The organism is Shinella sp. GW835-FHT14H05 (assembly GCF_058793575.1).
Genome location: NZ_JBXAFY010000004.1, coordinates 166268 through 221033, shown reverse-complemented (window position 1 = coordinate 221033; position 54766 = coordinate 166268). Strand labels below are relative to the sequence as shown.

Genomic DNA, 54766 nt, shown 5'->3' with positions numbered 1-54766 from the left:
CGGCGGGTTCCACAACGGTTTCCCGATGCTGCCGGCCGCCTATACGCGCATCGGCATGAGCACATAGAGCGCGTCGTCGCCGGCGAGATCGCGCACCAGCGTCGGCGAGCCCGGATCGGCCAGCATGAACACGGCTTCCGTGCCGGAAAGCTGCGAGGTGATGTCGAGCAGGTATTTGGCGTTGAAGCCGATTTCTAGCGGATCGTTGTCGTAGCCGACCGCCAGTTCTTCCGTCGCACTGCCCGAATCCGGGTTGTTGACGGTGAGCGTCAGCTGGCCTTCGCCGAGCGCCAGTTTCACGGCGCGGCCGCGCTCGGAAGAGATGGTGGACACGCGGTCGACGGCCTGCGCGAAGGACTGGCAGTCGATCTTCAGTTCCTTGTCGTTGTTGGTCGGGATCACGCGCTGGTAATCCGGGAAGGTGCCGTCGATGAGCTTCGAGGTCAGCACGATCGAGCCGATGGTGAAGCGGATCTTCGCATCGGACACTTCCACGGTGACGACGAGTTCCGGATTGTCGACCAGCTTCTGCAATTCACCGACCGTCTTGCGCGGGATGATGATGCCCGGCATGCCTTCCGAGCCCGACGGGGCTTCGACGTCGGCACGGGCGAGGCGGTGGCCGTCGGTGGCGACGGCCCGCAGCTTCAGCGCGCCGTTGCTCTCGATCGTGTGGATGAAGATGCCGTTCAGGTAATAGCGGGTCTCTTCCGTCGAGATCGCGAACTGCGTGCGATCGATCAACATTTTCAGGTCCGTCGCCTTCAGGCGGAACGTGTGGGAGAAGCTGCCGGCGGTGAGGTCCGGGAAGTCGGACTGCGGCAGGCATTGCAGCGAGAATTTCGAGCGGCCGGAGGTGACCGTCATCGAGGAGCCGTCGGCATTGGTGGCGAGCGCCACTTCCGAACCGTCGGAGAGTTTGCGCACGATGTCATAGAGCAGGTGTGCCGGAACGGTCGTGGCACCAGCCTGCTCGACCTGCGCCGGCGTTGCTTCGGTGATTTCCAGGTCGAGGTCGGTCGCCTTCATGTCGAGGCTGGCGCCGTCCGAGCGCAGGAGCACGTTCGAGAGGATCGGGATCGTGTTGCGGCGCTCGACCACGCGGTGAACGTGGTTCAGCGACTTCAGGAGATTGGACCGCTCGAGAGTAATGCGCATGGATGTATCGCTTTCGACCGCTTGCACGCCGGAGACCGGCGCGGCATTGCCTTGGAATTCCGGCAGGCGCCGGATGGATGTGGACGGGCAAAATGGCAGAAACAGGCGGACGATTGCAAGTGCTAACGGCGCCGGACACAGGATAGTCAACTGCCGGACCTTGCGAGGGCATCGGCGCTCGCCCATAAGGAGGGGAAATGCGGCCGTCCAGCGGCTGGAAAGGTGACGGACGATGCGGGATGAAGGTGCGGCAAGCGGGACAGGTGCGGGTGCGAAAACCTTTCGCCTGCACAATGCCGTGATCCCGGCCCGGCCGCAGGAACCGGCGCTCTATCTGGTCGCCACCCCCATCGGCAATCTCTCCGACATCACGCTGCGCGCGCTGGAAACGCTCGCCGGTGCGGATGTGCTCGCCTGCGAGGACACCCGCGTCACCCGCGTGCTGCTCGATCGCTACGGCATCGTCAACCGGCCCTATGCCTATCACGAGCACAATGCGGACGAGGCCGGCCCGCGCCTCATCGCGGCGCTCGAAGCCGGCAAATCCGTGGCGCTGGTCTCCGACGCCGGCACGCCGCTCGTCTCCGATCCCGGTTATCGCCTGGCGCTGATGGCCATCGAAGCCGGCCACCGTGTGGTGCCGATCCCCGGCGCCTCCGCGCCGCTCGCCGCCCTCGTCGGCTCCGGCCTGCCGAACGATGCCTTTTTCTTCGCCGGATTCCTGCCCTCCAAGGATAAGGCGCGGCGCGATCGTCTTGCCGAGCTGGCAAGCGTCCCCGCAACGCTTCTTTTCTTTGAATCGCCGCATCGTATTGCGGTGACCGTCGCGGCCGCGGCCGACGTGCTGGGCGAGGGACGGGTGGCCTGCGTCTGCCGCGAACTCACCAAGACCTTCGAGGAATTCCGCCGCGGCCCGCTCGGCGATCTCGCCGCCTTCTATGGCGACGGCCACACCGTCAAGGGCGAGATCGTCTTCGTCATTGCGCCACCGGGCGAGGCGGCCGCCCCCGAGGCTGCCGATGTCGACCGGCTGCTTACGGCGCTCGTGAAGGACATGTCGGCTGGCAAGGCGGCGACCGAGGCGGCGCGCCAGACCGGCCTGCCGCGCCGCGATCTCTACCAGCGCCTCATCGACCTGAAGGGTGGCGATGCGGGATAAGGCGGCGGATCCGAGCCGGCTCAAAGCCTTCCGCCGCGGACATGTCTCCGAATATATCGCCGCGCTCTACCTGATGGCCAAGGGCTATCGCATCCGCGCCATCCGCTACCGTACCAAGCTCGGCGAGATCGACATCATCGCGCGGCGCGGCGATCTCGTGGTCTGCGTCGAAGTGAAAGCCCGGCGCGATGTCGACAGCGCCGTCTTCGCCGTTACAGCAACCACCCAGAACCGCATCCGTGTGGCGAGCGAAGTCTGGCTTTCCCGCCAGCCGGACGGCCATCGCCTCTCCTTGCGCTATGACATCGTCGCCGTGCGGCCCTGGCGTTTTCCCAAACACCTTGTGGATGCGTTCTGAGCAAAAGGAAAATGTAACGAAACTGACACGAAACCGTAACGCGCCCGTCACGGTCGCTCATTAGTGCACCCCTCACACCAAATCCGGTGAAGAGGAGCAACCCATGTTCAAGCCGCTTTCCCTCGCAGGTTTCGCACTCGCCGTTTCCGCCTCGGCCTCGATGGCCGCCACCAACATCACCTGGTGGCACGGCATGGCCGGCCGCAATGGCGAAGTCATCAACGAAGTCGCCCAGAAGTTCAACGCTGCGCAGTCGGCCTGCGCGCTGACGCCGGTTTCCAAGGGCACTTACGAAGAAGCGCTGGCTTCCGGCATCGCCGCCTTCCGTTCGGGCGAGCAGCCGAACATCCTCCAGGTCTTCGACGCCGGTGCGGCGACGATCATCAACGCGCCTGGCGCCGTCATCCCGGCTGAAGACCTGATCAACGGTGCCGGCTACAAGTTCGACCGCGAAGCCTTCATCGAGGGCGTGCGCTACTTCTACGCCGCCCCGGACGGCAAGTTCGTCGGCATGCCGTTCAACTCCTCGGCACCGATCATGTATGTCAACACCGAAGCTCTTGAGAAGGTCGGTGTCGAAGCCCCGAAGACCTGGGAAGAGTTCGAGGCGATCGCGCCGAAGCTCAAAGAAGCCGGCTACCTGCCGCTCGTCCAGTCGCAGCTGACCTGGCAGTTCACGGAAAACTTCTTCTCGCGCCACAACATCCAGTTCGCGACGAACAACAACGGTTACGACACGGTCGTCGACACCAAGATCAACATGACGGACCCCAACCTCGTCATGATGTTCACCAAGCTCAAGGCCTGGGCTGACGAAGGCTACTTCGGCTATTACGGCGCCGGCTGGAACGACAACCAGAAGCTCTTCGAAGAAGGCAAGGCCGCCTTCTGGATCGGCTCCTCGGGCTCGTTCGGCGGCCTCCAGAAGACCGCGCAGAAGCCGTTCTCGGCAACCTTCCTGCCCTATTGGAACAGCATCCAGGGTGCTGGCACCAACACCTTCATCGGCGGCGCTGCCCTCTTCGCGATGTCCGGCAAGCCGGAAGCCGAAAACAAGTGCACGGCCGACTTCTTCCAGTTCCTGACCTCGCCGGAAATCCAGAAGTTCTACCACGAGGCAACCGGCTACGTCGCCATCACCACGGCTGCCTACGAACTCACCAAGTCCGAAGGCTACTACAAGGAGAAGCCGGCGGCCGAAGTCGGTATCCAGCAGCTCATGCTGCCGTCGGGTGAATGGTCGAAGGGTTACCGCCTCGGCTTCTACCCGCAGATCCGCGAGATCATGGAGCGTGAATACGGCCGCATCTTCGCCGGTGAAACCACGGTCGAGGAAGCCCTGAAGACGATCGAGACCGAAGCGAACGAACTGCTCGCCCGCTTCGCCAAGACCGCCGGCTGATACTGCCATCCGCTGAAATTCGTGCCGGGGGCGTCCTGCTCCCGGCACGCCGCTATGAAGGTGGCTCCATGAAGCGCGTGCAATTCTCGTCGCCCACTCTGCCCTATCTCTTTATCGCGCCGCAGATGGCGATCATCTTCGTGTTCTTCTACTGGCCGTCCGTGCAGGCGATCCAGTCGTCCTTCTACCTCGAAGACCCGTTCGGCTTCGGCTCCACCTTCGTGGGCCTCTCCAACTATTCCGATGCGCTGGGCTCCGTGCAGTACCAGTCGATCGCCCGCTTCACGGTGCTCTTCACGGTGCTCGTCACCTTCCTGTCGCTGGGCATCGGCATGCTGCTTGCGGTGAAGGCGGATGCGGTGCTGAAGGGCAGCTCGACCTACAAGACGCTGCTGATCTGGGTCTATGCCATCGCCCCGCCGGTTGCAGGCCTCATGGGCATGATGTTCTTCGACCAGCATATCGGCCCGCTGGTGAAGCTCGCGGCCTTCTTCGGCTGGGACATGAAGGTCGGCCTCAACTACAACGACACGGCAATCGCCATGATCATCGTGTCGGTGTGGAAGCAGATCCCCTACAATTTCATCTTTATCCTGTCCGGCCTGCAGGGCATTCCGGTCTCGATCCGCGAGGCTGCCGCCATCGATTGCCGCTCCGGCATGCGCCGTTTCTGGACGATGACGCTGCCGCTGCTCGCGCCGACGGCCTTCTTCCTGCTCATCATCAACATGACCTATTCGCTGTTCGACACCTTCGGCGTCATCGACGTGATGGTGAAGGACAAGGCGGCCAACAACCCGATCACGCTGGTCTACAAGGTCTACATGGATGGCTTCCGCGGCAACGACCTCGGTGGTTCCTCGGCGCAATCCGTCATCCTGATGATCGTCGTCTTCGTGCTCACCATCTTCCAGTTCCGCTTCATCGAGCGGCGCGTCCATTACAATTGAGAGGGCGCCCGCCATGTACCGCACCCGTTTGTTCGACCACGTCATTCTCCTGATCGGCGTCTTCATCATGGTGGCCCCCGTGGTGGTCGCCTTCATGACCTCCACCCACGAGGCGGCCGACATTCATCGCAACGGCCTGTCTCTCACCTGGGGCGGCTATTTCACCGAGACCTACAACACCGTGCTGACGCGCAAGGGCGGCTTTACCGGCGAAATCACCGGCGCGCGCATGATCTGGAACTCGCTTATCCTCGGCATCGGCTTTGCCGCCGGCAAGATCATCCTGTCGATGCTGGCGGCCTACGCCATCGTCTATTTCCGCTTCAAGCTCGGCACGCTGTTCTTCTGGATGATCTTCACGACGCTGCTGCTGCCGCTCGAAGTGCGCATCCTTCCCTCCTACGAGGTGATGAACAAGCTTTCGCTCACCAACACCTATACCGGCCTCATCGTGCCGCTGCTCGCGTCCGCCACCGGCACCTTCTACTTCCGCCAGTTCTTCAAGTCCGTGCCGGAGGAATTGCTGGAGGCCGCGCGCATCGACGGCGCCGGGCCGTTCAAGTTCTTCATCGACATTCTCGTGCCGCTGTCGCGCACCATGATCGCGGCGATCTTCATCATCATGTTCGTCTATGGCTGGAACCAGTATCTCTGGCCGACGCTGATGACCACGGACGAGCGCTTCTTCACGCTGGTGCGCGGCATCAAGCAGATCCTGCTCGTCTGGGTCGGCTCCAACATTCCCGACTATAACGAGGCCTTTGCGCTGGCGATCCTCGCCATGCTGCCGCCGGTGATGATCGTGATGATCTTCCAGCGGTGGTTCATCAAGGGCCTCACCGAAAGCGACAAATAAGGAGCCTGTCCCATGGCATCGATCGGTATCAAGGACGTATCCAAGATCTACAATGGCGGCGTCACCGCGGTCAGCTCCGTCTCGATCGACATCGCCGACGGCGAGTTCATCGTGCTGGTCGGCCCGTCCGGCTGCGGAAAGTCGACTCTGCTGCGCATGGTCGCCGGGCTGGAGGCGATCAGCGAGGGCAGCGTGACGATCGGCGACCGCGTCGTCAACGAGATCGATCCGGCAGACCGCGACATCGCCATGGTCTTCCAGAACTACGCGCTCTACCCGCATATGTCCGTCTACGAAAACCTCGCCTACGGCCTGAAAAACCGCCGCACGCCGAAGGCCGAGATCGACGCCCGCGTGGCGGAAGCCGCCCGCATGCTCGAACTCCAGCCCTATCTGGAGCGCAAGCCGCGCGCGCTTTCCGGCGGCCAGCGCCAGCGCGTCGCCATGGGCCGCGCCATCGTGCGCAAGCCCTCGGCCTTCCTCTTCGACGAGCCGCTCTCCAACCTCGACGCCAAGCTGCGTGTCTCCATGCGCGGCGAGATCAAGCGCCTGCAACGCCGCGTCGGCACGACCTCGATCTACGTCACACACGACCAGCTCGAAGCCATGACGCTTGCCGACCGGCTCGTCGTGCTTTCCGGCGGAAAAATCGAGCAGATCGGCCGCCCGCTCGACGTCTACCACCGCCCCGCCACCACCTTTGTCGCGAGCTTCATCGGCTCGCCTGCCATGAACCTCGTCACCGGCGAGCTGCACGGTAGCAAGCTCGCGCTCGGCCCCGCCCTCATCGATCTCGGCGCGACGGTGCCGACGCAGGGTGCGGTGACCGTCGGCCTGCGCGCCGAAGACCTGCATATCCACGACGGCGCAAAGGGCGACCTGCCGTTCCGCATCGACTATGTCGAGGAACTGGGCTCGCAGCGCCTCGTGCACGGCGTCGTCGGCGACCAGCCGCTCGTCGCGGCCATCCCCTCCGAAATCCCGCTGCCGGAAACCGCCTCGCTCTCCATCGCCACGGCCAAGCTGCACTTCTTCGACAGCAAGAGCGGCCAGCGCATCGACTGGGTGGGCGAGGGCGCCGTCGCAGCCAGCATTCCCGCCATGGAGGTCGCCGCATCATGATCCGCGAAACCGTCGGCCGGCTGGCTGCTCCCACCAGCGTAGAACGCGCCGCCATTGCCGGCCTCGAAAAATCCATCGCCGCGCACGACGCCCATATGGCCGATCTCGCCTGCATGAATGCGGTGGAGGCCGGCGGCAGCGCCGAACGCGCCGAGCCGCTGCCCTTCCCCTTCACGGTCGCCGCCTGGAACCTGGAGCGTTGTCTGTTTCCAATGGAAAGCGCCGAACATCTGGGTGCCACCGGTGCCGAGATCGTGCTGCTCTCCGAGATGGACGACGGCATGGCCCGCACCCGCCAGCGCCACACCACGGCGGAAGTCGCCGAAGAGCTCGGCATGGCCTATCTCTACGGCGTCGAATTCGTCGAACTCGGCCTCGGCTCCGATACTGAACTGGAATTCTGCAAGGACCAGTTCAACCGTCGCGGCCTGCATGGCAACAGTCTGCTTTCCACCGTGCCGCTGCACGAAGCCTTCCTGCTGCGCCTTCCCGGCGAGCGCCTGTGGTTCACGGGCGAGGTCGACCAGCCGCGGCTCGGCGAGCGCATGGCGATCGGCGCGGTGATCAACACCGAATCCGGCCCGCTCGTGCTGGCCTCCACCCATTTCGAAAGCGCCACCACGGCCTCCTATCGCGAGCGCCAGATGGTCGGCCTCATCGATGCGCTGGAGGAGGCCTTCCCCGGCCGCCCCATGCTCATCGGCGGCGATCTCAACACCGGCAACCACGCCGACGGCGATTTCGAAGCGGAAGGCCTGTTCGCCCGCGCCGCCGAGCGCGGCTTTACCCGCCACGGCGGCCCGCTCGACGTCATGACGACGCGCCCCAGCCTCATCACCCGCTGGCCCGAACGCTCGATGAAGCTCGACTGGTTCCTGTCGCGCGGCCTTGCGGTCTCCGATACGCGCATCGTCTCCTCGCTCTCGCCGGCCGGCCGGCCGCTTTCCGACCACGACCTCATCACCTGCCGCATCGACGGTTTCGCCTGAGCGACGCGCGCCCGTTGCGCTCGCCCCTCGGGCACCTTAAATGTGTCGGGCATTCCTGAGGGGACTTTTCATGGCAAAGATCAAGAACGTCGCGGTCCAGATGGACCATGTGTCGACCATCAATATCGCCGGCGATTCCACCTTCGCCATGAGCATCGAGGCGCAAAACCGCGGCTACAAGCTCTTCCACTACACGCCGGATCGTCTCAGCCTGCGCGACGGCACGGTCTACGCCACCGTCGAGCCGATGGAACTGCGCGACGTCAAGGGCGACCACTACACGCTCGGCGCCCCGGAGCGCATCGATCTCTCGACCATGGACGTGGTGCTGCTGCGCCAGGACCCGCCCTTCGACATGTCCTACATCACGTCGACGCACCTGCTGGAGCGCATCCACCCCAAGACGCTCGTCGTCAACGACCCCGCCTGGGTGCGCAACTCGCCGGAAAAGATTTTCGTCACCGAATTCGCCGACCTGATGCCGGCAACGCTGATCACCCGTGATCCGGTCGAAATCCGCCGCTTCCGCGACGAGATGGGCGACATGATCCTGAAGCCGCTCTACGGCAATGGCGGCGCCAGCGTCTTCCATTCGACGAAGGACGACCGCAACCTCTCGTCGCTCCTGGAAATGTTCGGGCAGATGTTCCGCGAACCCTTCATCGCCCAGCAATACCTGCCGGACGTGCGCAAGGGCGACAAGCGCATCATCCTCGTCGATGGCGAGCCCGTCGGCGCCATCAACCGCGTGCCCGCCGAACACGATGCCCGCTCCAACATGCATGCCGGCGGCCGCCCCGAGCCGACGGAGCTGACGGCGCGCGAAAAGGAAATCTGCGCCCGCATCGGCCCCGCGCTGCGCGAGCGCGGCTTCCTGCTGGTCGGCATCGACGTCATCGGCGACTACATGACCGAGATCAACGTGACCTCGCCCACCGGCATCCGCGAAGTGAAGAAATTCGGCGGCGCCGACATCGCCGCCCTGCTCTGGGATGCTATCGAAAAGAAGCGCTAATGGTGCGCGCGGGGCGTTCCGTTCGCGAACGTCCCGCCTTCGTTCCGCAAATGCAACCGTGCACAACCAGCACGCGGAAAATCTTTGCGCAAGTTCTATAATTGTTCTTGTTTCATTCCGAATTCCATGCCAGATTTCCAGCTGCAACCCAGGGGCGGTTGCGAGGGTCGTTTTCGGCCAGGGCGAGCGGAGTCCATCATGGTGGCGCGGGTCAGCACGATTGCGTTTCAGGGCATCGAAGGCGTGCCCGTGGATGTCCAGGTCATGGTGGCGCCCGGCAAGGTCGGCATGCAGATCGTCGGCCTGGCGGACAAGGCGGTCGCCGAAAGCCGTGAGCGGGTGCAGGCAGCCCTGCACGCCTCCGGCCTCTCGCTGCCGCCGAAGCGGGTGACGGTCAATCTCGCGCCCGCCGATCTGCCGAAAGAGGGCAGCCATTACGACCTCGCCATCGCGCTCGGCCTCATGGTGGCGCTCGGCGCCCTGCCGGGCGATGCGCTGGACGATTATGTCGTCATCGGCGAACTTAACTTGGACGGCACGATTGCCGCAGTCGCCGGCGCGCTGCCTGCCGCCATGGGCGCCAATGCGCTCGGCAAGGGCGTGATCTGCCCGGCGGAAAACGGCGCGGAAGCCGCCTGGGCCGGCGGCGGGCTTGATATTCTCGCGCCGCGCAGCCTCATCGCGCTGGTCAATCATTTCAAGGGCACGCAGGTCCTCTCGCGCCCCGCCCCGGCGATCCGCGCGCCGGCCGGCGACCTGCCGGATCTCGCCGATATCCGCGGCCAGGAAAGCGCCAAGCGGGCGCTGGAAGTGGCGGCCGCCGGCAACCACAATCTCCTGATGGTCGGCCCGCCCGGTTCGGGAAAGTCCATGCTCGCCGCCCGCCTTGCCGCCATCCTGCCGCCGCTCTCGCCGGCGGAGCTCCTCGAAGTCTCGATGATCCACTCCATCGCCGGCCAGCTCTCCGGCGGACGCCTGTCGGACCGTCGGCCCTTCCGCACGCCGCACCACTCCGCCACCATGGCCGCCCTCGTCGGCGGCGGCGCCCGGGCACGGCCGGGAGAGGCCTCGCTTGCCCATAATGGCGTGCTCTTCCTCGACGAACTGCCGGAATTCTCGCCGCAGGCGCTCGATGCGCTTCGCCAGCCGCTCGAAACCGGCGCATGCATCATCGCGCGCGCCAACCATCGCGTCAGCTACCCCGCCGCCGTCCAGCTCGTCGCCGCCATGAATCCCTGCCGCTGTGGCATGGCGGGAGAACCCGGCCGCCAATGCGCCCGCGGCCCGCGCTGCATGAGCGAGTACCAGGCCCGCGTCTCCGGCCCGCTGATGGACCGCATCGATATCCGCATCGACGTGCCCGCCGTCTCCGCCACGGACCTCATCCGCCCGATGGCGGCCGAGGCGAGTGCAACCGTCGCCCGCCGCGTCGCCCGCGCCCGGGCCTTGCAGATCGACCGTTTCGCCCGTCTCGGCATGGGCGGCGTGACGAGCAATGCGCGCGCCTCGACGGCGCTCGTCGAAAAGGTCGCCGAACCCGATCCCGGCGGCCTCCAGCTCCTGCGCGACGCCGCGGAAAAGATGCGCTTCTCCGCCCGCGGCTACCACCGCATCCTCAAGGTGGCCCGCACGCTGGCCGATCTCGACGAAGCCGCAATCGTCGGCCGCATCCACCTGGCGGAAGCAATTTCTTATCGCATTGTCGGGGATCGAATGGCGGCAACGGCGTGATTGCGCGGCGGGGGCGGAATCAACGCCAGCCGTCCGCTGATACTAGGCCGGACCCTTAAAGACCGCTTCGATCCGGTGCCCGTCTGGATCGATGACGAAGGCAGCATAATAGGTTGATCCATAATCGGGCCGAAGCCCCGGGGCTCCATTGTCGCGCCCGCCGGCGGCGAGGGCTGCCTGATGGAAAGCATCCACGGCCTGCCGGTCCGGCGCGGCAAAGGCGACATGGAAGCCGGTGCCCGGTGCCACGGCGGCATCGCCATGCTCCTTGAGGGCGAGCTTGTCGCCGCCGCCGGGCGGTCCGTAGCCGACGGCCTGGTCCGGTTCGCCGGGCCGGATATCCGACCAGACCCGTCCACAGCCGAGCGGCGCGAGCGCGGCGTCATAGAAGGCGGCTGCGCGCACAATATCCGAAACGCCGAGGGAGAGGTGATGGATCATGCTGTCCCGTATGGGAAAGGCCCGCCGCGCGCTGGCGCAACGGGCCGCCCGATCTCAGCCGCCGAGGCCTTCGAAAAGCGCAGTCGAAAGATAGCGTTCGGCGAAGGAGGGGATGATGACGACGATGGTCTTGCCGGCATTTTCCGGACGGCTGCCCACCTTGACGGCGGCGGCCAGTGCCGCACCGGACGAGATGCCGACCGGCACGCCTTCGAGCCGCGCAACGAGGCGGGCATTTTCGAAGGCCTCGTCATTGGTGACCGGAACGACCTCGTCATAGACCGAGGTATCGAGGATCGCCGGGGCAAAACCGGCACCGATGCCCTGGATCTTGTGCGGGCCGGGATTGCCGCCGGAAAGAACCGGGCTGTCGGCCGGCTCCACTGCGATGACTTTGAATCCGGGTTTCTTCGCCTTCAGCACCTGGCCGGCGCCGGTGATCGTGCCGCCGGTGCCGATGCCGGAAACGAGGATGTCGACCGCGCCCTCCGTGTCGTTCCAGATCTCTTCGGCCGTCGTCTTGCGGTGAATTTCCGGGTTGGCCGGGTTTTCGAACTGCTGGGGAATGATGGCGTCCGGAATGCTGGCGGCCAGTTCCTCGGCTTTCGCGATCGCGCCCTTCATGCCCTTCGGCCCCTCGGTCAGCACCAGTTCGGCGCCGAGCAGCGCCAGCATCTTGCGGCGCTCGACGGACATGGTCTCCGGCATGGTGAGGATGAGGCGATAGCCCTTGGCGGCGGCGGCGAAGGCGAGCGCGATGCCCGTATTGCCCGAGGTCGGCTCGACCAGCGTCGACTTGCCGGGCGTGATCTTGCCCTGCGCTTCCAGCGCCTCGATCATTGCAACGCCGATGCGGTCCTTGACGGAGGCGATCGGGTTAAAGAATTCGAGCTTTGCGAGAAGGTTGGCGACGACGCCCTTCTCCTTGGCGAACTTGTCGAGCCGCACGATCGGCGTGTCGCCGATCGTCTCGGTGATGGAGGCGTAGATTCGGCCGCGGCCGGGCTTGCGGGTGTCGGTCATCGGGGGCTCCCTCGGTTCTCGTTACCGGAGAAGATAGGAGCGAATGCCGCCGGAGACGAGTCCGGATTTCGCGACAAAAGCGTTCGAAGCGGAATATTCGGACACCGATCCGGGAAAAGCCGGATCGATAACCTCAGGCCGCGCGGGTCGCGATATAGGCGGCCGTGCCGGCGAGAATGCCTGCGGCCACGCGGTTCATCCGCTGCAACGCCTTCGGCTGCTTAAGCAGAAGCCGGGCGCGCGAGGCAAGCGCGATATAGGGCACGAGCACGATCAGCAGCACGACGAAGGTCGCGGCGAGCAACACGCCATATTCCTCAAGGCCGATCGCTTCGAGGTCGACCAGCGTCGGCACGAGCGCCACGTAGAACAGCATGGTCTTCGGATTGCCGAGCGTCACGAACAGGCCGGAAAGGAAGGACATGGTCATGCTGGTCGAGCGCCGCGCCTCGATATTCTGCGGCAAGAGGCCGGTCGTCCAGAGCTTCCAGGCGATGTAGCCGAGATATAGGGCGCCGGCGATCTTGATCAGCATGAAGGTCGTGGTGAAGGTCTGCGCGATGAAGGCGAGGCCGAGGATGACCGCGGTGAGATAGATCATGTCGCCGAGGATGAGGCCGAGCCCCATGAAGAAGGTCGGCCGGAAGCCGGAGCCGAGCGCGCGGGCGACGATCGCCGTGATCCCGGGACCGGGAATGATGGCGGCGATGAACAGCGCACCGCAATAGGCGATCAGCACGGCAATGGTCATGGCAGGCTCCTTGGGCTGACGCTCTTTTAGCGCCGCCGATATCCTGCGGCAATGGTTTTGCGGCCGGCGCCTTGCCGCAAGCGCGGCTGCGGGATAGTCCTTCGTCAGATCGTCCAAGGAGAGCATGCCATGCCAGACCTGACCGGCCTTGCCGCCTTCGCCCTCATCGCGCTCGGCATGGTGCTCACCCCGGGGCCAAACATGATCTACCTCGTCTCCCGCTCGATCTGCCAGGGGCCGGCGGCTGGCCTCGTGTCGCTCTGCGGCGTGGCGCTCGGCTTCGTCTTCTATATGCTGTCGGCGGCGCTTGGCATCACCGCACTCGTGATGGCGGTGCCCTATGCCTATGATGCGCTGCGGCTTGCCGGCGTGCTCTACCTTGCCTGGCTCGCCTGGCAGGCGCTGCGCCCCGGCGGCCGCTCCGCCTTCGAGGTCAAGGCCCTGCCGCGCGACGGCAACCGGAAACTCTTCCTGATGGGGTTCCTGACGAGCCTGCTGAACCCGAAGATCGCGGTGCTCTACCTGTCCCTGCTGCCGCAGTTCATCGATCCGGCAGAAGGCAGCGTCTTTCTGCAATCGCTCGTGCTCGGCGGCACGCAGATCGCCATCAGCGTCAGCGTCAACGCGCTGATCGCCGTTTCGGCCGGCTCGATTGCCGCGCTCCTCGCCGCCCGCCCGCGCTGGCTTCTGGTGCAGCGCTGGCTGATGGGCACGGTGCTGGCCGGGCTCGCGCTGCGCATGGCGATGGAAGCCCGCCGCTGATCAGAACTCCGCCATCGGCGACAATGCGAAGGGCTGGTCCGGTCGCAGATCGGGCGCGGCGTGCAGCATGAGCACCATATCGCCCTCATCCGAAACGGCCTTGCCGTCCCATCCCAGATGATCGGGCGCAAAGTGCACGATGACCCGAGAGGGTGCGACCCGCAGGCTCGCCACAATATCTGCGAGGCGCGGGATGTGAGCGCCGACGATATCCAGCAGTTCAAAGCCGCCGTCCTCGCCCGCCTGCCAGGCAATGACGGCATCGTGCTCTTCCATCAGGTCGAGCCGCAGGTCCGGCATCAGCGATGCGTTGAAGAGGAACATTTCCCGCTGCCGCAGCGGCGCGAAACGGTCGGACACTGGCCGGCGGCCATCCAGTAGCCGGCTAAGCAAGGCAATGTCGGCTTCGCTTCCGATGTCCAGCCGCCGAACCGGGCTGGCGCGCCCTCCCACGGGTGCAGCGCCGGCAAACCGATGCTGCGCCAGCACGCGAAAACCAAGGTGCGTGTAGAGGTCCGGCTTGTCGGTCAACAGCGCGACCGCTTCGAAACCTTCCGCATCGCAATGGTCGAGCGCCGCCTCCATCACGTCGCGAAAAAGCCCTTGACCGCGATGGCTCGGCCGCACGGCGCCGGATTGCAGGCCGGCGGCGCGCACGAAGGTGCCGTTGATGACGAGCGGCAGCGAGAAGGCGCTGATATTGGCGATGCAGGTGCCTGCGGCGTCGAACCACGCGAAGGGCACGCTGGTCGGGTCCGGCCCGCCCAGCCGGTCGAGCGCGGTGATGTCGATGCCGAACGTGTCTTCCAGTAGATTGGCAAGCGCGCGCCAGGCGGCGCTGTCGCCCAGATAGTCGGAGCGGAGGACCAGCCCCGGCCGGTCGGCAGGCATGGTTCTAGCGCACGCCCGTGGAGCCGAAGCCGCCGGCGCCGCGGGTGGTTTCGCTGGTTTCCGTCGCCTCGCGCACGGCGACCTGCGTGACGGGCGCAATCACCATCTGCGCGATGCGCATGCCGCGCTCGATGACGAAGGGTTCTTCACCGAGATTGGCGAGCAGCACCTTCACCTCGCCGCGATAATCACTGTCGACCGTGCCCGGCGTGTTGAGGCAGGTGATGCCGTGCTTGAAGGCGAGGCCGGAACGGGGACGGATCTGCCCCTCGTAGCCGTGCGGGATTTCGAAGACGAAACCGGTCGGCACGAGCGCGCGTTTTCCCGGGGCCAGCGTCAGCGGTGCATCGACGGCCACGCCGGCGCGCAGGTCCATGCCGGCGGCACCCGATGTCTCATAGGCGGGAAGCTCGATGCCCTCGCCATGCGGCAGGCGGACGAGCGAAAGGGTGGGCTGGGTGGGGGCGTGCGCGTTCATGCGCCCATAAGCCGGCCACGGCACAATCCCGTCAATTGCATCTTCCGGGCGGAGCCTGTAAAGACCGCGGCAACTCACAGGATATTGCAGAAAATGGCCGAAACCCTTGCCGAGGCGGTCTCCCGCCGCCGCACCTTCGCGATCATCGCGCACCCGGACGCCGGTAAAACCACCCTCACCGAAAAGCTGCTTCTGTTCGGCGGCGCCATCCAGCTCGCCGGCGAAGTGAAGGCGAAGAAGGACCGCATCCAGACCCGCTCGGACTGGATGAAGATCGAGCGCGAACGCGGCATCTCGGTCGTCACATCCGTGATGACCTTCGAATATGACGGCAACGTCTTCAACATTCTCGACACGCCCGGCCACGAAGACTTCGCGGACGACACCTACCGCACGCTGACGGCGGTGGATGCGGCCGTCATGGTCATCGACGCCGCCAAGGGCATCGAGCCGCGAACGCTGAAGCTGTTCGAAGTCTGCCGCCTGCGCGACATCCCGATCATCACCTTCGTCAACAAGATGGACCGCGAGAGCCGCGACCCGTTCGAGATTTTGGACGAGGTGGAAGAGAAGCTGGCGCTCGATACGGCGCCGATCACTTGGCCCGTCGGCCGGTCGAAGTCGTTCTGTGGCTCCTATCATCTCGCCGACCGCACCTTCCGCGGCTCGGATACGCAGGTGCAGCCGACGAAGATCGACGATGCGACGGTGGTGGCGAAAAACCTGCCGGAAAACGAACGCACCGCCTTCATCGAGGAGCTGGAGCTTGCCCGCGAGGCCTGCCGGCCGTTCGACCGCGAGGCTTTCCTCGAAGGTCACCTGACGCCGGTCTTCTTCGGTTCGGCGCTGCGCAATTTCGGCGTGCGCGACCTCATCAACGCGCTCGGCGCCGTCGCGCCGCCGCCGCGCGACCAGGTGGCGGATGTGCGCAAGGTCCATGCGTCCGAGGACAAGATGACGGCCTTCGTCTTCAAGATCCAGGCGAACATGGACCCGAACCACCGAGACCGCATCGCCTTTGCCCGCGTCTGCTCCGGCATGCTGGAGCGCGGCATGAAGGTGCGGCTCGCCCGCACCGGCAAGCAGATCGGCCTGTCGGCGCCGCAGTTCTTCTTCGCCTCGCAGCGCCAGCTCGCCGATACGGCCTATGCCGGCGACGTGGTGGGCATTCCAAACCACGGCACGCTCCGCATCGGCGATACGCTGACGGAAGGCGAGGCGCTGGTCTTTGAAGGCGTGCCGAACTTCGCGCCGGAAATTCTGCGCCGCGTGCGGCTGGAAGACGCCATGAAGGCGAAGAAGCTGAAGGAAGCGCTCCAGCAGATGGCGGAAGAGGGCGTCGTGCAGCTCTTCTCGCCGGAGGACGGCTCGCCCGCCATCGTCGGCGTCGTCGGCGCGCTGCAGCTCGACGTCTTGAAGGAGCGGCTCCAGGGTGAATACGGCCTGCCGGTCTCCTTCGAAATGTCTCGCTTCTCCGTTTGCCGCTGGATTTCGTCGGACAGCGCGGCCGAACTCGAAAAGTTCGTCACCCAGCGCCGCGGCGATATCGCCCGCGACCTCGATGGCGATCCGGTGTTCCTGGCGCAGGATTCCTTCTCGCTGCGCTATGAATCGGAGCGCTATCCGGCCATCAAGATGGTTGCCATCAAGGAATACCACGTCACCAAGGCGTGATCGGATCGCGCACTTGCCACTTTCGGCGTGACAGGTGCCGCATCATTTGCGAAAACCGCCCCCGAGACGGGGGCGTCCGCGTGAGCGGGCTGAGAAGCACCCTTTGAACCTGAACCGGATCATGCCGGCGGAGGGAGTCGAACGGGTGCCGGCTTGCTGCCGCCCGTTGGCCGCCTCCGTCGCAGGGAGGCGAGATGGCCGACACGATTGCAAACATTCTCTCGATCGCAGGGTCCGACCCTTCCGGCGGCGCCGGCATCCAGGCCGACCTCAAGACCTTTGCGGCCCGTGGCACCTACGGCATGGCTGTTCTGACCGCGCTGACGGCGCAGAACACGCAAGGCGTTTCCAGCGTGCATCTCGTGCCGCCGGCCTTCGTCGCGGCGCAGATTGCGGATGTCTTCAGCGATGTGCGCGTCGATGCCGTGAAGATCGGCATGATCGCCTCGGCCGACATCGCCGAAGCCGTTGCCAACAGCCTGTCGTCGCGCCGCGGCCTGCCGATCGTGCTCGATCCGGTGATGGTCGCCAAGGGTGGCGCGTCCCTGCTGGCGCAGGAGGCGGTCGAGGCACTGACGCGCCGGCTGCTGCCGCGCGCCACCGTGCTGACGCCGAACCTGCCGGAAGCCGCCGCCCTCCTGGGCGAACCCGAAGCCATCGATCGGGCGGGCATGGAGGATCAGGCAAGGCGGCTTCTTACGCTCGGGCCAAAGGCGGTGCTGCTCAAGGGCGGGCATCTGCCGGGCGCCGAGAGCCCGGATGTGCTGGCGACGCCGGACTGGCTGCACTGGTTCGAAGGCGTGCGCGTGCTGACGCGCAACACCCATGGCACCGGCTGCTCGCTGTCGAGCGCGATCGCCGCGGAGCTCGGCAAGGGGCGCACGCTTACCGATGCCGCGGCGGCGGCGAAGAGTTTCATCGCCGGCGCGGTGCGCAGCTCCCACGCGTTGAACGTCGGCTCTGGCCACGGGCCGTTGCATCATTTTCACGCGCTCTGGAACTAGCGGTCGGCCAGCGCCAGCCGCAAGCCCATCAGGCCGAGCGCTGCGGCGAAGCTGCGCTGCGTCCACACCACGATCCTTGGCCGGCTCAGCACCTGCTGGCGCAGCCCCGCGGCGAGCGCGCCGTAGAGGGCGAAGACAAGGAAGGTCAGCAGCATGAAGATGCCGCCGAGAAAGAGCATCTGCGCCGTGGCGTCGGGCGCCTGCGCCGGCACGAATTGCGGCAGGAAGGCGAGGAAGAACAGCGAGAGTTTCGGGTTGAAGATATTGGTGAGGATGCCCTTGCGCACGATGCGCAGTGCCTTTTCGGCGGGCGCCTGATCCGGCCCGAGATCCAGCGCGTTGCTGTCCTTCAGCATGCTCCAGGCGATGAAGAGCAGGTAGGCGACACCGACATAGCGCAGCACCTCGAAGGCGAGCGCGCTCGCATGCAGCACCGCGGCAAGGCCGACGACGGAGGCGACGATATGCGGGATGATGCCGAGCGTGCAGCCGAAGGCGGCAAGCAGGCCGGCGCGAAAGCCGCCGCTGATGCCGAGCGCCAGCGTATAGATCACGCCGGTGCCCGGCAGGAGGATGACGACGAGCGAGGTGATGAGGAATTCTGTGGTCATGTCCGGTTTCCATGCGGCGGGGAGGCGGTAGGAAACACCGGAAGGGCGGCGGTGGTCTTGAACGAAATTGCAGTCAGGCGCGGGCCGCGAGATAGGCGCCCGGCGTATAGCCGTAGCGGCGCGTGAAATTGCGCGTCATGTGGCTCTGGTCGGCAAACCCGGCCTCGATGGCAGCTTCGGCAAGCGAGGTGCCTGTCGCGATGAGCCGCCGCGCGCGCTCCGTCCGGCGCTGGAGCAGATAGGCATGCGGCGTCAGGCCCGTGCTGCGGGCGAAGTCACGCACAAGCCGGAAGCGGCCGAGCCCGCAATCCGCCGCAAGATCGTCCAGCGTGGCGCTGGCGGCCGGGTCCTCGTCGAGCCGTTGGCGGGCTTGCGCAATGGCCGAGGAGGCGATGGTTTCGCGCTTGGGTGCCCGCTCCTGCAAGGCGGCGGCGAGCAGCAGGAGGAGGCGTTCGTCCCGGGCGAGGGCAGCGGCGCGCTCGTCGAGTAGGGAGGCGAGCAGCGCCGAAACGAGCCCGGCAATGCGGCCGTCCTTCAGCACCGGCGCATGAAATTCCGCGCACGGCCGGCCCTCGAAAATATCCTCCGCTGCGGCCGCAACTATAGCCGGCTGCATGTAGAGCATGCGCCAGGCGCGCGGGGCGTCGCCCAGCGGCGCGCCGTCATGCACCTCGCCGGGATTGACGGTGATGGTATTGCCGGCTTCGGCCTCGACCATGCCGCGCCCGCTTGCCGATTTCTGCGCGCCGCGCTCGACAACGCCGATGCCGTAGGTCTCATGGGTGTGGCGCGCAAAACTCAGGCGGCTGTCGGCGATGACGGCCTCGATGCCGTCGATGCCCGTCCTGAAGATCTGGAAGCGCTCGGCCGCCATGGTCAATCCCGCATCACGCCGGGAAGGGCGGCCGTCTCGCCGAACCAGTCGGTGGCGGAGGTGCACCATATCTGGCGCACCGGTTTCAGGCCGGCGCGCTGGTTGATGCTGCCCCAGCGGATGCCCCAGGTTTCGGCCGATTCGCCCGTTCCGGTCGAAAAAAGCGGCGTGCCGCATTCCGGGCAGAAATAGAGCAGGCGCTTGCGGCCGCTTTCGGCGCTCTTGGTGTAGAGTTTCGGCGGGTTTGCGGTGAGGCGCAGGGCGTCGCGCGGCACGCTGGCGGTGACGCGATAGGGCGAGCCGGTCAGCCTCTGGCAATCCGTGCAATGACAGATCGCCACCTTGTCCGGGTCGATCTCGGCCTCATAGGTCACGAAGCCGCAATGGCACTGCCCGTCGATTTTCATGCTGCATCCTTCTCTCATCGGAAAGGATAGGCCGCGATGCCGCGGGGTCAACCGCAGGGGCATCCTGTTCCGCAAGAAACTGCGAACCCGGCGCCCTGTCATCAGAATGACACGCATGGTTTCGGCCCGTTTACATTCGTTAACGCATTTTTACCCATTTGCGTTGAAAATCAGGGCAGTGCCATGGTTAATGCGTCTGGTCAAACGCCGGTTCGTCGCCGGTCTTCGAAAGCGAGAATAGCCTCATGTGCCGTTGGGCAGCCTATCGCGGAGAACCGCTTTACCTCGAGGAACTGGTGTCCTCGCCCGCCCACTCGCTGATCGAACAATCCCACTGCGCCACCCGCGCCAAGACGGCGACCAATGGCGACGGTTTCGGCATCGCCTGGTATGGCGAGCGCCCGGAGCCCGGCCGCTACCGCGATATCCTGCCCGCCTGGTCGGACTGCAACCTGCGCAGCATTGCCCGCCAGGTGCGCTCGCCGCTGTTCCTCGCCCATGTGCGGGCCGCCACCGGCGGCGGCACGCGGCGCGACAATTGCCATCCCTTCGTCAACGGCATCTGGTCCTTCATGCACAATGGCCAGATCGCCGATTTCGAGCACCTGCGCCGGCCGCTCGAAACCATGCTCGACAACGACCTCTACAATGCCCGCACCGGCTCGACGGATTCGGAGCTGCTCTTCCTGCTCGCCCTGCAATTCGGCCTGGCGCGCGATCCGCTCGGCGCCATGGCCGAGACGATCGCCTTCGTCGAGCGGCTGGCGGCGCATCTGGAACGCCGGGTGCTCGTGCGCTTCACCGCAGCCTTCACCGATGGCGACCAGCTCTATGCCGTGCGCTACGCGACGGACTACGCGGCCCCGACGCTCTATGCAGCACCGATGGGCGCGACCGGCGGCTACTGCCTCGTCTCCGAGCCGCTGAACGACGACACGGAAGCCTGGGTGGAAATTCCGGACGGCAGCGCCGTGGTGCTGGGCGAAAACGGCGTCGACGTGCGCATCTTCTCGCCCGCCGGTCGTCCGGCAAGCGGCATGGACACCAAGCTCGCCCTCGTCAGGTAAGCTTTTCGGCAATCCAGTCGGCCAGGCGGCCGGCGACGTCTTCCTTGGCAAGCTCCGGCCATTCCTCGATGCCGGCGGCGGTGATCAGCTTCACGCTGTTGCGCGTACCGCCCATGATGCCGGTTTCCGGCGAAACGTCATTGGCGACGATGAGGTCGGCGCCCTTCTTCTGAAGTTTCACCCGGCCATTGTTCTCGACGTCCTGCGTCTCCGCGGCAAAACCGACGACGATTTTCGGCCGCTTGGCGTGATGGCCGACGGTCTTCAGGATGTCCGGGTTTTCCGTCAGCATCAGCGGCGGCGGGCCTTCGCCCGGCTGCTTCTTGATTTTTTCCGCATTCGGCGTTGCCACCCGCCAGTCGGCAACGGCCGCGACCATCACTGCGATATCCGCCGGCAGCGCGGCCAGCACCGCCTGCAACATGTCGTCCGCCCGCTCGACCTTGACGACCGTGACGCCCGTTGGGTCGGGCAGCGTGACGGGGCCGGAGACGAGCGTCACCTTCGCACCCAGCCGGGCGAGCGCTGCTGCAATGGCATGGCCCTGGCGGCCGGAGGAGCGGTTGGCGATGTAGCGCACCGGGTCGATCGGCTCATGGGTCGGGCCGGAGGTGACGATGGCGGTGCGGCCGGCCAGCGGCTTCTTCCCCCCGTCGAGCAGGGCTTCCACGGCAGCGACGATTTCCAGCGGCTCCGCCATGCGGCCGAAGCCGGCCTCGCCGCCTTCCGCCATCTCGCCGGCATTGGGACCGATGAAAGAAAGCCCATCCTTGCGCAGCGTCTCGACATTGCGCCGGGTCGCCGGGTGCGACCACATCTTGGGGTTCATGGCGGGCGCCAGCAGCACCGGGCGATCGGTGGCGAGCAGCACGGTGGAGGCGAGGTCGTCGGCAAGGCCGTTCGCCATCTTGGCCATCAGGTCGGCCGTGGCGGGAGCGATGACGACGAGGTCGCAGTCGCGCGCCAGCCGGATGTGCCCGACATCCTGCTCGTCCTCGCGCGAAAAGAGGTCCGTATAGACATGGCCCGCCGAAAGCGCGCCGACGGCAAGCGGCGTCACGAATTCGCGCGCGCCTGCGGTCATGACCGGGCGCACCTCCGCGCCGCGCTCGCGCAGCCGGCGGATCAGGTCGAGGCTCTTGTAGGCGGCGATGCCGCCGGAGATGACGAGGAGGATGCGTTTTCCTGCAAGCGGCATGGCGGGTCCCGGGCTTTTAAAGCGCACGACCATCCCCGGCGAGGACGGTCACCCCGTCCTACCCCGTTGCAGCGGCATTTCCAAGTCTGCCCCGGCGGCGGATCCCCCCGGATACCGCCTCACCACGTCAAGAGACGTGGCTTACCGCGTCACAAGACGCGGCCACCGCGCCAAGAGGCGCGGCTTAATGGCAGACCTTCACCTTCTTGATGATGAGGTTGCCGTAGTAGTCGTACTTCTTGATTTTCTTCCAGAAGCACTTCGGCTTGTGGCCGTAATAGTGCGTCACGGGTTCGACGAGGCTTGTCGACCGCAGGCCTGCTGCATCCGGCATGATGCCGGCGAGCGACGGTGCGGCGAAAGCGCCGAAGGAAAAGACTGCGATGGCTGCGGATAGAATGATATTGCGCATGGGACGTTCCCCTCTGGCCCTTGGAGAATTCGGTCTGCTCTGCACTGCGCCGCTTATTCCGGCTTTTCTAAATTACCACCTTACCGGCGGGAGGTGAACTGCCTGCAACGGGCCAAGACGGGGTGGTTTTCAGGTTTTCAGGCGCCTTCGTCGGGAATGTTCAGCACGTGGCCGCAGGCCTTGCAGTGTACGGCATCCGCCTCATGGCGCGAGAGGCCGCATTCAGGGCAGGGAAAGGTCACCTTGAACGGCCGGAAGATCGCCTGCGCGAGCCGCACGAAGAGCGAAATGCCGATGATCATCGTGACGATGGAGGTGAGCTTGCCGAGCGTGCCGGGCAGCACGATATCGCCGAAGCCGGTCGTCGTGACGGTCGCGACCGAGAAATAGAGCGCGTCGACGAAACCCTCGAAGCCATCCGCGCCGTAGAAGAAATTGCTGTAGACGAAGCCGGTGACGAGGAAGAGGAAGACGAGGAAATTCACGCAGGCCTGGATGATGTCCTCCAGGTCGCCATAGCCGAAACGGCGCAGCAGCAGCGTCACGAGCTTGCTCTGGCTGATCGCCCAGATGCGCAGCACCCGCAGGAAGGCGAAATTGTGCAACTGGCCCGGAAAGAGCAGCGTGCCGAGCACGATGATATCCACCCAGGTCATCGGCCGCATTGCAAAATAGCGCAGGTTCGGCGCGATCAGCGCCCGGGCGGCGAGTTCGAAGGCGATGACCAGGGCAATGGCATAATCGACGATGATATAGGCCGGCCCGGTGCGCAGATAGGGACCCGCGATGAAGAAGCAGAGGATCGCGATGTCGATCAGCAGCATCGCGACCTGGAAGCGGATCGCCTCCCGGTCCCGCCCGAAATAAAGCCCGCGCAACTGCCGGCGCGCCCGTTCGAGAAAGGGTTGCGGTGGGGTCACGCTCAGCGGTTCATCGGCCATGATCGAAAGACTAGCGCCGGCCCCGTCCCGGTCAAGCGGGACAGATCAGAACCTGGCCTTCATCGTCGCGAGGAAGGTGCGGCCGGGGGCGGGCGTATCGAAGGCCATGTCGATATCGGTATCGAAGGCATTGAGCAGCTGGAGGGCGACTTCGAGATGGCCACTCTCGGATTTCCAGGTCACGGCGGCGTCGGTCGTCGAGTAGCTGTCAAGATCAAACAGGTGGAGATTCCCTGCTTCGTCCCTGATCTGACCGCCGAGCCTTTCTCCGACGAATGTCTGTGCGACGCTCAGCGTGAACCGCGAGGGGTGGACATAGGTGAAACCCACCTGGCCGACATAGTCGGGCACCAGCGGCAGCGTGGTGTCGCTGCCAATCCCCGGCGTCGTGTCCTTGTTCTCGTTCCAGGTGAAGGAGCCGAAAATTCCAAGGCCGTTGCCGACCCAGTAGTTCGCGCTGAGGCTGATCCTGTCGATTTCGCCTTGGCTGGTTTCGAACCAGTTGAAGAAGCCAGGAATGCCGATCGAAACGCTGTCGAAGTGGAGGTTCTGGTATTCGAGCGAGGTGAAGAACCGCTCGCTCCATTCCGCATCCCATCGCACGGCCGCAGTGCGCGCATGCCCCTGGTAGAAGGAAGGCAGTTGCAGCGGCACGAGCCCTACGGTCGAGACCGGAGAGAGGGTCTGCGTCACCGGATATTGCGTATCCCGCCGGTAATAGGCCCGCAGCCAATGGTTTTCGACGGGTGCCCAGGCAATGCCGATGCGGGGATCCACCGTTTCGAAGACGCCGCTGCCGGAATCGAACCATGAATAATAGGCGCCGCCCTGCACTTGCAGGTCGGGGGAAAAGTCATAGGTGGCATCGGCGTAGAGGCGGGCCGCCTTGCCGTCGGATGCATAGTCGTCACGCCGGAAGATCTCGCCTGTGGTCAGGTCGGTAAAGATCTGGGCGTTGCGCGACTTGTAGTCGACCGCCTCGGCGCCATAGCGCACGGTGAGCGATCCGATGCCGAAGAGATGGCTGAGGCCAAAACTCTTCGTGTCGCCGCGTGAGGGGGTTTCGACACTATAGGGACCGACCTCGTCGGCCGTTTCGAAATAGTCGGACGTGTTGGAATGCTCGAACATGCCGAAGGCCTGGATGACGTTCTTGTCCGAGATCGTATGGCTCCAGGCCGCGCCGAGCATCGTGTCTCTGCCGGTGCTTTGGTCTGCCGGCGTGGGAGAGAAGAGGGGGCCGGGATAGCCCGTCACGGAACGTGAAGAGCTTCCGAACAGGTAGATATTGTCGACGAGGGTCGGCCGCAGGCCCAATTCGAAGACCCCGCCCTCGAAATCGTTCGTGTCGTTGTCGCGCTCACCCTCCGGTCGGCTGATCTGGCCCTGGAGGTTGTAGCTCAGCGGAATGGCGCCGTAGCTGGTGCCCTTGACGTTGATGTCGCCGTTCCAGCCCAGTTCCGCGCTTTCGGAGGAAAGACCGGCGGTCAGGGCCGTCTCGATGAAGCTGCGGCGTTCGAGGGAGTTGACGCGTTCCTCGGCGGCGACGGCCAAAGGGTCGAGCATCAGGCTTTGCAGGTTCGTCGGCAGGTAGATCGAGCCCGCAGGATAGCGGGACAACCCCAGCGGCGGAACGCTGATGAAGGGGCTGAGCTGGCCCGCCCTTTGCTCGTCGTCATAGCTTGTTGCGATGAACGGGTCGAAGGCGCGGTCCTTGTAATATTGGCTCCACTCGTTGAGGCCGATATTGTCGAGGGTCGAGCCCAGCACCGACGAAACCTGCCGGTTGGCATCATACCCGGTGTAATACCCGCCGCGGGCCTGGCGGCGGCGGAGCGCTTCGCGGGCGTTGAGGATGGCGTCGTCGGCGCGGAATTCCTCGACCGCGATGCCGGCGCGCATCAGCGAGACGCTCGGATTGTCGCGGTCGAAGCGGTCGGCATTGTCGAGTGCCTGCGCGGCCTCTTCTGTCGCACCGCTTTGAAAGTTGGCAATCGCAAGGCCGATCAGCGCGTCGCCGGCGGTCGGGTTGACGGCGGCGGCCTCTTGCAGCGTCTTTTCGCCCTCGGCCGTCTTGCCCATGCGCAGGAGGTAGCGGCCTTTGGCGGCGAGCACGGCATAGGAGGTCGGGTCGAGCGCCTCGCCGGCATCGATTGCCCGCTTTGAGGCGGCCATCTGGTCGTGATCCATCAGGAAGCGCGCATGGTTGGCATGCAGCACGGCATTTTCCGGGTTGAGGCAGATCGCGCGCCGGTGCGCCGCATCCGCCTCGACAATGGCGTTGCGGTCGCTCTGGATGATGCCGATCTCGTTCCAGACGGCATCGTCGCCAGGCGCTGCCTCCACGGCCTGCGTCAGATCGGCCAGCGCGCCGTCGAGATCGCTCGAAACGGTGGCGCGGAAGCGGGCGCTGACCAGCAGATGGGACGGGTCGCTCGGATCGAGCGACCGGGCGCGCGCCAGCGCCTCGCGCACCTCGTCGCGCCGGTCGAGTTCATAGGCGAGGCTGGCGCGCATCGCCGGCAGGCTGGACTCGTCGGGAAACCGCCGTTCGGCCTTCTTAAGGATCTCGATCGCCTCGACCTGGCCCTGCATATGGGTAACGACGGTCGCCTGCGCGATCGCCTCGCCGATGGTTGCCGGCGTGCGGTTCAGCGAAGGGGTCTTCACCCGGGCGTCCGGGTATTTCAGCGAGATCGCGATCCATTCGCCGTAGCGTGCCATGGTGCGCCGCTCGCCGGAAAGCTGCGGCAGGGCCTTGCGGAACAGCCGGATCGCCTCGTCATACCGCGTGGCCTGGCCGGCGATCATCGCCTCGACCAGCGTTGCACGGGCCTCCAGCGCTACCGGCAGCGGACGGGGCAGGTGCGCGAGGGCGGCGGCTGCCGCTGCCCGGCCGTCATAGGCGAGCGCGGTTTCCGCGAGCTTAAGCCAGTCCTCGCGGCTGCGGTTGGCTTCGGGCCTGGCGAGAATACCGAGCCGCTCGCCGCGCGCGTCGCGCGTGCCCTCGCCGCTGATCGGCAGGCCGTTGAAGACGCCGCGGATTTCGCCATAGAGCAGGACCTGCTCGCGCTCTTCCAGATTGACGAGGATATATTTGCGCGGCGCCTGGCCGATCGTCGCGACGGCGCCTTCGCCCTGGCCGACGGTCACCGTGCCTTGCGCGTTCGAAAGCTCGACCGTGCCTTCGAGCACCGTCAGCACCGTGCGGTCGCCCTCGGCGCGCAGCGTCCAGTCGGTGCCGCGGATGGCGGCCGCGGCTGCCGGCGTATCGACGGTCAGGCCGGTGCCACCGCGTTCCGCACGGCCCCAGATCGTGCCGCCTTCGAGGTTGAGTTCGCTGTCGGACGTGCTGCCGATCTTGCGCACGCGCAGGATCGTCTCGCGCGCCATGCGCACCAGCGTGTTGTCGGAAAAGCGGATGGCGAGGCTGCCGACGGCGTTGGTGCGCAGCGTATCGCCGGCAATGAGGTCCTGGTTGACCTCGACGCCGCGCCACGCCTCGATGTCCACGAAACGGACCTCCTCGCCGGATTTCCGGTCGACGACGGCACCATCGGCCACGGAGCCGCGCGGAAAAACCTCGGCGGACGCCGGCAAAAAGCTTCCAACGATCGCAAGGGCGCTCACGCCCAGCTGCAACGCACGCATGTGATCTGGTTTCGTCCACCCTCGGAGGCGACGATATGGATGCAATTTCCCGGTGTTGTCAACGCGAAGGGGGCAACCGGATCAGCCGAGTTTCCAGGCGATATAGACGAGCGTTGCGGCGATGACCCAGAGCGCCAGCCGGCCGGATCGGCTGTGGCGGGCCTCGGAACGGCCGATCGCCTCGGCGGTTTCCGCATCGAAACGCAGGCCTTTTTCGGTCATGGCCGTGAGTTCCTGCGAGAATTTCTCCGCCTTGGCGGCAATTTCCGGTGCGGCTTCGGCCAGCCGCAGGGCGGCATGCGCGCCGTCGCGCAGGTCCGTCAGGAGGCGTTTCGGCCCCAAATTGTCCCGGATCCAGTCGCCGACGACACCCTCGGAGGCCTTCCACATGTTGAAGCGCGGATTGAGCGTGCGCGACACGCCCTCCACCACCACCATGGTCTTCTGCAGCATGACGAGTTCGGTGCGGGTCTCCATGTCGAAGAGCTCTGTCACCTCGAAGAGCAGCGTCAAAAGCTTCGCCATCGAGATGGTCTCGGCCGGCTGGCCGTGGATCGGCTCGCCGATGGCGCGGATCGCCTGGGCGAAGCTTGCGGCGTCGTGGTGCGAGGGCACGTAGCCTGCCTCGAAATGCACGTTGGCGACGCGCTGGTAGTCGCGCGTGATGAAGCCGTAGAGGATCTCGGCGAGGAAGCGGCGCTCCTTCTTGCCGAGCCGTCCGACGATGCCCATGTCGACCGCGACGATGACGCCTTGCGGGTCGACGAAGAGATTGCCCTGGTGCATGTCGGCATGGAAGAAGCCGTCGCGCAGCGTGTGACGCAGGAACGACTGGATCAGCGTATCGGCGAGCTTGTTCAGGTCGTGGCCGGCGGCGCGCAGGCCGTCCACATCGGACATCTTGATGCCGTCGATCCACTCCATGGTGACGACGTCGCGGCCGGTGCGCTCCCAGTCGACCGTCGGCACGCGAAAGCCGGGGTCGTCGCCCGTGTTCTCGCCGAGTTCGGACAGCGCTGCCGCCTCCAGCCGAAGGTCCATCTCGATCTTCGTCGTCTGCTCCAGCGTGCGCGTCACCTCGATAGGCTTCAGCCGGCGTGTGTTGGGCAGGATCGTTTCCTGAAGGTGCGCGGCCGCGTACATCGCTTCCAGATCATGGGCAAAACGCTGCCGCACGCCGGGGCGGATGACTTTTACCGCGACACGGCGCTCGCCATTCGCATCGCGCACCGTCGCGGGATGGACCTGCGCGATGGAGGCGGCGGCGATAGGGTCGTCGAAACTGACATAGAGGTCGTCGAGCTTGCGGCCGAGCGAGCCTTCGACCGTCGCCACGGCCGCGGCGCGCGGAAAGGTCGCCATGCGGTCCTGCAACGCCGAAAGGTCCACGGCGATCTCGGCGCCGACGACGTCCGGACGGGTCGCCAGGAACTGGCCCATCTTCACATAGGAGGGGCCGAGGCGCTCGATGGCGCGGGCAAGGCGATCACCACGCTCTTCCTTCGTCGCCTTGCGGCGGGCGAGGACGCCGGCAAAAGCGTGCGCCGTGCGGGCAAGCGGCGGCATGCCCTCTGTCGGCAGCGCCGAGACGACACCCTCGCGCACGAGGACCCAGCCCACGCGGGCAAGGCGAAGATAGGCGCCGAAAACGCTCATGCGGAAAGGCTATTCTTGGAAGAGACCGGGGTCATGCTCAAAGCTTCCAGCCCGAATGCAGCGCAGCGATGCCGCCGGTATAATTGGTGAAACTGACGCGAGAAAAACCGGCGGTGCGGATCATCGTCGCAAAGTCCTGCTGGTTCGGGAACTTGCGGATCGATTCCACGAGATACTGGTAGGGCTCCGCCTCGCCGGTGATCATCTTGCCGAATTGCGGGATCGCCTTGAACGACCAGGTCTCGTAGAATTTGTCGAGCAGCGGCATGTCCACCTCGGAGAATTCCAGCACGAGCAGCCGCCCGCCGCGCTTCAGCACGCGATAGGCTTCCGACAGCGCGACATCGATGCGCGGCACGTTGCGGATGCCGAAGGCGATCGTATAGGCGTCGAAGCTGCCGCTTTCGAAGGGCAGTTCCTCGGCATTGGCTTCCACGAAATCGAGATTGGCCGAAAGCCCCTTCTTCGCCGCGCGGTCGGCGCCGACGCCCAGCATCGAGCCGTTGATGTCGAGCACGGTGGCGTGCGCCAGGCGGTCGGAGGCTTCGACGATGCGAAACGCGATGTCGCCCGTGCCGCCAGCGACGTCGAGCACTTTATAGCTGGCGTCCTTGCGCGGGTTCAGGCTCGCGATCATCGCGTCCTTCCAGGCCCGGTGCAGGCCGGCGGACATGACGTCGTTCATGATGTCGTAGCGCTTGGCGACCTTATGGAAGACGTCGTTGACCAGCGCCTGCTTTTCGCCTTCGGCCACCTGGCGGAAGCCGTAGGAGGTTTCCATGCCGCCGTCCGCGGATGTGCGCTGTTCCGTCATTGTCGTCTCCATGGGCGGTCTGTCGCAGCCGAATTGCCGCAAAGACCATAGCGAATTGGCAAGGGCCGCGCTATCTGAACACCGCGTCCGCCGCTTTGCCGGGTATATAGGACATAGATTGCCGAGAGGGAAATGCCGGGCCGCGGCAAATGCGCTCAAGGTTAAGTCGAAGGAGACAGATATGCCGGAATTGCCGGAAGTGGAAACGGTGAGGCGCGGTCTTGCGCCCGTCATGGAAGGGGCACTGATCCGCCAGGCGGAACTGCGCCGTCCGGATCTGCGCTTTCCCTTTCCGCCGGCCTTTTCCGAGGCGCTGAAGGATCGTCGCGTCGTCTCGCTCGGCCGGCGCGCCAAATATCTGCTGATCGACCTCGAGGGCGGCGACGTGGTGATCGCCCATCTCGGCATGTCCGGCTCGTTCCGGGTGGAAGGGCCTGCGCTGGAGACGGACACGCCCGGCGACTTCCACATGCCGCGCAGCAAGGATGTGCGCCACGACCATGTCGTCTTCCATCTGGAAACGCCGGAGGGCGAGCGCCGCGTCGTCTACAACGACCCGCGCCGTTTCGGCTTCATGGACCTCGCCCGCCGGGAGAACCTCGCCGCGCACGCCTTCTTCCGCGACATGGGCGCCGAGCCGACCGGCAACACGCTGGACGCCGACTACATCGCGGCGAAATTCCGCGGCCGCCAGACGCCGCTGAAGGCGGCGCTGCTCGACCAGAAGAACATTGCCGGCCTCGGCAATATCTATGTCTGCGAGGCGCTGTGGCGCGCGCATCTTTCGCCGGAGCGCCTCGCCGGTTCGCTGGTGACGGCGGCGGGTAAGCCGAAGAAGGAACTCGTCGTGCTGACGCAGGCGATCCGCGAGGTGATCGCCGATGCGATCGCGGCCGGTGGCTCGACCCTGCGCGACCATATCCGCGCCGATGGCTCGCTCGGTTACTTCCAGCATTCCTTCTCCGTCTACGACCGAGAGAAGGAGCCTTGCCGCACCCCCGGCTGCACGGGCACTATCGGCCGCATCGTGCAGAGCGGCCGGTCGACCTTCCACTGCGCCGCCTGCCAGAAATAAAGCAACGCCAGGAAAAGTGTGCAGCGGTTTTCCGTCCGGCGTTGCGCGACAGAAACAAATCATAAGACAATAAGAGGAGAGAGACATGGCTTACGAAACCCTGCTGGTGGAGACGCGCGGGCGCGTCGGCCTCATCACGCTCAACCGGCCGCAGGCGCTGAACGCGCTGAACAGCCAGTTGCTCGGCGAGCTGAAGGGCGTGCTCGCCGGCTTCGAGGCGGATGAAGGCATCGGCGCGATCGTCATCACCGGCTCGGAAAAGGCCTTCGCCGCCGGCGCGGACATCAAGGAAATGCAGCCCTACGGCTTTGCGGAGGCCGTGCTGGCCGATCTCGCCGCCGGCTGGGACGATGTGGCCGGTTGCCGCAAGCCGATGATCGCGGCCGTCAGCGGCTTTGCGCTCGGCGGCGGCTGCGAGCTCGCCATGATGTGCGACTTCATCATCGCCTCGGAGACGGCAAAGTTCGGCCAGCCGGAAATCACGCTCGCCGTCATCCCCGGCATGGGCGGCACGCAGCGGCTGACGCGCGCGATCGGCAAGGCGAAGGCGATGGACCTCTGCCTGACGGGCCGCCTGATGGATGCCGCGGAAGCCGAACGCTCCGGCCTGGTTGCCCGCGTGGTGGCGCCGGAGAAGCTTCTGGACGAGGCGCTGGCCGCCGCGGAAAAGATTGCCAGCTTCTCGCTGCCCTCGGTCATGATCGCCAAGGAGGCCGTCAGCCGCGCCTATGAGACGGTGCTGTCGGAAGGCATGCGCGCGGAGCGCCGGCTGTTCCACGCGCTCTTCGCCACGGAGGACCAGAAGGAGGGCATGGCGGCCTTCGTCGAGAAGCGCAAGCCGGCGTTCAAGCACCGCTGATCAGGCGATCCGGCGTTTCTTGCAGAATCCGCGTTGACGTCTTCGCGGTTTCCAGCTATACGCCGCCCACAGTTTGGAAAGCCGAATTCTGAGGTTTTCCGATATTGCTCCCGAATTGCTTTGATGACAGGTCGCAGTGACCCGGCACGGCGAGGGCGGAGTTTGTGTCAGATTTCTGAAGAGAGGCATAGATGGCCAATACAACCTCGGCAAAGAAGGCGACCCGCAAGATCGCCGCGCGCACCGCAGTCAACAAGTCGCGCCGCTCGCGCGTCCGCAACTTCATCCGCAAGGTCGAGGAGGCAATCGCTTCCGGTGACCAGGTTCAGGCCGCCGCCGCCCTCAAGGCAGCCCAGCCGGAACTGATGCGCGCCGCCACCCGCGGGGTGCTCCATTCCAACACAGCATCCCGCAAGGTTTCGCGTCTGGCGAGCCGCGTAAAGACGATGTCGGCCTGATCGACCCGTCGAGCTATGCAATATTAGAAAAAGCCCGGTGCTCGCACCGGGCTTTTTCTTTGGTTTTTCGACCCTGCTATGGTTAATGTGCAAGGCTCGATCTTGTCAAAACAGTGACGAAAAAATTCCTTTAAATTCAGTTACTTGCGGGAGGTTGGGTGGTCTTGCTCCCCCTTTCGTTGCGGGAGTTTAACAGCAATTTGAGTCAAGCGAATTTTTATTTTTTTCGTTTTCCAGCCCTTCCGAAAACAACCCGAAAACAAAGCCATTGATTCCTAACAGATTCTCCACGGGAAAGCTGATTCCGAGTCAGGAAGCCCTCTGCGAGTCAACGCCCGCCCCTTAATTTTGCGTAAAATTCGTGATTGATCTTGCTACCTGATCCTGCCTAAATGCTTTCCACAGGGGGCACGGAAACAAGCCTGAAAATGATCGCCGACAAGACTGTCTCACAAGGCAGCGGTGATTGTTTGTTCCCTGTGACGGAGCGGCTCCGCTTCGTAAAATCATCAAACCGGCAACGCTTGCCCCAGGTGCCCCTGGCACTCTGGCAGTGAGTTTTTGCGACTATTGATTGTGCCGGTTGCAGCTGTGAGGACGGCTGCCGATGAAGAGGGCATGCCCGCTGGACGCTCTACGAGGGGGCGCACGGCGAGGCCACAGACGGGAACGCGGGATCGGGTATGACACCGGATCGTGCCGACCTGAATTGTGTTTGGGAAACAGGATTGTGCCGGAGCAGGGGGCCGGTTCAATCGGGGCACCATATCCCGGACCGGGCGATTGGCTCGGCACGGCCGGGAGATGGCAAACATGAAAGGCGCCGGCAGGAATGCCGACGTGGCGAATTGAGCATGAAAGGCGGCAAGATGCAGGTGAATACGGCCACCAGAACAGCTGGTGCATTCGCAAACGGGGAAAATGCACTAAAGGCGCTCCCACCAGAAGGGGTGCAGGCGGCGGGGGTTCCATCCGATATGAAGCAGGACGCGATTTTCGAACGGGTCAGTGCGCGCCTCAAAGCGCAGGTTGGTCCGGACGTCTTCGCGAGCTGGTTCGGCCGGTTGAAGATCCATTCCGTTTCCAAGAGCGTGGTGCGCCTTTCGGTGCCGACGACGTTCCTGAAGTCGTGGATCAACAATCGTTATCTCGATCTCATCACCAGCCTGTTCCAGCAGGAAGATGCCGAAATCCTCAAGGTGGAGATCCTGGTGCGCACCGCGACCCGTGGCGTGCGCCCCGGTTCCGTCGACGAGGCCATTGCCGTCGAGCCCGCGCCGCAGGTGCAGTCGTCGCGCCGTCCGGCCGGTGGCCCGCAGCCTGTCGCCAGCGCGGCCGCTTCCGTCACTGCGGCGGCCCAGCCGCGCCAGCATTCCGGCCCGCTCTTCGGCTCGCCGCTCGACCAGCGTTATACGTTCGATGCCTTCGTCGAGGGCACCTCGAACCGCGTCGCCCTTGCCGCAGCCCGCACGATCGCGGAAGCCGGTGCCGGCGCCGTGCGCTTCAACCCGCTCTTCGTGCATTCGAGCGTCGGCCTCGGCAAGACGCACCTTCTTCAGGCGATCGCGCTCGGCGCGCTGTCCAGCGCCCGCAACCCGCGCGTCGTCTACCTGACGGCCGAATATTTCATGTGGCGTTTCGCGACCGCCATCCGCGACAATGATGCGCTATCCCTCAAGGAGACTTTGCGCAACATTGACCTCCTGATCATCGACGACATGCAGTTCCTGCAGGGCAATTCGATCCAGAACGAGTTCTGCCACCTGCTCAACATGCTGCTCGATTCCGCCAAGCAGGTCGTCGTCGCTGCCGACCGCGCGCCCTGGGAGCTGGAATCGCTCGATCCGAGGGTTCGTTCGCGTCTCCAGGGCGGCGTCGCCATCGAAATGGAAGGGCCGGATTACGAAATGCGCCTGGAAATCCTCAAGCGCCGCCTTGCGGCCGCCCAGCAGGAAGACCAGTCGCTCGATATCCCGGTCGAGATCCTGAGCCACGTCGCGCGCAACATCACGGCCAGCGGCCGTGAGCTTGAAGGCGCCTTCAACCAGCTGCTCTTCCGCCGCTCCTTCGAGCCGAACCTGACGATCGAGCGCGTCGACGAATTGCTCGGCCATCTTGTCGCCGCCGGCGAGCCGCGCCGCGTGCGTATCGAGGACATCCAGCGCGTGGTGGCCAAGCACTACAACGTCTCGCGCCAGGAACTGGTCTCGAACCGCCGCACGCGCGTCATCGTCAAGCCGCGCCAGATCGCCATGTACCTTTCCAAGACACTGACGCCACGTTCCTTCCCGGAGATCGGCCGGCGTTTTGGCGGTCGTGACCACACGACCGTGCTGCATGCCGTGCGCAAGATCGAGGAACTGATCTCGGGCGACACCAAGCTCAGCCACGAGATCGAGCTCCTGAAGCGCCTGATCAACGAATAGGCGCTTTTCACGCCCCTTCGACAGCTCTGAACGCTGTGCCGTCCTCCGGGTCGCGCACGGCGTTCTGCTTTTGGCAGAACGGATGAGACGCCGGCATGGACCTGCTCGTCACCTATATGGAACTCTGCACGCCGCCAGCGGACCGGCCGGCGCTACCGGCCCCAAGTGCCGATCTGGAAGTCCGCGCGGAGCGCCTTTCCCTTGAGGACTATCTGTCGCTCTATCGCGCCATCGGCGAGCCGTGGACCTGGGACCAGCGGCTGCGCATGCCACAGGATGCCTTGGCGCAGCTCCTGTCCGCTCCATCGACGATCATCTTCGTTCTGCGCGAGAAGGGGCGTCCGGTCGGCCTCTGCGAATTCGATGCCGCCAACGAGCAGGATATCGAGCTCGTGCATTTCGGCCTCGTTCCGGCGGCCTATGGCCGGCGGCTCGGCCCCTTCCTGCTGGATACGGCGCTCAGGTCGGCATGGCGGAAGGCAACGCGGCGCATCTGGCTGCACACCGATACGAACGACCATGCGAAGGCGCAGGCGACCTATGCGCGGGCGGGCTTCACGCCCTACCTGCAACGGATGGAAACCTTTCCGGATTGACGCCGCGCATCAGCTTCCGCGCACCGCCCGTGCCTCGTCGGTCAGCCATTGGCGCAGCGCCGTGACGGCCGGCCGGTCGAGCGCACCCGGCGGATAGACGATGTAATAGGCGAGCCCCGTCGACACGCCGCGCGAGAAGGGCGCGACCAGCCGCCGCTCCTGGATTTCCCGCGCCACCAGCGAAAGCCGCACCAGCGCCACCCCGTCGCCGGCCTTGGCCGCCTCGATAGCGCCATTGCTGTCGGTGAAGACGGGGCCGCGCATCGCGTCGATGCCGGTGACCCCCATCGCCTCCAGCCAGAGCCGCCAGTCCTGCCGGTGCACGTCGTGGATCAATATATGGTTGGCGAGATCGGCGGGCTCGTCGAGCGGCTGGGTTTCGCGCAATGCCGGGGCGATGACGGGCACGAGGTTGTCGTCGAGCAGCCGTTCGCTGACGAGGCCCTCGTAGCGGCCGAACCCGTGCCGGATCGCAATATCGACGCCGTCGCGCACGAAATCGACCAGGCGGTTCGAGGCGCTGATGCGGATGTCGAGGCCGGGAAAGCGCTCTTCGAAATGCGGCAGCCGCGGCACGAGCCATTGGGCGGCAAAGGTCGGCGTGCAACTGATCGAGAGCGTCGCCGGGCGGGCGCGGGCGAGAAGCTCGTCGGTCGCCTCGCGCATCAGCCGGAAGGCCGAGCGCATCGCCTTGAAGTACCCCTCGCCATCCTCCGTCAGCGAAAGCCGCCGCGGCCGCCGCTCGAAAAGCTGCACGCCGAGCGTTTGTTCGAGGTCGCGGATCTGCAGGCTCACCGCGCCGGGCGTCACGTTGAGCTCGCCGGCGGCGAGCGTGACGCTCAGGTGGCGCGCTGCCGCCTCGAAGGCGCGCAGGCCGGACAGGGAGGGGAGGCGACCGCTCATGGTTTAGTTTTCCTCGCTGAATTGTCGAAATATGATCGTTTGTACCAGAGGGAAATAACCGGAATGATAGCGCAACTGCCGGGTTCTTGCACTCGGTCCCATCGTTCGGTTTAGAAAAAATCCCGTAGGAGGCCGCCATGGCTAGCCATCAAATGTCTGCCCGCGAATGGGCCTTGCTCATCGCCCTGTCGCTGCTCTGGGGCGGCTCGTTCCTGTTCAACGGCATCCTCGTGCGCGAGCTGCCGACGCTCACCATCGTCGCGCTGCGCGTGGCGCTTGCGGCAATAGCGCTCTGGACGATCGTGCGCCTCTCAGGCCATGCCGTTCCGACGAGCCGTGAAGTCTGGCTCGCCTTTCTCGGCATGGGCGTGCTCAACAACATCATCCCCTTCTCGCTGATCGTCTGGGGCCAGACGCATATTGCGAGCGGCCTCGCCTCGATCCTCAACGCCACCACCCCGCTCTTCGCGGTGATCGCCGCCCATCTGCTGACGCAGGACGAGAAGATGACCGGTAGCCGGCTCATCGGCGTGCTGGTCGGCTTCGCAGGCGTCGCCCTGATGATCGGCCCGTCGGTGCTGTCCGATCTCGGCACGAACGTGCTGGCGCAGCTCGCTGTGCTCGGCGGCGCCATCTCCTATTCGATCGCCGGCATTTTCGGTCGCCGCTTCCGCCGCATGGGCCTGCCGCCGCTGCTGCCGGCCGCCGGGCAGGTCACCACCTCGGCGGCGCTGATGCTGCCGGTCGCCTTGATCGTCGACCGCCCGTGGACACTCGCCATGCCCTCGGCGGAGGCCTGGATGGCGCTGTTCGGCCTCGCCTTCCTCGCCACCGCGCTCGCCTATGTCATCTTCTTCCGCATCCTTGCGACGGCAGGCGCCACGAACCTGATGCTCGTCACCTTCCTGATCCCGGTCAGCGCCATCCTGCTCGGCGCGCTGGTGCTGGGCGAGATGCTGGCGCCAAAACACTTTGCCGGCATGGCGCTGATCGCCGTCGGCCTTGCGGCGATCGACGGACGTCTCTTTCGTTTCTTCATGGAAAAGCGCCGGCCGCTCGGCTCGGATGCCGGAAGCTAGAGCGTTTCCGCTTCCCTTCGAATCGCAAAAACGCTCTAGCTCTTTGTTTTTACGCAATTCCGGACGCAAAACCGCTGCGCACTTTTGCTGGAATTGCTCTGATCAGCAGGCGAGATCGGCTACGACGGCGTCGAGGATCAGCATGCCGGCCGGCGTACAGCGCAGCCGCGAATTGCCGAGCCGCTCGATGAAGCCGTGCTCGATGAGGAACTGTTCGCGGTCCGGGTCCAGATCGCGGCCGGAAAGGGTCTGCCAGCGGGCGAGATCGACACCCTCCTTCAGGCGCAGGCCCATCAGCAGCAGCTCGTCCGATTGCGCCTCGCGCTCCAAGAATTCCTGGTCGATCATGCCGTGGCCCCCGGCCTCGACCAGCGACAGCCAGCCTTCCGGCTTGCGTTCCGTCGCGGTCGCGATCTTCGAGCCGCCGGTCGTCAGGCGGCCATGCGCGCCGGGGCCGATGCCGACATAGTCGCCATAACGCCAGTAGGTGAGGTTATGGCGGCTTTCGGAGCCGGGGCGGGCATGGTTGGAGACCTCGTAGGCCGGCATGCCCTCGCGCTCGGTGATCTCCTGCGTCGCCTCATAGAGCACCGCCGACTGTTCGCCATCCGGCACGATCAGCTTGCCGGCCTTGTGCAGGCCATAGAAGGGCGTGCCCTCCTCGATGGTGAGCTGGTAGAGCGAGAGGTGGTCGACGGCGTAGGAGACGGCCTCCTTCAGCTCGCGGTCCCATTCCTCCACCGTCTGGTTCGGGCGGGCATAGATGAGGTCGAAGGACATGCGCGGGAAGATGTCGCGCGCCAGCCGGATCGCCTTCAGCGCATCGGCGACATCATGCAGCCGGCCGAGGAATTTCAGGTCCCGGTCGTTCAACGCCTGCACGCCGAGCGACACCCGGTTGACACCCGCGGCACGATAGCCGCGAAAACGCTCGGCCTCGACGCTCGACGGATTGGCCTCCATGGTGATCTCGATACCATCGGGCACATGCCAGTGGCGGGCAATGCCGTTGAGGATCGCGTCGACCGTCTCCGGCGCCATCAGCGAAGGCGTGCCGCCGCCCATGAAGATGCTGGTGACGGTGCGCGAGCCGGTGAGGCGGCGCATTGTCGCCATTTCGGTCAAAAAGGCCTGCACGAAGCGCGGCTGGTCGACCGGCTGGTGGCGCACATGGCTGTTGAAGTCACAATAGGGGCATTTGGCGGCACAGAACGGCCAGTGCACATAGATGCCGAAGCCGGGCTCGGCGAGGTCCGGCCCAAAGCTCTGCCTGATGTCGAGGGGCACCGCCGTCATTTTGCCTCAGGCCGTCAGGCAGGTTTCGACGAAGATCTTGAAGGCGCGGGCGCGGTGCGACAGCGCCGCCGCATCGCCCGGCTTCCAGCCGTGTTTTTGCTCAGCGCTCATCTCGCCGAAGGTCGTCTCGTAACCCTCGGGCTGGAAGACCGGGTCATAACCGAAACCCTGCGTCCCGCGCGGCGGCCAGACGACCTGGCCTTCGACCTCGCCGCGGAAAAGTTCCGTATGGCCGTCCGGCCAGGCAAGGCAGAGCACGGAGACGAAACGCGCCGTGCGGTCCTTCGCTTCGCTTACACCCTTTTCGGCCAGCGCCTTCTCCACCTTCTCCATGGCCATGGCGAAGTCGCGCGTGCCGTTCGCGGTTTCCGCCCAGTTCGCCGTGTAGACGCCGGGCGCGCCGTCGAGCGCATCGACGACGAGGCCGGAATCATCCGAAAGGGCGGGCAGGCCGGAGGCCTTCGCCGAGGCGAGCGCCTTGATCGTCGCGTTCTCCTCAAAGGTCGTGCCGGTCTCGTCCGGCTCCTCGAAGTTCAATTCGGCGGCCGACTTGGCGGAGAAGCCGAAGGGGCCGATCAGGTCCTCGATCTCGCGGATCTTTCCCGCATTGTGGCTGGCGACGACGATCGTCTTGGTGTCGAGCTTGCGCATAAGGGTCCTAAGCGATGTTCCAGAGGCCGGGCTCGGCACATTCGAGGCTGTTGCCGGCGGGGTCGCGGAAATAGATGGAGCGGGCGCCGTTCGGCCAACAGAAATCCGCTTCGATGGTGATGCCGGCTTCTACGAGCTTTTCCACCCAGAAATCAAGCTCCGGTCCGGGAACACGGAAGCAGACGTGGCCCGGTCCCAGCGCGCCGTGCACCGGCACGGGAAAGGCATGGGGCGGCGGTGGCACCACGGTCTCCTGCGGATTGAAGATCAGCAGAACGCCGGGGCCGCAGCGGAAGAAGACGTGGCGGTTCGCCTGCCGCGTGATCCTCTCCAGCCCCAGCAGGCCGCCGTAAAAGGCTTCCGCCGCGTCGAGGTCGTCCGCGTAAAGCGCGGTTTCGAGTATCCCTTCGAGCGCGGCGGCCATGGGCAAACCTATCTCAGGCGATCGCCTGCTTCTGCATCTCGACCAGTTCGGCAATGCCGTTGCGGGCGAGCACCATCAGCGAGGAGAATTCCTCTTCGGTGAACGGCTTGCCCTCGGCGGTGCCCTGGATCTCGACGATGCCGCCGGAGCCGGTCATGACGAAATTGGCGTCCGTCTCGGCGGCGGAATCCTCGAGATAATCGAGGTCGATCACCGACTGGGCGGCGAAGATGCCGCAGGAGATCGCGGCGACATGGTCCTTCAGGACCTTCTCGACCTTGATCATGTTGCGCGCTTCCATCCACTTCAGGCAGTCATGCAGCGCGATGAAGGCGCCGGTGATGGAGGCGGTGCGGGTGCCTCCATCGGCCTGGATGACGTCGCAGTCGACGGTGATCTGGCGTTCGCCGAGCGCTTCGAGATCGACGATGGCGCGCAGCGAGCGGCCGATGAGGCGCTGGATTTCCTGCGTGCGGCCGCCCTGCTTGCCGGCGGCGGCTTCGCGGCGCATGCGGTCGCCGGTGGCGCGCGGCAGCATGCCGTATTCGGCCGTCACCCAGCCCTTGCCGCTGTTGCGCAGCCACGGCGGCGTCTTGTCTTCCAGGCTGGCGGTGACGAGCACATGCGTGTCGCCGAACTTGACGAGACAGGAGCCTTCGGCATGTTTGGAGATGTTGCGCTCGAAGGAAACCTTGCGCATCTGATCGGTTTTTCTGCCGGACGGCCGCATTGCGAACTCCTCATTGAGATATGTGGGAAGTGCTTTAGACCAGTTCGTCAGGCGAGGGAATGCCGATGCCGCGACGCCAGGGAAAATCCGTTTTGCGCTTACCCGCGAAATCACTATATTCCAGTCGGATAACAGGGTTTGCAGCGAGAAGATGGTTTTGAATAGATCTCCGGGTCCTGAAAGTCAGGCGGCGCTCGACGAGCGTTCGGGTGAGATCTTCCGTCGCATCGTCGAAAGCTATCTGGAAAGCGGCGAGCCGCTTGGCTCGCGCAACCTGTCGCGCATCCTGCCGATGTCGCTCTCGCCCGCCTCCGTGCGCAATGTGATGAGCGACCTGGAAGAACTCGGCCTCATCTACTCGCCGCATATCAGCGCCGGGCGCCTGCCGACGCAGCTTGGCTTGCGCTTCTTCGTCGATGCCTTCATGCAGGTGGGCAATATTTCGGCGGAGGATCGCGCCTCGATCGAGCGCCATGTGCGCCCGCATGGCCAGAAACATTCGGCCGTCGAGACCCTGATGAACGAGGCGAGCCAGGCGCTGTCCGGCATGTCGCGCGGCGCCGGCCTCGTCATCACCACCAAGAACGACGCCGTGCTCAAGCATGTCGAATTCATCCGGCTGGAGCCGACCAAGGCGCTCGTGGTGCTCGTCGGCGATCACGACCAGGTGGAAAACCGCATCATCGAGCTGCCGGCGGGCGTCACCGGCTCGCAGCTCACCGAGGCCGCCAATTTCCTCAACGCCCATCTCGCCGGCAACACGCTGGTCGAGGCGCGCGCGCAACTGGAGCGCCTGCGCGGCGAGATCAGCGTCGAGCTCGACAAGCTGTCGCAGGATCTCGTCGAGCGCGGGCTCATGGTCTGGTCCGGCGGTTTCGACGAGGGCAAGCCGACGCGGCTCATCGTGCGCGGCCGCGCGAACCTCCTGGAGGGGCTTGCAGGCGCGGAGGATATCGACCGCCTGCGCATGCTGTTCGACGACCTGGAGCGCAAGGACGGCCTGATCGAGCTTCTCAACCTGGCCGAGACCGGCCCGGGCGTGCGCATCTTCATCGGCTCGGAAAACAAGCTCTTCTCGCTGTCCGGCTCCTCGCTCATCGTCGCGCCCTATCGCGACAGCGAGGAAAAGATCGTCGGCGCCGTCGGCGTCATCGGGCCGACCCGGCTCAACTATTCCCGTATCGTGCCCATGGTGGACTATACGGCCCAGCTCATGTCGCGGCTTTCGCGTTAAAGCATGCCGCGCAAAAGTGTGCAGCGGTTTTGCGAGAACGGCATGCGGCATATCTGCCCCGGCAATCCGGCCATCGGCCCTTGATTTTTCGGGCTCAAAGCTCGATATCGGGCGCAAACCTCAAAATACAATTCGGAGTACGTCATGACCGACGAGAACAAGAAACACGGACCTGACGAAGCGGTAGAAGACAACGTCACCGCAGAAGCGTCCGCCCTGGAAGAGCTGATCATCGAGGCCGATGCCCCGGCGGAGCCGGATCCGGTGGACGTGCTGCGCACGGAAAATGCCGACCTCAGGGACCGGTATCTCCGCCTCGCCGCCGAGATGGACAACCTGCGCCGCCGCACCGAGCGCGACGTGAAGGATGCAAAATCCTATTCCGTCGCCGGTTTTGCGCGCGACATGCTGGCCGTGTCCGATAACCTGCGCCGCGCGCTGGATGCCATTCCGGCCGATGCGCTGGAAAGCGGCGATGCCGGCTTCAAGGCGCTGGTGGATGGCGTCGAGATGACCGAGCGTTCGATGCTCGCAGCCCTCGAACGCCACGGCGTGCGCAAGCTCGAGCCGGTCGGCGAGAAGTTCGATCCGAACTTCCATCAGGCGATGTTCGAGGTGCCGAACCCGGAGATTGCCAACAACACGGTCGTGCAGGTCGTGCAGGCCGGTTTCGTCATCGGCGAGCGCGTGCTACGCCCCGCCATGGTCGGCGTCTCCAAGGGCGGCCCCAAGGCGCCCGCAGGCGAGACCAGCGCCGCCCAGGCCTGATCGTTCTCTTTCGCAAAAAGAAAAACCGGCGGTCGCAAAACCGCCGGTTTTTTTATGCGAATTGATGAAGATCGTTCAGGCGGCGTTCGACGCCTGTTCCTCGCTCAGGCACGCGTAGATGGCGCTCTCGCTGTCGGAGGCGCGCAGCTTCGCCACCATCGCCGGGTCGCGCAGAACGCGGGCGATGCGCGACAGCGCCTTCAGATGGTCCGCACCGGCACCTTCCGGGGCCAGAAGCAGGAAGACGAGGTCGACCGGCTGGTCGTCCAACGCCTCGAAGTCCACAGGGGTCTCGAGCCTCGCGAAGAGGCCGGTGATCTGCGAAAGCTCCTTCAGCTTGCCGTGCGGGATGGCGATGCCATTGCCCACGCCGGTGGAGCCCAGTCGCTCGCGCTGAAGAATAACGTCGAAGATCTCGCGCTCCGGAATCCCGGTGATCTTTGCCGCTTTTGTCGCCAGCTCCTGAAGCAGCTGCTTCTTGGAATTGGCCTTCATCGCCGGAATAATCGCACTTTGCTGCAGCAAACCTGCCAATGCCATGCTTTTGTCCTCGTGAGGCGGGTGAAGGGGTTGAAGAAACGTGGTGCCGTTTTCCGGCACCACGCTCCCGTCACTCAGCCTTTGATATTGGCTGCATCGATCCAGCCAATATTTCCGTCGTTGCGTCGGTAGACGATATTGAGCTGCTCCGATCCGGCGCTGCGGAAGAGAAGAACCGGTTCGTCGGTCATGTCGAGCGCCATGACGGCGCTTGCGACGGACATCGTCCTCAGTTTCTTCGTGCTTTCCGCGACGATGGTCGGCGCGTAGTCCTCGGGAAGTTCATCCTCTTCGTCGGGGACCGAATCCATCACCGTGTAGGCCACTTCTGCAAAGGCATCGTGACCATTGCCGTTGTGGTGTGCCTTGAGTTTGCGCTTGTAGCGGCGCAGGCGTTTCTCGATCCGTTCGGAAGCCGATTGGAAGGCCACCAGGGGATCGTTTGCTTCGCCATTCGCCTGCAAGGCCATTCCCGTATCAAGGTGGATCTTGCAGTCGGCGCTGTACCGCGATCCCGATTTTTCTACGGTGACCTGGCTCGAATATCCTCCGTCGAAATATTTGGTTACGGCCTCTCCGACTTGGTCTTCAATGCGTTGACGGAAAGTTTCGCCGATTTCCATATGTTTACCGGATACACGCACACTCATGGAGTTTTCCTCTCGTTCGTGATTTGCGCGCAACAGTCTATTCCAACCTTACCCACGTTCCAAGCGTTTCACGCAGGCGATGCAATTTGCCTCGCATACGGCAGAAAAGTGGGGATATGTCTGGAATTCCGGCCTTCTTCTCTTCAGAATTGGGCCGCGCATTAGCCCGTTCCAGCTGCGAAGTCAATTGGCGGATTCAGGCATTCTTAACTTCTCATGTCCTGAAACGCCGGTTCTCCCGGCTTTGTTTCAGGAGGCGGCCGCTTTCGCATGCGCCCGTTTTTCGCGCCGGCGCTGCACGGAGGAGGGGATGTTCATCGCCTCGCGATATTTCGCGACCGTGCGGCGGGCAAGATCGACGCCGCCCTTGCGCAGCACGTCGACGATGTCGTCGTCCGACAGCACCGCATCCGGCTGCTCCTGGGCGATCATCGTACGGATGCGGTGGCGCACGCTCTCGGCCGAATGCGAATCGCCGCCCTCGGCCGAGCCGATCGACACGGTGAAGAAATATTTGAGCTCGAACAGGCCGCGCGGCGTCAGCATGAACTTGTTCGAGGTGACGCGGCTCACGGTCGATTCGTGCATCTTGATCGCCTCGGCGATCGTCTTCAGGTTCAACGGCCGCAGGTGGTCGACGCCGTGCATCAGGAAGGCGTCCTGCTGGCGCACGATCTCGGTCGCCACCTTCATGATGGTGCGGGCGCGCTGGTCGAGGCTGCGCGTCAGCCAGTTGGCGGTCTGCAGGCATTCGTTGAGGAAACCCTGGTCCTCGCTGTCGCGGCTCGTGCGGCTGGAGACCGCGGCGTAGTATTCCCGGTTGACGAGCACGCGCGGCAGGGTGTCGGCATTGAGCTCGACATGCCAGGTGCCGTCGGGAGCGGCGCGCACGACGATATCCGGCACCACCGCCTCCGAGGCGCTCGTTTCGTAGCGCGTGCCGGGCTTCGGGTCGAGCTTGCGGATCTCCGCCAGCATGTCGAGCAGGTCTTCCTCGTTGACGCCGCACAGCTTCTTCAGCGTCGCGAAATCGCGCCGGGCGAGAAGTTCGAGATTGTCGATCAGCGTGGCCATGGCCGGATCGAACCGGTCGCGCGCGCGCAGCTGGATGGCGAGGCATTCGCTGAGCGAGCGGGCGAAGACGCCGGGCGGATCGAGCTCCTGGAGCCTATAGAGCACGCGGTCGACCTCGGCGACGGGCTTGCCGAGCCTGAGCGCCGTCTCGGCGGTGCTGCCTTGCAGGTAGCCGGCTTCGTCGAGCTGGTCGACGAGATGCTGGGCGACCAGCCGGTCGATGGGATCGGCGAGCAGGAAGGGGATCTGCGCGCCAAGAACGTCGCGCAGCGTCTCGCGGCCCGCCACGAAGTCGTCGAGGTCGTAGCCTTCGCCGCCCTCGCTGCCGGGCATGGATTTCCACTGGCTGAGCAGTTCCGGCGCGTCGGCCGCGCGCGGCCCGGCATCGTCGGGAAACATGTTGTCGAGGCCGGCGTCGCTCGTGTCGGACGCGCTTCCGGCACTCGCCGTCGCGGAATCGTAGAGGTCGGGCTGAAAGCCCTCCTCGCCGCTCACATCTTCGGCACGCGTGCGGTCCTCGTTGGGCAAGGAATAGGCATCGGCGCCGCGCTCGTCGTCGCGCGCGCCTTCGTCACCGGAAACCACTTCGAGCAGCGGATTTTTTTCCAGCTCCTGCTCGATGAACTGGTTCAGCTCCAGATGCGTCATCTGCAACAGCTGGATCGACTGCATCAGCTGCGGTGTCATCACCAGCGACTGGCTTTGGCGCAGGAAAAGGCTGGCTGCGAGTGCCATGCGGACGCTCTACTCCCCGGGAAACCCGTCCAGGACGGGTGCAAATTCCAACTGGCCCAAAAATTGCTTTTTTGAGGAGTTTGGTCAAGCGCCAGCCGCGCTTTATGCGTCAGAGGCTGAAATTGTCGCCGAGATAGAGGCGGCGTACATCCGGATTGGCGACGATATCGTTCGCCCGGCCATGCGTCAGCACTTCGCCGGCATGGATGATATAGGCCCGGTCGATGAGGCCGAGCGTCTCGCGCACATTGTGGTCGGTGATGAGAACGCCGATGCCGCGGGAGGTCAGATGGCGCACCAGCGCCTGGATGTCGGCGACCGAGATGGGATCGACACCGGCAAAGGGTTCGTCGAGCAGCATGAAGGTCGGGTCGGTGGCGAGCGCGCGGGCAATTTCGAGGCGGCGGCGTTCACCACCGGACAGCGAGATGGCCGGCGCTTTCCTCAGATGCGAGATCGAGAATTCGGCAAGCAGGCTGTCGAGCTTCTTCTCGCGCTGCGCCTTGTCCTTGTCGTGCACTTCGAGCACGGCGCGGATGTTCTCCTCAACCGTTAGCCCACGAAAGATCGAGGCTTCCTGCGGCAGGTAGCCGACGCCGAGGCGGGCGCGGCGATACATCGGCATGGTCGTGACGTCGTTGCCGTTGATCTCGATCGAGCCTTCGTCGACCGGCACGAGGCCGGTAATCATGTAGAAACAGGTCGTCTTGCCCGCACCGTTCGGCCCCAGCAGGCCGACGGCCTCGCCGCGGCGCACGACGAGCGACACGCCGTTGACGACGCGCCGGTCGCGATAGGTCTTGGTCAACCCGCGGGCAATGAGGGTCCCTTCGTAGCGCGAAAGATCGGCGGTACGCTGGGGCTCCTGCGCAGCCTTCTTGGGACGGCGCGTCAGGCGGGTGAGCAAAGAGGAAGACACCTGGGAACGCTATCTCAATTCGTGGTCTTGCGCGACTTCGGGTCGAGCTGGATCATGACGCGGCCGCCGCAGGCATCGAGCTTGGCCTCGCCGGTGCGCATGGTGACGAGCAACTGGCAGCCGACGAAGACGTTCTTGCCTTCCGACAGCACGACCTTCTCGCCCTTCAGCAGCAGCGTCTCGTTGACGAGGTTGAACGTGCCGGTATCGGCGGTCGCTTCCTGCGTGCCGGACTTGAGATAGACCTTTTCCGAAACGTCGATCTTCTCGATATCCGCGTCGCCGCTCGCCACGGAACCCTGCCCGCCGGCAGCGTAGTATACGATCATCTTGCCGGCCTGGAGCGTCGTCGTACCCTGCACGACCTTCACGTTGCCGGAAAATTCGGCCTTGTTCTCCTGGTCGCGGATCTCGAGCTTGTCGCTCTGGATCTGGATCGGCTGGTCGTTCGATAGCTGCATGCCCTTCATGCGGCTCGACGTCTGCTGGGCGCCCGCGGGAACCGAGATCAGCGTGAGGCTTGTGGCAAGAACGAAGATGCTGGCGGCCCGGAGCGGGGCGGAGAGAGTGGCGAACATGGCGCTCTTACTTTTCTCGGTTGCGGATGGCGGCAGGATCGACGTCGACGACGACCTTGCCCTCGAAGACGACAATCCGGCCTTTATCCGTCATTCTCAGCGACTGCGCAACAATGGATGCTTCGCGCGAGCGGATGGAAACCGGCTCCTGCGTCGACATGTTGCCGCCGTCGATATCGAGATGGGCGGAGCGGAAGGCGGCTTCGAGGCCGGTGTTGAGGCTGATGGTGAAGGGGGCGATCATGTCGAGCAGGTTTTTGCCCCGATCGTAGACGCCGGTGGCGGCCACGACCTCGGCAATCGTGCTCTCGTTGACCGGCACCTTGGCCTTGATGTTTTCCAATGTCAGCACGTCCGGCTGCTTCATGTCCTGCAGCGCCCGCTCGGCCTTCATCGAATAGCTGATGCCGTCATTGTTGCGCCCGGAGATCGCCGGATTGCGCATCACGATCTTGCCGTCTTCGATGGAGGCGCTTTCCACCTGCAATTCGGTGGGCAGATAGGTGCGCACGATCGAGACGATGACGAAGACCACGGCGACGATGATGGCGGCGACCGGCAGCGCGACTTTCAGAAAGCGCACACGGGCGGAATGCCGCGTCGCGAGGCGATAAGCCGCGGCGGATACGCCTGTGCCCTGTGCACCCATCGGTGCTTCTGCCACGGTGTCCAGCATTGTACCTGCTAAATATCTTGCCGATATGGCCTTCGCTGCGAAACGAGGGACCCTCGGATAACGGGCCCCATATGGCGATTATTCCTGAACAAACAATGTCTGCCCAAGAAAGTTCAGCGACGAATTGCCATTTGTTTCTGGAATGCCATATCGATAGGGCCTTCGGCAAGCCACCTGAAAGTCTAGGGGCGCCAGCATCGAGGACAGGGAATGGATCACTCCGCCATCGCCGACCGCCGGCAACTGCGCCGCAAGCTCACCTTCTGGCGGGTCGTCGCCGTTCTGATCGCGCTTGCCGTCATTCTTGCGGCTGCCGCCTGGCGCTGGCCCGGCAGCGGCGCACGCGATCATATCGCGCGGGTCAGCATTTCCGGCATCATCCAAGACGATGCCGAACTGTTGGAGCGCCTCGACCGCATCGCCCGCAACGACCGGGCCAAGGCGCTCGTCGTGACGATCTCGTCGCCGGGTGGCACCACCTACGGCGGCGAGGTCATCTTCAAGGCGCTGCGCAAGGTGGCGGAAAAGAAGCCGGTCGTCTCGGACGTGCGCACGCTCGCCGCCTCTGCCGGCTATATGATCGCGACCGCCGGCGACACGATCATAGCCGGCGAAAGTTCGATCACCGGCTCGATCGGCGTGCTTTTCCAGTATCCGCAGATGAAGGAGCTGATGGACAAGATCGGCGTCTCGCTGGAGGAAATCAAATCCGCGCCGCTGAAGGCCGAGCCCTCGCCGTTCCACCCGGCCAGCGAAGAGGCGAAGACGATGATCCGCGCCATGGTGATGGACAGCTACGACTGGTTCGTCGACCTCGTCGTCGAACGCCGCAAGCTGCCGCGCGACCAGGTGCTGCGCCTTGCCGACGGCAGCATCTTCACCGGCCGCCAGGCGCTGGCCGCCAAACTCGTCGACAAGCTCGGCGGCCCGGAGGAGATTCGCGCCTATCTCGACGAGCGCAAGGTGCCCGCCGATCTGCCCTTCGTCGACTACGAGGCGGTGAAGCGCTCGGGGATTTCGTGGATCGGCAGCAGTGCCCGCGATTTTGCACGTTCCGTCTTCGGCCTGCCGCTCGATCTTCAACCGACGATCGAAAAGCTGACCGGCGAAAAGTTGTTTCTTGACGGTCTTGTTTCGGTTTGGCAGGTTGATCGTGATTGAAAAACAAGAATTTTTGAGGGGGACACAGTGATCAAGTCGGAATTGGTTCAGATTGTCGCCGCGCGCAATCCCCACCTCTACCACCGTGATGTCGAGAACATCGTCAACGCGGTGCTCGATGAGATCACCGATGCGCTGGCCGGCGGAAACCGGGTGGAGCTGCGCGGCTTCGGCGCCTTCTCCGTCAAGAACCGCCCCTCGCGTTCGGGACGCAACCCGCGCACGGGCGACGCGGTCTTCGTCGAGGAGAAGTGGGTTCCCTTCTTCAAGACCGGCAAGGAGCTGCGCGAGCGTCTTAATCCCGGCCAGGCCGACCAGGACGATTAAAGCAAGTCCAGCAAAAGAGTGCCGCGATTTTGCCTCAGGAATTGCGGAAACACTCTAAAGCGCAGGCGCCGGATCGGCGCCGCGCGCCAAAGCAGGTGATGCCATGATCAAGAGAGTAGTCAACATCCTCGTCCTCATCCCGATCGCCATCGTGCTGATCGTGTTGTCGGTGGCGAACCGGCAAGCGGTGACGCTGGCGCTCAATCCGTTCCGGCCCGAGGACAGCGTGCTCTCCGTCACGGCGCCGTTCTTCGTCTACCTCTTCCTCGCGGTGATCCTGGGTCTGGTGATCGGCTCGTTCGCCACCTGGTTTACCCAGGGCAAATACCGCAAGCGCGCCCGCATCGAGGCGAGCGAAGCCGTGAAGTGGCACAGCGAGGCGGAGAAGCACAAGGCGATCGCCGCGCAGGCCGTGGTGCCGGTTTCCGGGAAATGATTAATTAGGCTGCGGCGCCGTTCAGCTTCTCGCCGAGATCGGCGAAGAACTGCGTCGCAAGCTTCTTCGACGTCGAATCGATGAGCCGCGAGCCGAGCTGGGCGAGCTTGCCGCCGATCTGCGCCTTGACGTCATAAGCGAGGATCGTGCCGTCGCCGTCCTCGATGAGCCGCACGTCGGCCCCGCCCTTCGCAAAACCCGCAATGCCGCCCTTGCCCTCGCCGGAGATCGTGTAGCCCATCGGCGGGTTGAGGTTGGAAAGCGTCACTTCGCCGCTGAAGGTTGCCGAGACCGGGCCGATCTTGATCTTGACGGTCGCTTCCAGCTCGGTCGCCGATTTCATGGTGAGCGACTGACAGCCCGGAATGCAGGCCTTCAGGATCTCCGGATCGTTCAGCGCCGCCCAGACGGCGTCGCGCGGGGCCGCAATGCGTTCTTCGCCGGACATGTCCATGATCGATCCTCCCTGGAATAGTTCCAACTTATCGCAGATCGGAAAGCGCTTTGCCAAGTGGGGGAGGGATGGTATGGGGACCGCTCGTTTTCCGGCGCTGCCGGCAAGTTTTCAACCGACGACGGACGATCCATCGTGAAGGACAGACACCGCCGGCCGAAGATCGGCTCCGCCGCGCCCGCCAAGGCGCAGGCACAAAGGGCTCCGGCCATGAAGGCCCCGGCCCCCAAGAAGGAGCCGCGCCCGGCACAGGAAGCGCCCGCCCGCCCCCTGATGCGCCGCGAGGGCGAGAAGCCGGCCGAGCGCCTGCCCGTCATCCTGGAGACCGCGGGCTCCGACCAGTACCGCCTGATCGACAGCGGTGCCGGCGAAAAGCTCGAACAATACGGCCCCTACCGCATCGTGCGTCCAGAAGCGCAGGCACTCTGGCAGCGCAGCCTGCCTGACAGCGTCTGGGACAAGGCCGACGCCCTCTTCACCGGCGATACGGAAGAAGACGGCATGGGGCGCTGGAGGTTCCCCAAGGCAGCGCTCGGCGAGACTTGGCCGATGAAGCTGCTCGACGTCGATTTTCACGGCCGCTTCACCGCCTTCCGCCATGTCGGCGTCTTTCCGGAACAGCTTGCCCATTGGAGCTGGATGAGGGACAAGGTCGAGACGGCCGGTCGCCCGGTCAAGGTGCTGAACCTCTTCGGCTATACCGGCGTCGCCTCGCTGGTTGCCGCGGCCGCCGGCGCGGAAGTCACCCATGTCGATGCGTCGAAGAAGGCGATCGGCTGGGGCCGTGAAAACCAGGCGCTCGGGCGCATGGAAAAGCTGCCGATCCGCTGGATCTGCGAAGACGCGATGAAGTTCATCCAGCGCGAGGAACGCCGCGGCAGCAAATACGACATCATCCTGACGGATCCGCCGAAATTCGGCCGCGGCCCGAACGGCGAGGTCTGGCATCTCTTCGACCACCTGCCGCTGATGCTCGATGTCTGCCGCGAAATCCTGTCGCCCAAGGCGATCGGTCTCGTCCTGACCGCCTATTCGATCCGCGCGAGTTTCTATTCCATCCACGAGCTGATGCGCGAGACGATGCGCGGCGCCGGTGGCACGGTGGAATCCGGCGAACTCGTCATCCGCGAGAGCGGCATCGACGGCAAGGACACCGGCCGCGCGCTCTCCACCTCCCTTTTCAGCCGATGGATCAGCGCATGAGCCACGAACAGCACGGAACGCGCCGCGTCGGGCAGGTGAAGGAGGTCACGAGCCTCGCAAACCCGATCATCAAGGACATTAAGGCGCTCGCCAACAAGAAGGACCGCGACGAGACGAAGAGCTTCATGGCGGAAGGCCTGAAGCTCGTCATCGACGCGCTGGAACTCGGCTTCGAGATCAAGACGCTGGTCTATGCCAAGAACGTCAAGGACAAGCCGCAGGTCGTGCAATGCGCGACGAAGACCGTGGCGCGCGGCGGGCTGGTGCTGGAAGTCAGCGAAAAGGTGCTGTCCTCGATCACCCGGCGCGACAATCCGCAGATGGTCGTCGGCATCTTCACCCAACGCTGGACGAACCTCCGCGACATCAGGCCCCAGACCGGCGAGACCTATGTCGCGCTCGACCGGGTGCGCGACCCCGGCAACCTCGGCACGATCATCCGCACGGCGGATGCGGCGGGCGCGAGCGGCGTCATCCTCGTTGGCGAGAGCACCGATCCATTCTCGATGGAAACCGTGCGCGCCACCATGGGCTCGGTCTTCGCCGTGCCGCTGGTGAAAGCGAGCCCCGCCGATTTCCTCGCCTGGAAGAAGACGGCCGGCGTGCAGGTCGTCGCGACCCATCTCGCCGGCGCCGTCGACTACCGCACCATCGACTACAAGAAAAAACCCGTCGTGCTGCTGATGGGCAACGAGCAATCCGGCCTGCCGGAAGAGCTCGCCCGCGAGGCCGATGCACTCGCCCGCATTCCGCAGGCCGGCCGCGCCGATTCGCTCAATCTGGCCATTGCCACCGGCATCATGCTCTTCGAGGCGCGCCGCCATCTGCTGACGCTGGACGCGCGCGCATGAACGAAGAACGCATTCCGCTGATGTCGCGGCCGGTGCCGGTGATCGTTGTCATCGTGCTGGCGCTGCTGCTCGACCAGGCGGTGAAATTCGCCGTCGAGGCCTGGCTGCCCTTCCAGGAGGCGGTGCCGGTCGTGCCGATGCTGGCGCTCTACCGCACCTATAATTACGGCGTCGCCTTCTCCATGCTGTCGGGCATGGAGGGCTGGTTCATCGTGACGCTCCGGCTCTTTGTCGTCGGCTTCGTCGTCTGGCTCTGGCGCCAGACGCCCAAGGCGCGCGGCTTCGCCCATGCCGGCTACGCCTTCATCATCGCCGGCGCCTTCGGCAATCTCATCGACCGGGCGCTGTTCGGCTATGTGATCGACTATGTCCTGTTCTACACGGAGACCTGGTCCTTCGCGGTGTTCAATCTGGCCGACAGTTTCATCACCATCGGCGCCGCTTTGGTGATCCTCGACGAGCTCCTGCTGTTGCGCCGCGCGAAACGTTAAAATTCGAACGACTTGCTGAAGCCGATTTGAACGGTCCATGTGGTAAGCGGTTCCTCATGAGCGAACCCGTCAAGCTACAAGATCGGCTCAAGGCCGAATTTGCCGATGCACCGCGCCGGTCCGCCGCCGTCCGTTCTGATGGGGACGCGGCGCAGGATCTCCTTCGCCCGGAGGCCCCCGCACCGCGCGCCGAGCCGGAAAACCACGCGATGATCCGCAGCGTGATCGGCGGCGTCGGCCTGCTTCTGGGTGCGCTGGTGCTGGCCACCGGCATGATGGCCGGGTTCTACATCGCCGCCATCGGCCTCGGCCTTGCGGGCCTTGCCGGCGCCGCCTTCCTCCTCTGGACGCGCCATCCGGCCCCCGGCATCGAGGCCGATCGCGACCGCAGCTGGGAACGCAGCGAGACCTCCGAAATCCTCTCCGCCATCCATGATGTGCTCGGCGACATCGTCGTCATGCGCTCGCTCGACGGCCGCATCCTGCGTGCCAATGCCGTGCTCGGCGAGTTGACCGGCGTCGCCGATGTCGAAGGCAGGACCTGCGAGGCGCTCGGCCTCACCTTCCGCTCGCAGGCGATGGCGCACCGCTACGATGTCGACGTGGAACGCCCGGCGGGCAAGCGCATCTATTCCTGGCACGACGTCACCGTGCGCGACCCAGCCTCCGGTGAACTCGTGGTGCATTCCATCGCCCGCGACGTCACCGAGGAACGCCGCGCCGAGGGTGAGCGCGAGCGTGCCCGCCAGCGTGCCGAGGAGGCGAGCGCCGCAAAGTCCCGCCTGCTCGCCACCGTCAGCCACGAGATCCGCACGCCTCTCTCGGGCATTCTCGGCATGTCGCACCTGATCGGCCAGACGCGGCTGACGGCCGAGCAGAAGAACTATCTCTCCGGCATGCGCCAGTCCGGCCACGCGCTGGTGCAGCTCGTCGACGACCTGCTCGATTTCTCGACCATCGAGGCCGGCCGCTTCCAGCTTCGCCCGTCGGAGGAGCCGGTGCGGCCGATGCTGGAAAGCGTCGTGGAAATGCTCTCGCCTCGCGCCCATGAAAAGGGCATCGAGATCGGCTCCTTCGTCTCGCCGGAGGTGCCGGGCCTGATGCTCTATGATGCGCCGCGCCTGCGCCAGGTGCTCTACAATGTCGTCGGCAATGCTGTGAAATTCACCCATACGGGCGGCGTCTCGCTAGAAACCACGATGGACCGCGGCGCCATCGTCATCCGCGTCACCGATAGCGGCCCCGGCATGAATGCCGAGGAGCAGGCGCGCATCTTCCAGGAATTCGAACAGACGGGCAGCGCCGCGCAGCGCAGCGGCGGCACCGGCCTCGGCCTTGCCATCTCGGCGCGCATCCTCAACGAGGCCGGCGGCGGGCTGACGCTCGAAAGCACGCAGGGCAAGGGCAGCACCTTCACCATTCGCATGCCGGCCGATCCGCGCAAGACGGCGGGCAATGGCGGCTCGCGCAAGGGTGTCTTGAAGGGTAGCCTCGTCTTCCTGCTGGCGCCGGCTGGCCCGGCCGCCAAGGCGCTGGTGCGCACCATCGATGCCCTGGGCGGCGCCTGCCATCTCGCCACCTCTGTCGACGAAGCGCTCGATCTCGCGCAGGGGCTTGCCGGCCGCAGGGCGGAGCTCACCGACATCATCGTCGACAATCGTCTTGCCGGCATCTTCCGCCGCGAACTTGCCGATCTCAACTATTTCCGCGACAGCCGCGCGCGCCGCATCTATCTCGTCAATCCGGAAGAGCGCAGCGGCAGGGCGATCGGCAATGGCGAAGGCTATGATTCCTGGCTCATCCGGCCGCTGCGCGAACGCTCGCTGGTCGAGGTGCTGCGCGGCCGCATGAAGGGCATCGAAGTGCGCGACGCGATCAACGACAACCGCCCGATCCTGAAGGAACCGCCGCAGCCGGCCGCCGAGCCGACACCGGCCGCCGCGACGGGTGCGCGCATCCTGCTGGCCGAAGACGACCCGGTGAACGCCATGCTGGTGCGTTCCGTGCTGGAGCGCGCGGGCCATACGGTGCGCCATGTGCACGATTATCCGAGCCTCGTTTCCGCACTTGCCGGCGCCACGGATGCCGGACCGTTCGCGGCCGACCTCCTGGTCACCGACCTCGGCATGCCCGGCGGCGACGGCCGGGAGATGATCGCGAGAATCGTCCAGCGCGACTATGGCAATGCCCGCCTGCCGGTCGTCGTGCTGACGGCCGACAGCCGCGCCGGCCTGCGCGAGGAGCTGCTTTCGGTCGGCGCCGACGCGGTTCTGGCGAAACCCGCCGATCCCGTTGTTCTGATTGCCGAAATTGCCCGGCTCGCCCGTCGCGCCGCTATATGACGTCACCTTGCCGCGGCCGGGGTATCTGTTCAAGCGGGCCTTGCGTCATTATCCTGTTGCAGAATCGTGGTTAAAACCCAGAAGTTTCGCCAACGGATACACTGCCATGACGCTCGACCTCGCCCAGACCATCACTCCGGCAGAGATCCCGCAGAAGACCGTTACAGTCGCGGGACGGTCGGGAACGGACGTGCTCGGCCGCATCGGCAATCTCGAGACGCGCATCGCCCGCTCGGTCACCGAAATCGACGCGGCGCAGGCCGTGCGCTACCGGGTCTTCGCGGAAGAGATGAACGCCAAGCTCTCGCCGGATGCGGTGCGCCGCAAGCGGGATATCGATGCCTGGGACATGGTCTGCGACCACCTTCTCGTGCTCGACACCTCGATCGAGGGCGACGCGGAAGAGCAGATCGTCGGCACCTACCGCCTGCTGCG

56 protein-coding genes and 1 riboswitch (1 of these 57 only partly in view) are annotated in these 54766 nt (G+C 64.9%); of the genes, 29 read left to right on the top strand and 27 right to left on the bottom strand.

Annotated elements, in window-relative coordinates; translation table 11 throughout:
* Window positions 1–39: 39 nt before the first annotated feature.
* The gene (dnaN, locus tag AC1Q6Z_RS15625) at window positions 40–1158 is read right to left on the bottom strand and encodes a DNA polymerase III subunit beta (RefSeq protein WP_256118143.1); all 1119 of its coding nucleotides are present in this window, start codon (window positions 1156–1158) and stop codon (window positions 40–42) included.
* A gap of 232 nt (window positions 1159–1390) precedes the next feature.
* Here dnaN and rsmI point away from each other — a divergent pair, with 232 nt between their 5' ends.
* The 9 genes from rsmI to AC1Q6Z_RS15580 all read left to right on the top strand — a co-directional run bounded on the left by rsmI (window position 1391) and on the right by AC1Q6Z_RS15580 (window position 10740).
* Complete coding sequence (gene rsmI / locus AC1Q6Z_RS15620; RefSeq protein ID WP_492648472.1) at window positions 1391–2317, top strand: 16S rRNA (cytidine(1402)-2'-O)-methyltransferase; 927 nt, start codon at window positions 1391–1393, stop codon at window positions 2315–2317.
* The gene (locus AC1Q6Z_RS15615; protein WP_492648471.1) at window positions 2307–2675 is read left to right on the top strand and encodes a YraN family protein; all 369 of its coding nucleotides are present in this window, start codon (window positions 2307–2309) and stop codon (window positions 2673–2675) included. Before rsmI ends, AC1Q6Z_RS15615 begins: the two co-directional genes overlap by 11 nt.
* A 103-nt stretch (window positions 2676–2778) precedes the next feature.
* Entirely contained in the window at window positions 2779–4077 is a 1299-nt protein-coding gene (locus AC1Q6Z_RS15610; protein ID WP_435266760.1) for an extracellular solute-binding protein, read from the top strand.
* 68 nt (window positions 4078–4145) lie between these two features.
* Complete coding sequence (locus AC1Q6Z_RS15605) at window positions 4146–5027, top strand: ABC transporter permease subunit (RefSeq protein WP_439625706.1); 882 nt, start codon at window positions 4146–4148, stop codon at window positions 5025–5027.
* Between the two features lie 13 nt (window positions 5028–5040).
* Window positions 5041–5883: a sn-glycerol-3-phosphate ABC transporter permease UgpE gene (ugpE, locus tag AC1Q6Z_RS15600; protein WP_439614859.1), complete on the top strand. Its 843-nt coding sequence runs from the start codon at window positions 5041–5043 to the stop codon at window positions 5881–5883.
* Window positions 5884–5895: 12 nt separating this feature from the next.
* Window positions 5896–7005, top strand: a complete 1110-nt coding sequence (locus AC1Q6Z_RS15595) for a sn-glycerol-3-phosphate import ATP-binding protein UgpC (RefSeq protein WP_492648470.1) — start codon at window positions 5896–5898, stop codon at window positions 7003–7005.
* Window positions 7002–7994 carry an endonuclease/exonuclease/phosphatase family protein gene (locus tag AC1Q6Z_RS15590; RefSeq protein ID WP_492648469.1) on the top strand — a complete coding sequence of 331 codons (993 nt, stop codon included), beginning with the start codon at window positions 7002–7004 and terminating at the stop codon, window positions 7992–7994. The genes AC1Q6Z_RS15595 and AC1Q6Z_RS15590 overlap by 4 nt, the downstream gene beginning before the upstream one ends.
* A 70-nt stretch (window positions 7995–8064) precedes the next feature.
* Window positions 8065–9009: a glutathione synthase gene (gene gshB, locus AC1Q6Z_RS15585; protein WP_492648468.1), complete on the top strand. Its 945-nt coding sequence runs from the start codon at window positions 8065–8067 to the stop codon at window positions 9007–9009.
* Window positions 9010–9207: 198 nt separating this feature from the next.
* Window positions 9208–10740, top strand: coding sequence for a YifB family Mg chelatase-like AAA ATPase (locus AC1Q6Z_RS15580; protein WP_492648467.1), 1533 nt, complete (start codon window positions 9208–9210; stop codon window positions 10738–10740).
* A gap of 42 nt (window positions 10741–10782) precedes the next feature.
* Here AC1Q6Z_RS15580 and AC1Q6Z_RS15575 read toward each other — a convergent pair whose 3' ends face one another.
* From AC1Q6Z_RS15575 to AC1Q6Z_RS15565, 3 genes are all read right to left on the bottom strand, one after another.
* Window positions 10783–11181, bottom strand: coding sequence for a VOC family protein (locus AC1Q6Z_RS15575; RefSeq protein ID WP_492648466.1), 399 nt, complete (start codon window positions 11179–11181; stop codon window positions 10783–10785).
* A 54-nt stretch (window positions 11182–11235) separates the two neighbouring features.
* Window positions 11236–12204: a cysteine synthase A gene (cysK, locus tag AC1Q6Z_RS15570; RefSeq protein ID WP_435266753.1), complete on the bottom strand. Its 969-nt coding sequence runs from the start codon at window positions 12202–12204 to the stop codon at window positions 11236–11238.
* A gap of 133 nt (window positions 12205–12337) precedes the next feature.
* On the bottom strand, window positions 12338–12955 hold the full coding sequence (locus tag AC1Q6Z_RS15565; protein ID WP_256118126.1) for a LysE family translocator: 618 nt from the start codon (window positions 12953–12955) through the stop codon (window positions 12338–12340).
* A gap of 129 nt (window positions 12956–13084) precedes the next feature.
* Here AC1Q6Z_RS15565 and AC1Q6Z_RS15560 point away from each other — a divergent pair, with 129 nt between their 5' ends.
* On the top strand, window positions 13085–13717 hold the full coding sequence (locus tag AC1Q6Z_RS15560) for a LysE family translocator (protein ID WP_492648465.1): 633 nt from the start codon (window positions 13085–13087) through the stop codon (window positions 13715–13717).
* Here AC1Q6Z_RS15560 and AC1Q6Z_RS15555 read toward each other — a convergent pair whose 3' ends face one another.
* Both AC1Q6Z_RS15555 and dut read right to left on the bottom strand, forming a co-directional pair.
* On the bottom strand, window positions 13718–14608 hold the full coding sequence (locus AC1Q6Z_RS15555) for a GNAT family N-acetyltransferase (protein ID WP_492648464.1): 891 nt from the start codon (window positions 14606–14608) through the stop codon (window positions 13718–13720).
* 4 nt (window positions 14609–14612) lie between these two features.
* A complete protein-coding gene (gene dut, locus AC1Q6Z_RS15550) occupies window positions 14613–15086 on the bottom strand; it encodes a dUTP diphosphatase (protein ID WP_492648463.1) in 474 nt (157 codons plus the stop codon).
* Between the two features lie 93 nt (window positions 15087–15179).
* Between dut and AC1Q6Z_RS15545 the strand changes: the two genes are divergently transcribed.
* The gene (locus AC1Q6Z_RS15545; RefSeq protein ID WP_256118122.1) at window positions 15180–16760 is read left to right on the top strand and encodes a peptide chain release factor 3; all 1581 of its coding nucleotides are present in this window, start codon (window positions 15180–15182) and stop codon (window positions 16758–16760) included.
* Between the two features lie 58 nt (window positions 16761–16818).
* A riboswitch (TPP riboswitch) is annotated at window positions 16819–16913 on the top strand.
* A gap of 41 nt (window positions 16914–16954) precedes the next feature.
* Complete coding sequence (gene thiD / locus AC1Q6Z_RS15540; protein ID WP_492648462.1) at window positions 16955–17764, top strand: bifunctional hydroxymethylpyrimidine kinase/phosphomethylpyrimidine kinase; 810 nt, start codon at window positions 16955–16957, stop codon at window positions 17762–17764.
* Here thiD and AC1Q6Z_RS15535 read toward each other — a convergent pair.
* The 3 genes from AC1Q6Z_RS15535 to AC1Q6Z_RS15525 all read right to left on the bottom strand — a co-directional run bounded on the left by AC1Q6Z_RS15535 (window position 17761) and on the right by AC1Q6Z_RS15525 (window position 19656).
* The gene (locus AC1Q6Z_RS15535; protein WP_492648461.1) at window positions 17761–18375 is read right to left on the bottom strand and encodes a LysE family translocator; all 615 of its coding nucleotides are present in this window, start codon (window positions 18373–18375) and stop codon (window positions 17761–17763) included. The genes thiD and AC1Q6Z_RS15535 overlap by 4 nt on opposite strands.
* A 73-nt stretch (window positions 18376–18448) precedes the next feature.
* Window positions 18449–19249 carry an AraC family transcriptional regulator gene (locus AC1Q6Z_RS15530; protein WP_492648460.1) on the bottom strand — a complete coding sequence of 267 codons (801 nt, stop codon included), beginning with the start codon at window positions 19247–19249 and terminating at the stop codon, window positions 18449–18451.
* Between the two features lie 2 nt (window positions 19250–19251).
* Complete coding sequence (locus AC1Q6Z_RS15525) at window positions 19252–19656, bottom strand: GFA family protein (protein WP_492648459.1); 405 nt, start codon at window positions 19654–19656, stop codon at window positions 19252–19254.
* A gap of 245 nt (window positions 19657–19901) precedes the next feature.
* Here AC1Q6Z_RS15525 and AC1Q6Z_RS15520 point away from each other — a divergent pair, with 245 nt between their 5' ends.
* Window positions 19902–20723: a class II glutamine amidotransferase gene (locus AC1Q6Z_RS15520; RefSeq protein ID WP_256118117.1), complete on the top strand. Its 822-nt coding sequence runs from the start codon at window positions 19902–19904 to the stop codon at window positions 20721–20723.
* On the opposite strand, the gene coaBC is transcribed toward AC1Q6Z_RS15520, so the two are convergent.
* The 6 genes from coaBC to ubiE form a co-directional block, all read right to left on the bottom strand.
* Entirely contained in the window at window positions 20716–21921 is a 1206-nt protein-coding gene (coaBC, locus tag AC1Q6Z_RS15515) for a bifunctional phosphopantothenoylcysteine decarboxylase/phosphopantothenate--cysteine ligase CoaBC (RefSeq protein WP_492648458.1), read from the bottom strand. The two genes, AC1Q6Z_RS15520 and coaBC, sit on opposite strands and share 8 nt — an antisense overlap.
* Before the next feature lie 184 nt (window positions 21922–22105).
* Complete coding sequence (locus tag AC1Q6Z_RS15510; RefSeq protein WP_492648457.1) at window positions 22106–22333, bottom strand: hypothetical protein; 228 nt, start codon at window positions 22331–22333, stop codon at window positions 22106–22108.
* Between the two features lie 137 nt (window positions 22334–22470).
* Window positions 22471–23274 (bottom strand): potassium channel family protein, encoded by an 804-nt coding sequence (locus AC1Q6Z_RS15505; RefSeq protein WP_435266743.1) that lies wholly within the window; start codon window positions 23272–23274, stop codon window positions 22471–22473.
* A gap of 45 nt (window positions 23275–23319) precedes the next feature.
* Entirely contained in the window at window positions 23320–26925 is a 3606-nt protein-coding gene (locus AC1Q6Z_RS15500; protein WP_492648456.1) for a TonB-dependent receptor domain-containing protein, read from the bottom strand.
* Between the two features lie 81 nt (window positions 26926–27006).
* The gene (gene ubiB / locus AC1Q6Z_RS15495; protein ID WP_492648455.1) at window positions 27007–28581 is read right to left on the bottom strand and encodes a 2-polyprenylphenol 6-hydroxylase; all 1575 of its coding nucleotides are present in this window, start codon (window positions 28579–28581) and stop codon (window positions 27007–27009) included.
* A gap of 37 nt (window positions 28582–28618) precedes the next feature.
* Window positions 28619–29395 (bottom strand): bifunctional demethylmenaquinone methyltransferase/2-methoxy-6-polyprenyl-1,4-benzoquinol methylase UbiE, encoded by a 777-nt coding sequence (gene ubiE / locus AC1Q6Z_RS15490; protein ID WP_492648454.1) that lies wholly within the window; start codon window positions 29393–29395, stop codon window positions 28619–28621.
* Between the two features lie 181 nt (window positions 29396–29576).
* On the opposite strand from ubiE, the gene mutM reads away from it, so the two are divergent.
* From mutM to AC1Q6Z_RS15465, 5 genes are all read left to right on the top strand, one after another.
* Window positions 29577–30470: a bifunctional DNA-formamidopyrimidine glycosylase/DNA-(apurinic or apyrimidinic site) lyase gene (gene mutM / locus AC1Q6Z_RS15485; protein ID WP_492648453.1), complete on the top strand. Its 894-nt coding sequence runs from the start codon at window positions 29577–29579 to the stop codon at window positions 30468–30470.
* Window positions 30471–30555: 85 nt separating this feature from the next.
* On the top strand, window positions 30556–31329 hold the full coding sequence (locus AC1Q6Z_RS15480; protein WP_492648452.1) for an enoyl-CoA hydratase: 774 nt from the start codon (window positions 30556–30558) through the stop codon (window positions 31327–31329).
* A 191-nt stretch (window positions 31330–31520) separates the two neighbouring features.
* The gene (gene rpsT / locus AC1Q6Z_RS15475) at window positions 31521–31787 is read left to right on the top strand and encodes a 30S ribosomal protein S20 (RefSeq protein WP_256118109.1); all 267 of its coding nucleotides are present in this window, start codon (window positions 31521–31523) and stop codon (window positions 31785–31787) included.
* A gap of 977 nt (window positions 31788–32764) precedes the next feature.
* Window positions 32765–34213: a chromosomal replication initiator protein DnaA gene (gene dnaA, locus AC1Q6Z_RS15470; protein WP_492648451.1), complete on the top strand. Its 1449-nt coding sequence runs from the start codon at window positions 32765–32767 to the stop codon at window positions 34211–34213.
* Between the two features lie 95 nt (window positions 34214–34308).
* Window positions 34309–34809 (top strand): GNAT family N-acetyltransferase, encoded by a 501-nt coding sequence (locus tag AC1Q6Z_RS15465; protein ID WP_492648450.1) that lies wholly within the window; start codon window positions 34309–34311, stop codon window positions 34807–34809.
* Between the two features lie 9 nt (window positions 34810–34818).
* On the opposite strand, the gene gcvA is transcribed toward AC1Q6Z_RS15465, so the two are convergent.
* Window positions 34819–35712 carry a transcriptional regulator GcvA gene (gene gcvA, locus AC1Q6Z_RS15460; protein WP_492648449.1) on the bottom strand — a complete coding sequence of 298 codons (894 nt, stop codon included), beginning with the start codon at window positions 35710–35712 and terminating at the stop codon, window positions 34819–34821.
* Between the two features lie 137 nt (window positions 35713–35849).
* Between gcvA and AC1Q6Z_RS15455 the strand changes: the two genes are divergently transcribed.
* On the top strand, window positions 35850–36791 hold the full coding sequence (locus tag AC1Q6Z_RS15455; protein ID WP_492648448.1) for a DMT family transporter: 942 nt from the start codon (window positions 35850–35852) through the stop codon (window positions 36789–36791).
* Window positions 36792–36893: 102 nt separating this feature from the next.
* Here the strand turns inward: AC1Q6Z_RS15455 and hemW are convergent, their stop codons facing one another.
* The 4 genes from hemW to rph are packed head-to-tail and all read right to left on the bottom strand — an operon-like array spanning window position 36894 to window position 39892.
* The gene (gene hemW / locus AC1Q6Z_RS15450; RefSeq protein ID WP_492648447.1) at window positions 36894–38087 is read right to left on the bottom strand and encodes a radical SAM family heme chaperone HemW; all 1194 of its coding nucleotides are present in this window, start codon (window positions 38085–38087) and stop codon (window positions 36894–36896) included.
* 6 nt (window positions 38088–38093) lie between these two features.
* Window positions 38094–38738 (bottom strand): RdgB/HAM1 family non-canonical purine NTP pyrophosphatase, encoded by a 645-nt coding sequence (gene rdgB, locus AC1Q6Z_RS15445; RefSeq protein WP_435266732.1) that lies wholly within the window; start codon window positions 38736–38738, stop codon window positions 38094–38096.
* Between the two features lie 7 nt (window positions 38739–38745).
* Entirely contained in the window at window positions 38746–39162 is a 417-nt protein-coding gene (locus tag AC1Q6Z_RS15440) for a VOC family protein (RefSeq protein ID WP_492648446.1), read from the bottom strand.
* A 13-nt stretch (window positions 39163–39175) separates the two neighbouring features.
* On the bottom strand, window positions 39176–39892 hold the full coding sequence (gene rph / locus AC1Q6Z_RS15435) for a ribonuclease PH (protein WP_256118101.1): 717 nt from the start codon (window positions 39890–39892) through the stop codon (window positions 39176–39178).
* Window positions 39893–40049: 157 nt separating this feature from the next.
* Here rph and hrcA point away from each other — a divergent pair, with 157 nt between their 5' ends.
* Together hrcA and grpE are read left to right on the top strand one after the other, a co-directional pair.
* A complete protein-coding gene (gene hrcA, locus AC1Q6Z_RS15430; RefSeq protein ID WP_435266730.1) occupies window positions 40050–41126 on the top strand; it encodes a heat-inducible transcriptional repressor HrcA in 1077 nt (358 codons plus the stop codon).
* A 144-nt stretch (window positions 41127–41270) separates the two neighbouring features.
* On the top strand, window positions 41271–41894 hold the full coding sequence (gene grpE, locus AC1Q6Z_RS15425; protein WP_492648445.1) for a nucleotide exchange factor GrpE: 624 nt from the start codon (window positions 41271–41273) through the stop codon (window positions 41892–41894).
* 75 nt (window positions 41895–41969) lie between these two features.
* On the opposite strand, the gene ptsN is transcribed toward grpE, so the two are convergent.
* From ptsN to lptC, 6 genes are all read right to left on the bottom strand, one after another.
* The gene (ptsN, locus tag AC1Q6Z_RS15420; RefSeq protein ID WP_256118098.1) at window positions 41970–42434 is read right to left on the bottom strand and encodes a PTS IIA-like nitrogen regulatory protein PtsN; all 465 of its coding nucleotides are present in this window, start codon (window positions 42432–42434) and stop codon (window positions 41970–41972) included.
* A gap of 74 nt (window positions 42435–42508) precedes the next feature.
* Window positions 42509–43084 (bottom strand): ribosome hibernation-promoting factor, HPF/YfiA family, encoded by a 576-nt coding sequence (hpf, locus tag AC1Q6Z_RS15415; protein WP_492648444.1) that lies wholly within the window; start codon window positions 43082–43084, stop codon window positions 42509–42511.
* A gap of 249 nt (window positions 43085–43333) precedes the next feature.
* Entirely contained in the window at window positions 43334–44893 is a 1560-nt protein-coding gene (gene rpoN, locus AC1Q6Z_RS15410; protein ID WP_492648443.1) for an RNA polymerase factor sigma-54, read from the bottom strand.
* 109 nt (window positions 44894–45002) lie between these two features.
* Window positions 45003–45800 carry an LPS export ABC transporter ATP-binding protein gene (gene lptB, locus AC1Q6Z_RS15405; protein WP_439615074.1) on the bottom strand — a complete coding sequence of 266 codons (798 nt, stop codon included), beginning with the start codon at window positions 45798–45800 and terminating at the stop codon, window positions 45003–45005.
* 26 nt (window positions 45801–45826) lie between these two features.
* Window positions 45827–46390, bottom strand: coding sequence for an LptA/OstA family protein (locus tag AC1Q6Z_RS15400; RefSeq protein ID WP_435266728.1), 564 nt, complete (start codon window positions 46388–46390; stop codon window positions 45827–45829).
* Between the two features lie 7 nt (window positions 46391–46397).
* Window positions 46398–47066 (bottom strand): LPS export ABC transporter periplasmic protein LptC, encoded by a 669-nt coding sequence (gene lptC, locus AC1Q6Z_RS15395; RefSeq protein ID WP_256118094.1) that lies wholly within the window; start codon window positions 47064–47066, stop codon window positions 46398–46400.
* A gap of 210 nt (window positions 47067–47276) precedes the next feature.
* Between lptC and sppA the strand changes: the two genes are divergently transcribed.
* The 3 genes from sppA to AC1Q6Z_RS15380 all read left to right on the top strand — a co-directional run bounded on the left by sppA (window position 47277) and on the right by AC1Q6Z_RS15380 (window position 48990).
* Complete coding sequence (gene sppA / locus AC1Q6Z_RS15390; protein WP_435266727.1) at window positions 47277–48227, top strand: signal peptide peptidase SppA; 951 nt, start codon at window positions 47277–47279, stop codon at window positions 48225–48227.
* Window positions 48228–48236: 9 nt separating this feature from the next.
* Window positions 48237–48554, top strand: a complete 318-nt coding sequence (locus AC1Q6Z_RS15385; protein ID WP_160858077.1) for an integration host factor subunit beta — start codon at window positions 48237–48239, stop codon at window positions 48552–48554.
* Window positions 48555–48657: 103 nt separating this feature from the next.
* Window positions 48658–48990: a DUF1049 domain-containing protein gene (locus tag AC1Q6Z_RS15380; RefSeq protein ID WP_256118092.1), complete on the top strand. Its 333-nt coding sequence runs from the start codon at window positions 48658–48660 to the stop codon at window positions 48988–48990.
* Window positions 48991–48994: 4 nt separating this feature from the next.
* Here AC1Q6Z_RS15380 and AC1Q6Z_RS15375 read toward each other — a convergent pair whose 3' ends face one another.
* The gene (locus AC1Q6Z_RS15375) at window positions 48995–49444 is read right to left on the bottom strand and encodes an SRPBCC family protein (protein ID WP_492648442.1); all 450 of its coding nucleotides are present in this window, start codon (window positions 49442–49444) and stop codon (window positions 48995–48997) included.
* A 57-nt stretch (window positions 49445–49501) separates the two neighbouring features.
* Here AC1Q6Z_RS15375 and AC1Q6Z_RS15370 point away from each other — a divergent pair, with 57 nt between their 5' ends.
* From AC1Q6Z_RS15370 to olsB, 5 genes are all read left to right on the top strand, one after another.
* A complete protein-coding gene (locus tag AC1Q6Z_RS15370) occupies window positions 49502–50647 on the top strand; it encodes a class I SAM-dependent methyltransferase (protein ID WP_492648441.1) in 1146 nt (381 codons plus the stop codon).
* Window positions 50644–51498, top strand: coding sequence for a TrmH family RNA methyltransferase (locus AC1Q6Z_RS15365; protein ID WP_492648440.1), 855 nt, complete (start codon window positions 50644–50646; stop codon window positions 51496–51498). Before AC1Q6Z_RS15370 ends, AC1Q6Z_RS15365 begins: the two co-directional genes overlap by 4 nt.
* Entirely contained in the window at window positions 51495–51989 is a 495-nt protein-coding gene (gene lspA, locus AC1Q6Z_RS15360; protein ID WP_327506631.1) for a signal peptidase II, read from the top strand. The genes AC1Q6Z_RS15365 and lspA overlap by 4 nt, the downstream gene beginning before the upstream one ends.
* Before the next feature lie 56 nt (window positions 51990–52045).
* Window positions 52046–54331 carry a hybrid sensor histidine kinase/response regulator gene (locus tag AC1Q6Z_RS15355; RefSeq protein WP_492648439.1) on the top strand — a complete coding sequence of 762 codons (2286 nt, stop codon included), beginning with the start codon at window positions 52046–52048 and terminating at the stop codon, window positions 54329–54331.
* A 106-nt stretch (window positions 54332–54437) separates the two neighbouring features.
* Window positions 54438–54766, top strand: the beginning of a protein-coding gene (olsB, locus tag AC1Q6Z_RS15350; protein WP_435266723.1) for a l-ornithine N(alpha)-acyltransferase. 550 nt of this gene lie beyond the right edge of the window; only the first 329 of its 879 coding nucleotides appear in the window; the start codon lies at window positions 54438–54440; the stop codon falls past the right edge of the window.

Excerpts from the sequence above, each read along its gene's own strand:
- dnaN (WP_256118143.1), bottom strand. The coding sequence starts at position 1,158 with ATGCGCATTACTCTCGAGCGGTCCAATCTCCTGAAGTCGCTGAACCAC.
- rsmI (WP_492648472.1), top strand. The coding sequence starts at position 1,391 with ATGCGGGATGAAGGTGCGGCAAGCGGGACAGGTGCGGGTGCGAAAACC.
- AC1Q6Z_RS15615 (WP_492648471.1), top strand. The coding sequence starts at position 2,307 with ATGCGGGATAAGGCGGCGGATCCGAGCCGGCTCAAAGCCTTCCGCCGC.
- AC1Q6Z_RS15610 (WP_435266760.1), top strand. The coding sequence starts at position 2,779 with ATGTTCAAGCCGCTTTCCCTCGCAGGTTTCGCACTCGCCGTTTCCGCC.
- AC1Q6Z_RS15605 (WP_439625706.1), top strand. The coding sequence starts at position 4,146 with ATGAAGCGCGTGCAATTCTCGTCGCCCACTCTGCCCTATCTCTTTATC.
- ugpE (WP_439614859.1), top strand. The coding sequence starts at position 5,041 with ATGTACCGCACCCGTTTGTTCGACCACGTCATTCTCCTGATCGGCGTC.
- AC1Q6Z_RS15595 (WP_492648470.1), top strand. The coding sequence starts at position 5,896 with ATGGCATCGATCGGTATCAAGGACGTATCCAAGATCTACAATGGCGGC.
- AC1Q6Z_RS15590 (WP_492648469.1), top strand. The coding sequence starts at position 7,002 with ATGATCCGCGAAACCGTCGGCCGGCTGGCTGCTCCCACCAGCGTAGAA.
- gshB (WP_492648468.1), top strand. The coding sequence starts at position 8,065 with ATGGCAAAGATCAAGAACGTCGCGGTCCAGATGGACCATGTGTCGACC.
- AC1Q6Z_RS15580 (WP_492648467.1), top strand. The coding sequence starts at position 9,208 with ATGGTGGCGCGGGTCAGCACGATTGCGTTTCAGGGCATCGAAGGCGTG.
- AC1Q6Z_RS15575 (WP_492648466.1), bottom strand. The coding sequence starts at position 11,181 with ATGATCCATCACCTCTCCCTCGGCGTTTCGGATATTGTGCGCGCAGCC.
- cysK (WP_435266753.1), bottom strand. The coding sequence starts at position 12,204 with ATGACCGACACCCGCAAGCCCGGCCGCGGCCGAATCTACGCCTCCATC.
- AC1Q6Z_RS15565 (WP_256118126.1), bottom strand. The coding sequence starts at position 12,955 with ATGACCATTGCCGTGCTGATCGCCTATTGCGGTGCGCTGTTCATCGCC.
- AC1Q6Z_RS15560 (WP_492648465.1), top strand. The coding sequence starts at position 13,085 with ATGCCAGACCTGACCGGCCTTGCCGCCTTCGCCCTCATCGCGCTCGGC.
- AC1Q6Z_RS15555 (WP_492648464.1), bottom strand. The coding sequence starts at position 14,608 with ATGCCTGCCGACCGGCCGGGGCTGGTCCTCCGCTCCGACTATCTGGGC.
- dut (WP_492648463.1), bottom strand. The coding sequence starts at position 15,086 with ATGAACGCGCACGCCCCCACCCAGCCCACCCTTTCGCTCGTCCGCCTG.
- AC1Q6Z_RS15545 (WP_256118122.1), top strand. The coding sequence starts at position 15,180 with ATGGCCGAAACCCTTGCCGAGGCGGTCTCCCGCCGCCGCACCTTCGCG.
- thiD (WP_492648462.1), top strand. The coding sequence starts at position 16,955 with ATGGCCGACACGATTGCAAACATTCTCTCGATCGCAGGGTCCGACCCT.
- AC1Q6Z_RS15535 (WP_492648461.1), bottom strand. The coding sequence starts at position 18,375 with ATGACCACAGAATTCCTCATCACCTCGCTCGTCGTCATCCTCCTGCCG.
- AC1Q6Z_RS15530 (WP_492648460.1), bottom strand. The coding sequence starts at position 19,249 with ATGGCGGCCGAGCGCTTCCAGATCTTCAGGACGGGCATCGACGGCATC.
- AC1Q6Z_RS15525 (WP_492648459.1), bottom strand. The coding sequence starts at position 19,656 with ATGAAAATCGACGGGCAGTGCCATTGCGGCTTCGTGACCTATGAGGCC.
- AC1Q6Z_RS15520 (WP_256118117.1), top strand. The coding sequence starts at position 19,902 with ATGTGCCGTTGGGCAGCCTATCGCGGAGAACCGCTTTACCTCGAGGAA.
- coaBC (WP_492648458.1), bottom strand. The coding sequence starts at position 21,921 with ATGCCGCTTGCAGGAAAACGCATCCTCCTCGTCATCTCCGGCGGCATC.
- AC1Q6Z_RS15510 (WP_492648457.1), bottom strand. The coding sequence starts at position 22,333 with ATGCGCAATATCATTCTATCCGCAGCCATCGCAGTCTTTTCCTTCGGC.
- AC1Q6Z_RS15505 (WP_435266743.1), bottom strand. The coding sequence starts at position 23,274 with ATGGCCGATGAACCGCTGAGCGTGACCCCACCGCAACCCTTTCTCGAA.
- AC1Q6Z_RS15500 (WP_492648456.1), bottom strand. The coding sequence starts at position 26,925 with ATGCGTGCGTTGCAGCTGGGCGTGAGCGCCCTTGCGATCGTTGGAAGC.
- ubiB (WP_492648455.1), bottom strand. The coding sequence starts at position 28,581 with ATGAGCGTTTTCGGCGCCTATCTTCGCCTTGCCCGCGTGGGCTGGGTC.
- ubiE (WP_492648454.1), bottom strand. The coding sequence starts at position 29,395 with ATGACGGAACAGCGCACATCCGCGGACGGCGGCATGGAAACCTCCTAC.
- mutM (WP_492648453.1), top strand. The coding sequence starts at position 29,577 with ATGCCGGAATTGCCGGAAGTGGAAACGGTGAGGCGCGGTCTTGCGCCC.
- AC1Q6Z_RS15480 (WP_492648452.1), top strand. The coding sequence starts at position 30,556 with ATGGCTTACGAAACCCTGCTGGTGGAGACGCGCGGGCGCGTCGGCCTC.
- rpsT (WP_256118109.1), top strand. The coding sequence starts at position 31,521 with ATGGCCAATACAACCTCGGCAAAGAAGGCGACCCGCAAGATCGCCGCG.
- dnaA (WP_492648451.1), top strand. The coding sequence starts at position 32,765 with ATGAAGCAGGACGCGATTTTCGAACGGGTCAGTGCGCGCCTCAAAGCG.
- AC1Q6Z_RS15465 (WP_492648450.1), top strand. The coding sequence starts at position 34,309 with ATGGACCTGCTCGTCACCTATATGGAACTCTGCACGCCGCCAGCGGAC.
- gcvA (WP_492648449.1), bottom strand. The coding sequence starts at position 35,712 with ATGAGCGGTCGCCTCCCCTCCCTGTCCGGCCTGCGCGCCTTCGAGGCG.
- AC1Q6Z_RS15455 (WP_492648448.1), top strand. The coding sequence starts at position 35,850 with ATGGCTAGCCATCAAATGTCTGCCCGCGAATGGGCCTTGCTCATCGCC.
- hemW (WP_492648447.1), bottom strand. The coding sequence starts at position 38,087 with ATGACGGCGGTGCCCCTCGACATCAGGCAGAGCTTTGGGCCGGACCTC.
- rdgB (WP_435266732.1), bottom strand. The coding sequence starts at position 38,738 with ATGCGCAAGCTCGACACCAAGACGATCGTCGTCGCCAGCCACAATGCG.
- AC1Q6Z_RS15440 (WP_492648446.1), bottom strand. The coding sequence starts at position 39,162 with ATGGCCGCCGCGCTCGAAGGGATACTCGAAACCGCGCTTTACGCGGAC.
- rph (WP_256118101.1), bottom strand. The coding sequence starts at position 39,892 with ATGCGGCCGTCCGGCAGAAAAACCGATCAGATGCGCAAGGTTTCCTTC.
- grpE (WP_492648445.1), top strand. The coding sequence starts at position 41,271 with ATGACCGACGAGAACAAGAAACACGGACCTGACGAAGCGGTAGAAGAC.
- ptsN (WP_256118098.1), bottom strand. The coding sequence starts at position 42,434 with ATGGCATTGGCAGGTTTGCTGCAGCAAAGTGCGATTATTCCGGCGATG.
- hpf (WP_492648444.1), bottom strand. The coding sequence starts at position 43,084 with ATGAGTGTGCGTGTATCCGGTAAACATATGGAAATCGGCGAAACTTTC.
- rpoN (WP_492648443.1), bottom strand. The coding sequence starts at position 44,893 with ATGGCACTCGCAGCCAGCCTTTTCCTGCGCCAAAGCCAGTCGCTGGTG.
- AC1Q6Z_RS15400 (WP_435266728.1), bottom strand. The coding sequence starts at position 46,390 with ATGTTCGCCACTCTCTCCGCCCCGCTCCGGGCCGCCAGCATCTTCGTT.
- lptC (WP_256118094.1), bottom strand. The coding sequence starts at position 47,066 with ATGCTGGACACCGTGGCAGAAGCACCGATGGGTGCACAGGGCACAGGC.
- sppA (WP_435266727.1), top strand. The coding sequence starts at position 47,277 with ATGGATCACTCCGCCATCGCCGACCGCCGGCAACTGCGCCGCAAGCTC.
- AC1Q6Z_RS15380 (WP_256118092.1), top strand. The coding sequence starts at position 48,658 with ATGATCAAGAGAGTAGTCAACATCCTCGTCCTCATCCCGATCGCCATC.
- AC1Q6Z_RS15375 (WP_492648442.1), bottom strand. The coding sequence starts at position 49,444 with ATGGACATGTCCGGCGAAGAACGCATTGCGGCCCCGCGCGACGCCGTC.
- AC1Q6Z_RS15365 (WP_492648440.1), top strand. The coding sequence starts at position 50,644 with ATGAGCCACGAACAGCACGGAACGCGCCGCGTCGGGCAGGTGAAGGAG.
- lspA (WP_327506631.1), top strand. The coding sequence starts at position 51,495 with ATGAACGAAGAACGCATTCCGCTGATGTCGCGGCCGGTGCCGGTGATC.
- AC1Q6Z_RS15355 (WP_492648439.1), top strand. The coding sequence starts at position 52,046 with ATGAGCGAACCCGTCAAGCTACAAGATCGGCTCAAGGCCGAATTTGCC.